At 59.7% G+C, this 52,579-nt stretch carries 42 protein-coding genes, 2 tRNA genes, 1 other RNA gene, 2 pseudogenes and 1 CRISPR repeat array; of the genes and pseudogenes, 13 read left to right on the top strand and 34 right to left on the bottom strand.

Annotation, left to right across the window (positions count from 1 at the left end):
- A pseudogene (locus BISU_RS12065) lies at positions 1–188 on the bottom strand (helix-turn-helix domain-containing protein); the annotation flags it as partial.
- A 166-nt stretch (positions 189–354) separates the two neighbouring features.
- Positions 355–4,086: a CRISPR direct-repeat array (repeat unit 31 nt; unit sequence ATTTCAATCCACGCTCCCGTGAGGGAGCGAC).
- Between the two features lie 148 nt (positions 4,087–4,234).
- Here BISU_RS12065 and istA point away from each other — a divergent pair.
- Both istA and istB read left to right on the top strand, forming a co-directional pair.
- The gene (gene istA, locus BISU_RS06995; protein ID WP_081893761.1) at positions 4,235–5,692 is read left to right on the top strand and encodes an IS21 family transposase; all 1,458 of its coding nucleotides are present in this window, start codon (positions 4,235–4,237) and stop codon (positions 5,690–5,692) included.
- Positions 5,689–6,453, top strand: a complete 765-nt coding sequence (gene istB, locus BISU_RS06990) for an IS21-like element helper ATPase IstB (RefSeq protein WP_034532975.1) — start codon at positions 5,689–5,691, stop codon at positions 6,451–6,453. Before istA ends, istB begins: the two co-directional genes overlap by 4 nt.
- Here the strand turns inward: istB and BISU_RS06985 are convergent.
- On the bottom strand, positions 6,422–7,057 hold the full coding sequence (locus BISU_RS06985) for a hypothetical protein (RefSeq protein WP_156100194.1): 636 nt from the start codon (positions 7,055–7,057) through the stop codon (positions 6,422–6,424). The genes istB and BISU_RS06985 overlap by 32 nt on opposite strands.
- 12 nt (positions 7,058–7,069) lie before the next feature.
- A pseudogene (locus BISU_RS13660) lies at positions 7,070–7,174 on the bottom strand (transposase-like zinc-binding domain-containing protein); the annotation flags it as partial.
- Between the two features lie 533 nt (positions 7,175–7,707).
- On the opposite strand from BISU_RS13660, the gene BISU_RS06980 reads away from it, so the two are divergent.
- Both BISU_RS06980 and BISU_RS06975 read left to right on the top strand, forming a co-directional pair.
- On the top strand, positions 7,708–8,547 hold the full coding sequence (locus tag BISU_RS06980; RefSeq protein WP_024463308.1) for a DNA adenine methylase: 840 nt from the start codon (positions 7,708–7,710) through the stop codon (positions 8,545–8,547).
- Complete coding sequence (locus BISU_RS06975; RefSeq protein ID WP_024463307.1) at positions 8,540–9,838, top strand: type II restriction enzyme; 1,299 nt, start codon at positions 8,540–8,542, stop codon at positions 9,836–9,838. The genes BISU_RS06980 and BISU_RS06975 overlap by 8 nt, the downstream gene beginning before the upstream one ends.
- 112 nt (positions 9,839–9,950) lie before the next feature.
- Here BISU_RS06975 and BISU_RS06970 read toward each other — a convergent pair whose 3' ends face one another.
- Positions 9,951–10,784, bottom strand: coding sequence for an SAM-dependent methyltransferase (locus tag BISU_RS06970; RefSeq protein WP_033502602.1), 834 nt, complete (start codon positions 10,782–10,784; stop codon positions 9,951–9,953).
- Positions 10,785–11,551: 767 nt separating this feature from the next.
- Between BISU_RS06970 and BISU_RS11640 the strand changes: the two genes are divergently transcribed.
- The gene (locus BISU_RS11640) at positions 11,552–12,751 is read left to right on the top strand and encodes a hypothetical protein (RefSeq protein ID WP_024463305.1); all 1,200 of its coding nucleotides are present in this window, start codon (positions 11,552–11,554) and stop codon (positions 12,749–12,751) included.
- 49 nt (positions 12,752–12,800) lie between these two features.
- On the opposite strand, the gene BISU_RS06955 is transcribed toward BISU_RS11640, so the two are convergent.
- The 10 genes from BISU_RS06955 to gltX all read right to left on the bottom strand — a co-directional run bounded on the left by BISU_RS06955 (position 12,801) and on the right by gltX (position 19,991).
- Positions 12,801–13,382 (bottom strand): hypothetical protein, encoded by a 582-nt coding sequence (locus BISU_RS06955; RefSeq protein ID WP_024463304.1) that lies wholly within the window; start codon positions 13,380–13,382, stop codon positions 12,801–12,803.
- A gap of 153 nt (positions 13,383–13,535) precedes the next feature.
- Positions 13,536–14,639 carry a hypothetical protein gene (locus BISU_RS06950; RefSeq protein ID WP_024463303.1) on the bottom strand — a complete coding sequence of 368 codons (1,104 nt, stop codon included), beginning with the start codon at positions 14,637–14,639 and terminating at the stop codon, positions 13,536–13,538.
- 448 nt (positions 14,640–15,087) lie between these two features.
- Positions 15,088–15,210: a hypothetical protein gene (locus BISU_RS13340; protein WP_264298191.1), complete on the bottom strand. Its 123-nt coding sequence runs from the start codon at positions 15,208–15,210 to the stop codon at positions 15,088–15,090.
- 117 nt (positions 15,211–15,327) lie between these two features.
- Entirely contained in the window at positions 15,328–15,612 is a 285-nt protein-coding gene (locus BISU_RS06940) for a hypothetical protein (RefSeq protein WP_024463301.1), read from the bottom strand.
- Complete coding sequence (locus tag BISU_RS06935; RefSeq protein WP_033502607.1) at positions 15,587–15,847, bottom strand: hypothetical protein; 261 nt, start codon at positions 15,845–15,847, stop codon at positions 15,587–15,589. Before BISU_RS06935 ends, BISU_RS06940 begins: the two co-directional genes overlap by 26 nt.
- 1 nt (position 15,848) lies before the next feature.
- Positions 15,849–16,214: a hypothetical protein gene (locus tag BISU_RS06930; RefSeq protein ID WP_024463300.1), complete on the bottom strand. Its 366-nt coding sequence runs from the start codon at positions 16,212–16,214 to the stop codon at positions 15,849–15,851.
- Between the two features lie 162 nt (positions 16,215–16,376).
- Positions 16,377–17,582, bottom strand: a complete 1,206-nt coding sequence (locus BISU_RS06925; protein ID WP_024463299.1) for a tyrosine-type recombinase/integrase — start codon at positions 17,580–17,582, stop codon at positions 16,377–16,379.
- 94 nt (positions 17,583–17,676) lie between these two features.
- Positions 17,677–17,748 (bottom strand) — tRNA-Gln (locus tag BISU_RS06920).
- A 41-nt stretch (positions 17,749–17,789) separates the two neighbouring features.
- Positions 17,790–17,862: transfer RNA gene (locus tag BISU_RS06915), tRNA-Glu, on the bottom strand.
- 581 nt (positions 17,863–18,443) lie between these two features.
- Positions 18,444–19,991 carry a glutamate--tRNA ligase gene (gltX, locus tag BISU_RS06910; RefSeq protein ID WP_024463298.1) on the bottom strand — a complete coding sequence of 516 codons (1,548 nt, stop codon included), beginning with the start codon at positions 19,989–19,991 and terminating at the stop codon, positions 18,444–18,446.
- A gap of 601 nt (positions 19,992–20,592) precedes the next feature.
- Here gltX and BISU_RS06905 point away from each other — a divergent pair.
- The 3 genes from BISU_RS06905 (at position 20,593) to BISU_RS11635 (ending at position 24,085) form a co-directional block, all read left to right on the top strand.
- A complete protein-coding gene (locus BISU_RS06905; protein ID WP_226839096.1) occupies positions 20,593–21,822 on the top strand; it encodes an ABC transporter substrate-binding protein in 1,230 nt (409 codons plus the stop codon).
- Positions 21,823–21,848: 26 nt separating this feature from the next.
- Positions 21,849–22,667 (top strand): ABC transporter permease, encoded by an 819-nt coding sequence (locus BISU_RS06900; protein ID WP_081672669.1) that lies wholly within the window; start codon positions 21,849–21,851, stop codon positions 22,665–22,667.
- Between the two features lie 152 nt (positions 22,668–22,819).
- Complete coding sequence (locus BISU_RS11635) at positions 22,820–24,085, top strand: DUF805 domain-containing protein (RefSeq protein WP_024463295.1); 1,266 nt, start codon at positions 22,820–22,822, stop codon at positions 24,083–24,085.
- Between the two features lie 185 nt (positions 24,086–24,270).
- On the opposite strand, the gene BISU_RS06890 is transcribed toward BISU_RS11635, so the two are convergent.
- Together BISU_RS06890 and BISU_RS06885 are read right to left on the bottom strand one after the other, a co-directional pair.
- Positions 24,271–25,257 carry a hypothetical protein gene (locus BISU_RS06890; RefSeq protein WP_024463294.1) on the bottom strand — a complete coding sequence of 329 codons (987 nt, stop codon included), beginning with the start codon at positions 25,255–25,257 and terminating at the stop codon, positions 24,271–24,273.
- Positions 25,258–25,331: 74 nt separating this feature from the next.
- On the bottom strand, positions 25,332–25,991 hold the full coding sequence (locus BISU_RS06885; protein ID WP_024463293.1) for a histidine phosphatase family protein: 660 nt from the start codon (positions 25,989–25,991) through the stop codon (positions 25,332–25,334).
- 280 nt (positions 25,992–26,271) lie between these two features.
- Between BISU_RS06885 and BISU_RS06880 the strand changes: the two genes are divergently transcribed.
- On the top strand, positions 26,272–27,615 hold the full coding sequence (locus tag BISU_RS06880) for an MFS transporter (protein ID WP_024463292.1): 1,344 nt from the start codon (positions 26,272–26,274) through the stop codon (positions 27,613–27,615).
- Positions 27,616–27,697: 82 nt separating this feature from the next.
- On the opposite strand, the gene BISU_RS06875 is transcribed toward BISU_RS06880, so the two are convergent.
- Positions 27,698–28,231: a GtrA family protein gene (locus BISU_RS06875; protein ID WP_024463291.1), complete on the bottom strand. Its 534-nt coding sequence runs from the start codon at positions 28,229–28,231 to the stop codon at positions 27,698–27,700.
- 333 nt (positions 28,232–28,564) lie between these two features.
- Here BISU_RS06875 and BISU_RS06870 point away from each other — a divergent pair, with 333 nt between their 5' ends.
- Positions 28,565–28,912, top strand: a complete 348-nt coding sequence (locus BISU_RS06870; RefSeq protein ID WP_024463290.1) for a phenylpyruvate tautomerase MIF-related protein — start codon at positions 28,565–28,567, stop codon at positions 28,910–28,912.
- A 479-nt stretch (positions 28,913–29,391) separates the two neighbouring features.
- Here the strand turns inward: BISU_RS06870 and BISU_RS06865 are convergent, their stop codons facing one another.
- From BISU_RS06865 to ptsP, 5 genes are all read right to left on the bottom strand, one after another.
- A complete protein-coding gene (locus BISU_RS06865) occupies positions 29,392–30,909 on the bottom strand; it encodes a formate--tetrahydrofolate ligase (protein ID WP_024463289.1) in 1,518 nt (505 codons plus the stop codon).
- An 83-nt stretch (positions 30,910–30,992) separates the two neighbouring features.
- Positions 30,993–31,550 (bottom strand): hypothetical protein, encoded by a 558-nt coding sequence (locus BISU_RS06860; RefSeq protein ID WP_024463288.1) that lies wholly within the window; start codon positions 31,548–31,550, stop codon positions 30,993–30,995.
- A 216-nt stretch (positions 31,551–31,766) separates the two neighbouring features.
- Positions 31,767–33,449, bottom strand: coding sequence for a C69 family dipeptidase (locus BISU_RS06855; protein WP_024463287.1), 1,683 nt, complete (start codon positions 33,447–33,449; stop codon positions 31,767–31,769).
- Positions 33,450–33,746: 297 nt separating this feature from the next.
- Positions 33,747–34,307, bottom strand: coding sequence for a YbhB/YbcL family Raf kinase inhibitor-like protein (locus BISU_RS06850; protein ID WP_024463286.1), 561 nt, complete (start codon positions 34,305–34,307; stop codon positions 33,747–33,749).
- A gap of 423 nt (positions 34,308–34,730) precedes the next feature.
- Complete coding sequence (gene ptsP, locus BISU_RS06845; RefSeq protein WP_024463285.1) at positions 34,731–36,380, bottom strand: phosphoenolpyruvate--protein phosphotransferase; 1,650 nt, start codon at positions 36,378–36,380, stop codon at positions 34,731–34,733.
- Positions 36,381–36,556: 176 nt separating this feature from the next.
- On the opposite strand from ptsP, the gene BISU_RS06840 reads away from it, so the two are divergent.
- A complete protein-coding gene (locus BISU_RS06840) occupies positions 36,557–36,826 on the top strand; it encodes an HPr family phosphocarrier protein (RefSeq protein WP_024463284.1) in 270 nt (89 codons plus the stop codon).
- A 124-nt stretch (positions 36,827–36,950) separates the two neighbouring features.
- Here the strand turns inward: BISU_RS06840 and BISU_RS06835 are convergent, their stop codons facing one another.
- The 3 genes from BISU_RS06835 to BISU_RS06825 all read right to left on the bottom strand — a co-directional run bounded on the left by BISU_RS06835 (position 36,951) and on the right by BISU_RS06825 (position 39,358).
- A complete protein-coding gene (locus tag BISU_RS06835; protein ID WP_024463283.1) occupies positions 36,951–38,480 on the bottom strand; it encodes a PTS ascorbate transporter subunit IIC in 1,530 nt (509 codons plus the stop codon).
- Positions 38,481–38,529: 49 nt separating this feature from the next.
- A complete protein-coding gene (locus tag BISU_RS06830; protein WP_024463282.1) occupies positions 38,530–38,802 on the bottom strand; it encodes a PTS sugar transporter subunit IIB in 273 nt (90 codons plus the stop codon).
- A gap of 106 nt (positions 38,803–38,908) precedes the next feature.
- Entirely contained in the window at positions 38,909–39,358 is a 450-nt protein-coding gene (locus BISU_RS06825) for a PTS sugar transporter subunit IIA (protein ID WP_024463281.1), read from the bottom strand.
- 537 nt (positions 39,359–39,895) lie between these two features.
- On the opposite strand from BISU_RS06825, the gene BISU_RS06820 reads away from it, so the two are divergent.
- Complete coding sequence (locus tag BISU_RS06820) at positions 39,896–40,972, top strand: LacI family DNA-binding transcriptional regulator (RefSeq protein WP_024463280.1); 1,077 nt, start codon at positions 39,896–39,898, stop codon at positions 40,970–40,972.
- A gap of 47 nt (positions 40,973–41,019) precedes the next feature.
- On the opposite strand, the gene BISU_RS06815 is transcribed toward BISU_RS06820, so the two are convergent.
- The 9 genes from BISU_RS06815 to ffs form a co-directional block, all read right to left on the bottom strand.
- Positions 41,020–41,766 carry a GntR family transcriptional regulator gene (locus BISU_RS06815; RefSeq protein WP_024463279.1) on the bottom strand — a complete coding sequence of 249 codons (747 nt, stop codon included), beginning with the start codon at positions 41,764–41,766 and terminating at the stop codon, positions 41,020–41,022.
- A 190-nt stretch (positions 41,767–41,956) separates the two neighbouring features.
- Positions 41,957–43,345 (bottom strand): PTS ascorbate transporter subunit IIC, encoded by a 1,389-nt coding sequence (locus BISU_RS06810; RefSeq protein ID WP_024463278.1) that lies wholly within the window; start codon positions 43,343–43,345, stop codon positions 41,957–41,959.
- Positions 43,346–43,457: 112 nt separating this feature from the next.
- On the bottom strand, positions 43,458–43,754 hold the full coding sequence (locus BISU_RS06805) for a PTS sugar transporter subunit IIB (RefSeq protein WP_024463277.1): 297 nt from the start codon (positions 43,752–43,754) through the stop codon (positions 43,458–43,460).
- A 4-nt stretch (positions 43,755–43,758) separates the two neighbouring features.
- Positions 43,759–44,208, bottom strand: a complete 450-nt coding sequence (locus tag BISU_RS06800; RefSeq protein ID WP_024463276.1) for a PTS sugar transporter subunit IIA — start codon at positions 44,206–44,208, stop codon at positions 43,759–43,761.
- A gap of 448 nt (positions 44,209–44,656) precedes the next feature.
- Positions 44,657–45,811: a DNA polymerase III subunit delta' gene (locus BISU_RS06795; protein ID WP_024463275.1), complete on the bottom strand. Its 1,155-nt coding sequence runs from the start codon at positions 45,809–45,811 to the stop codon at positions 44,657–44,659.
- Positions 45,808–46,590 (bottom strand): dTMP kinase, encoded by a 783-nt coding sequence (gene tmk, locus BISU_RS06790; RefSeq protein ID WP_024463274.1) that lies wholly within the window; start codon positions 46,588–46,590, stop codon positions 45,808–45,810. The genes BISU_RS06795 and tmk overlap by 4 nt, the downstream gene beginning before the upstream one ends.
- Complete coding sequence (gene topA / locus BISU_RS06785; protein WP_024463273.1) at positions 46,590–49,616, bottom strand: type I DNA topoisomerase; 3,027 nt, start codon at positions 49,614–49,616, stop codon at positions 46,590–46,592. The genes tmk and topA overlap by 1 nt, the downstream gene beginning before the upstream one ends.
- Positions 49,617–49,711: 95 nt before the next feature.
- On the bottom strand, positions 49,712–51,190 hold the full coding sequence (locus BISU_RS06780; RefSeq protein ID WP_024463272.1) for a phosphatase PAP2 family protein: 1,479 nt from the start codon (positions 51,188–51,190) through the stop codon (positions 49,712–49,714).
- A 79-nt stretch (positions 51,191–51,269) separates the two neighbouring features.
- An RNA gene (gene ffs, locus BISU_RS12060) (signal recognition particle sRNA small type) lies at positions 51,270–51,366 on the bottom strand.
- Between the two features lie 136 nt (positions 51,367–51,502).
- Between ffs and trhA the strand changes: the two genes are divergently transcribed.
- Positions 51,503–52,420 carry a PAQR family membrane homeostasis protein TrhA gene (gene trhA / locus BISU_RS06775; RefSeq protein ID WP_024463271.1) on the top strand — a complete coding sequence of 306 codons (918 nt, stop codon included), beginning with the start codon at positions 51,503–51,505 and terminating at the stop codon, positions 52,418–52,420.
- Positions 52,421–52,579 lie beyond the last annotated feature (159 nt).

Genomic DNA, 52,579 nt, shown 5'->3' with positions numbered 1-52,579 from the left:
GCTCGATGACAGGCGTCCACTCATCCAAGCATCGARGCCCGCCCCTTCCTGACCGGCGGCCTGGCCGACAGGTCATCGACCTTCAGATACTTGCGCACCGTCGGCTCGCTGACGCCTTCGGCGCGCGCGATCGAAGCGATGGACTCGCCCTCCCTGCGCCGACGACGGATAGAATTGATTCTGGACATGTTGATCATTGCCTTTCCGGCCCTCCTCGATAGATAACGAAGCACTACCAAGGTACAGCCCGACTATGGTCAGCATGCCCCACGCCCAAACCCGAAAAAACTACCTGACCAAAACCACAAAAAACAATTGAACCAAAACAGCTATGAGACGACGGTGGACCCGGGAATTTCAATCCACGCTCCCGTGAGGGAGCGACGCCAGACGAACGATGCGGCCCAACTGGCGCTGGCATTTCAATCCACGCTCCCGTGAGGGAGCGACGATAACAGTTGTTTTGATCCAGTTCCAAGCGGTCGAATTTCAATCCACGCTCCCGTGAGGGAGCGACCTGGCCCGCTCCAAGTATCCGCTCGCATGGTTCGAATTTCAATCCACGCTCCCGTGAGGGAGCGACCCTTGCCGACCAAGCCTTCTGCGATTTTGAGCGGATTTCAATCCACGCTCCCGTGAGGGAGCGACGTGTGCAGCATGGGTGACGCTGATGGGTATACGATTTCAATCCACGCTCCCGTGAGGGAGCGACCATGGCGTCGCGTGGGCTGCGGAATGGCTCAAGATTTCAATCCACGCTCCCGTGAGGGAGCGACCGCCGGGATCCCCGGTACCTACCCGCTCCATGAATTTCAATCCACGCTCCCGTGAGGGAGCGACCTATGGCGCTCATAGCTCCTCCTGCATTGACTGTTATTTCAATCCACGCTCCCGTGAGGGAGCGACCTGGTGGATTTGGGCATCGACTTGGGCGAGGTTATTTCAATCCACGCTCCCGTGAGGGAGCGACGCGCTCATGCGTGTTTTCCTTTCGAGATCAGGTTATTTCAATCCACGCTCCCGTGAGGGAGCGACTGGGTGCGCGTACGGGGGTATTTCGCGGTGCAGATTTCAATCCACGCTCCCGTGAGGGAGCGACACCAGATATATATCCATTCGTATCATCTCTCTGTCATTTCAATCCACGCTCCCGTGAGGGAGCGACTCGCGCCACCGGCGACTCTGGCGGCGAAGCTCGATTTCAATCCACGCTCCCGTGAGGGAGCGACGCCCTTGCGAAAGCCAAGGAATATCAAGAGCAGATATTTCAATCCACGCTCCCGTGAGGGAGCGACCCCATGGTCGCCGTAGAACGCCCGCACGCCAAGGAATTTCAATCCACGCTCCCGTGAGGGAGCGACGCCTTCTGCGTCCGTGTGACGATCCTGCTGGACTATTTCAATCCACGCTCCCGTGAGGGAGCGACCGGTGATGCCCGCCACCTTCTTCGCCTGCCGTACGATTTCAATCCACGCTCCCGTGAGGGAGCGACTCGCGGATAAGTTCGTCAGCGTGGGGGAGAACAGATTTCAATCCACGCTCCCGTGAGGGAGCGACTGGCGAACCGCTCCCCCTGGCGCATGCCGGTTTCATTTCAATCCACGCTCCCGTGAGGGAGCGACCTCCATGCCGGAGCGGGTTCGACTCCCGCCAGAGATTTCAATCCACGCTCCCGTGAGGGAGCGACGCGGATGGGTCGATCAGTACCGACAAGCTGGTCGCATTTCAATCCACGCTCCCGTGAGGGAGCGACCGGTGATCTTGAAGAATCCCGCAATCTCAGCCAGAATTTCAATCCACGCTCCCGTGAGGGAGCGACCGGGAGGACGGTCGACCTGATCGGCTCGCTCGCATTTCAATCCACGCTCCCGTGAGGGAGCGACCGCGCAGGAAATGGTCATTGACGGCGGGTTCGAATTTCAATCCACGCTCCCGTGAGGGAGCGACACTTCGTGTCATACGTCTGCGACACGGTGGTCTTATTTCAATCCACGCTCCCGTGAGGGAGCGACGGTTCTGGCTTTCGCGTCCGCCTGCTTCTGGGCATTTCAATCCACGCTCCCGTGAGGGAGCGACCGATCCCGCTGAAAAACCCGCCGATAGCGCCCGATTTCAATCCACGCTCCCGTGAGGGAGCGACGCCGCCCTCGGCTCCGATGGTGCCGGCCTGCGCATTTCAATCCACGCTCCCGTGAGGGAGCGACAATAGACAAACCCACGGCTTGCGAGCATTGAGCAATTTCAATCCACGCTCCCGTGAGGGAGCGACCCGCACGAACACATGCAAGCCATCGCCAGAACAGATTTCAATCCACGCTCCCGTGAGGGAGCGACATTCAGCAGGCGATCTGACCGCATTCGACCATGTATTTCAATCCACGCTCCCGTGAGGGAGCGACCGTCGTTCGAAAACATCGACTCGGTCTACGTTCTATTTCAATCCACGCTCCCGTGAGGGAGCGACCAGATCAGTACCCACAAGTGTACGCCCTCAATTTAATTTCAATCCACGCTCCCGTGAGGGAGCGACCTCGTCGTTCTCCATGGCACAGCCAGCCTCAGCCAATTTCAATCCACGCTCCCGTGAGGGAGCGACTGCCCGCATGACCGCGAGCATAAACGGCGCATCATTTCAATCCACGCTCCCGTGAGGGAGCGACCAATATGGTGTATAACTGGGTGGAGGAGTTCTCATTTCAATCCACGCTCCCGTGAGGGAGCGACTGGACCGCTGCCTGCCTCTAGCGTCTTTCGATAGATTTCAATCCACGCTCCCGTGAGGGAGCGACTCAGCTGCCACGTACTTGACCAGCATCGGGGTAGATTTCAATCCACGCTCCCGTGAGGGAGCGACGAGGCGAGATTGCAGAAGAAGTCACCTGAACCATTTCAATCCACGCTCCCGTGAGGGAGCGACTGGCCAGCAGTGAGCTAGTGATGACCAGTGATCGTATTTCAATCCACGCTCCCGTGAGGGAGCGACGACAAGAGCAAGAGGAGGGACCGCCCGGCGGATATTTCAATCCACGCTCCCGTGAGGGAGCGACCGCACAAGGTCGGCAGACAGTGGATGATCGACGAATTTCAATCCACGCTCCCGTGAGGGAGCGACCTCCTCGGTATCCCCCTTCTTGCCTGACGTAGATATTTCAATCCACGCTCCCGTGAGGGAGCGACCGCTGACCTGTTCCTCCGCCTCTCGAGACGATATAATTTCAATCCACGCTCCCGTGAGGGAGCGACCCTACTCGTGGAAGGACGGCAAAACCGGCAAGGATTTCAATCCACGCTCCCGTGAGGGAGCGACGGAGACGAAGGCAGCACTTACTGCCAGCAAGGAATTTCAATCCACGCTCCCGTGAGGGAGCGACAGTCGGTGTCGATGCTGCTGTTGATGACTCCGGCATTTCAATCCACGCTCCCGTGAGGGAGCGACCCGTGACGCCCGAAACGCCCGCAGAGACTCCGGAAATTTCAATCCACGCTCCCGTGAGGGAGCGACACGCGGGCCGCCTGATCCAACTGCGACTGCATCAATTTCAATCCACGCTCCCGTGAGGGAGCGACCCGCCAGACTGTCCACGTTCAGCGTGTAAGCGACATTTCAATCCACGCTCCCGTGAGGGAGCGACAACAACCAAAGGACCGTTCGCCGGATAATCCACGATTTCAATCCACGCTCCCGTGAGGGAGCGACACCGTGACCGAATCCTATGCGGTAGGGCCGGTAGCATTTCAATCCACGCTCCCGTGAGGGAGCGACAGACGCGCAGCTGCTCCATCGAACTGGCCTGAGAATTTCAATCCACGCTCCCGTGAGGGAGCGACATACGATCCGCGCGCAGTTCTGCCAGTTCAGGCCATTTCAATCCACGCTCCCGTGAGGGAGCGACCTCACTGGCGCCGGCGATGGCGAGCTGCGTGGCATTTCAATCCACGCTCCCGTGAGGGAGCGACCGCTCATGCGTGCTTTCCTTTCGAGATCAGGTTATTTCAATCCACGCTCCCGTGAGGGAGCGACCTCAAAAGTACGGCCATTACTACGTCCTATTGTCATTTCAATCCACGCTCCCGTGAGGGAGCGACCGTATGGACTGTTTTGGTTCAATTGTTTTTTGTGGTTTTGGTCAGGTAGTTTTTTCGGGTTTGGGCGTGGGCATGCTGACCATAGTCGGGCTGTACCTTGGTAGTGCTTCGTTATCTATCGAGGAGGGCCGGAAAGGCAATGATCAACATGTCCAGAATCAATTCTATCCGTCGTCGGCGCAGGGAGGGCGAGTCCATCGCTTCGATCGCGCGCGCCGAAGGCGTCAGCGAGCCGACGGTGCGCAAGTATCTGAAGGTCGATGACCTGTCGGCCAGGCCGCCGGTCAGGAAGGGGCGGGCCTCGATGCTTGATGAGTGGACGCCTGTCATCGAGCAGTGGCTCGCCGAGGATCGTGTCACGTGGCGCAAGCAGCGGCATACAGCGACCAGGGTCTGGGAGCGGCTTCGAGACGAGCATGGGGTGAAGGTCTCGTTGTCGACGGTGACCAGAAAGGTCGCGCAGCTCAAGCGCGAGTTCGCGTTCGAGCGCGAGAGCGGGTTTCTGGATCTGGTGTGGCATCCGGGAGAATGCCAGGCCGATTTCGGCGAGGTCGATGTCCGGTATCGCGGCTCGGTGACGCGCATGCGTCATTTCGTGCTTGATTTCCCGTATTCGAATATCGGGCTGAGCCAGCTGATGCCGGCAGAGAACGCGGAGTGCACGTGCCAGGCATTATCGGATATCTTCGAATGGCTCGGCGGGGTTCCCGTCAGGATCGTGTACGACAACGCCGCGGGCGTGGGGCGCAAACGGTTCGACGGGATCCGCCTGACCCGCTTGTTCCAGGCGTTCCAGACCCATTACGGGTTCGAGTATTCGTTCTGCAACCCGTATTCCGGCCATGAGAAGGGAGGGGTCGAGGCTCGCGTCGGGGCCGTGAGACGGAAACTGTTCGTGCCGGTGCCGAGCGTATGGAACATCGAAAGCTTCAACGAGCGCCTGCCCGAACGCTGCCTCGCGTTGGGAGACAGGGAGCACTACAGGAAAGGAGAAGGGCAGGCGGGCCTGTTCGAGGACGATCGCAAGGCGCTGATGCCCCTGCCGTCCAAACGCTTCGACGTGGTCACCTGGAAACGATTGAAAACGGACAAGTACGGGCAGGTCACGCTTCAGGGACGCCACCGGTACTCGACCGGTCCCGAGCATGCCGGCCGCGAGGTCATCGTCGGCCTGCGCGCCCTCGGGATCGAGATACTCGACGCCAAAGGCGCGCATATCGCGACGCACCCGCGCGCTTACGGCGACAAGCCGACCAGCAGCGACGATCCCTCTCGCCAGCTCGAGCTTCTGTGCGCCAAGCCCAACGCGTGGGCCAACAGCCGGGTCCGTGAGGCGCTGCCGGACCCGCTGCGTGAATGGCTCGACGTCCAGGACAAGGACACGCTCAGGGAAAGCCTGCGAACGCTTAAGGCAGCGGATCACGAAAGCGGGTGGGAGCACGCGGTCGCCGGCATGCTCGAGATCCTCGAATCCACCGGCGGCGCCGATCGCCCCGGCGTCTGCCTCGCCGCATGCAGGCGCGCCGGCGGCATCGAGTCCATCGCCTACGACGATCCCGTCGACCTGAACGAATACGACATCGCCTTCGCCAAGGAGCCGTCATGAACCAGAAAAACGACAGGACCGACACCGACCTGCTCCGCACGCGAGCACGTTCCCTGTTCATATCAAGCGCCACCATCGAGTCCACGCTCGATTGGGCCACTCCCCGGCAGACCGAAGCCATCAATCGGATGCTGGAGACCGAGCTCGCCAACCGGCAGGCCGCCAAACACGAGCGGCTCATGCGCCGCGCCAGGTTCCCCGTCGTCAAAAGCATCGAAGGCTACGACTTCACGAACGTGAAGCTGCCCGACGGATACTCCAGAAATCAACTGACCGGCCTGGACTTCGTCGGCAAGGCGCAGGACCTCGTGTTCTACGGCAAAACAGGACGGGGCAAAAGCCACCTGGCCACCGCGCTCGGCATCATCGCCATCAGCCAGGGCATGAACGTGCGCTTCCACCAGACCGCCGAGCTCGTGCTCCAGCTAGGCAAGGCCAAACGCGACGGCGCCCTCGACGCGCTGCTCAGAGACCTCGCGCGCGCCGACCTGATCATCCTCGACGAGTTCGGCTACGTGCCCTTCGACATCGACGGCGCCAGACTCCTCTACCAGATCATCACCGGCAGCTACGAGAGAAGAAGCATCATCTTCACCACCAACATCGAGTTCAGCAAATGGGGCACGATCTTCGCCGACGACAAACTCGCCGCCGCGATCATCGACCGCATCGTCCACCACGGCCGCCTCATCGAATTCACCGGACCAAGCCGGCGCGTGAGCGAAGCCCTCATGTTCGGCAAGGAAATCCACAACCAATAACCAACAGCACGCTCCACGCCGAAACCCGAAAAAAATAAGTGACCAACCACAAAAAACCAACTTGACTAAAAACACATTGGGCCGCCTGCTCGGCCGTCCCGACTCTGGCGGGCTTCAATGAGAGTTTTCTGAGCTCCCGCCCCGCCTGGCTCCCGGGATGCATGGTCAGGTCGCGGCGCGTGTCGCGCTGCACGTGCGCCAGGCAGCGCTGCAGCCGGGTGTCCGGCCATTCGGCCCGGGCGGCCGTCTCCATGCCGCGCATGCCGTCGCCGGCCAATACGTCGGGGGCGGGCACGCCATGGAACAGGGCGCGGCAGGCGGCGATCGTCTCATGCGCGCACCACCGGAAGCGCACCACCTCGCCCGTGACGCCGTCCATCAGCACGAGCAGGCAGTGGCCGTGCGAGATGTAGGTGCCGTCCGCCATGAGCACGTGCCGCCTCGTCGCAGGCAACTCCATGAGCGGCTCCACCTGCCAGCACCACGCGACGCGCTTGCGGAAGCCGCGCCCGCCGCACTCCTCCTGCGTACGCCCGCCCCGCAGCCAGGAGACGAACGACTCCAGCTCGCGCACCCGCCGGGCGCCGCCGTTCCCGGCGACCATGCTCAGCTTGCATGCCCGGCACCTCCAACGCTGGCGGCCAGACGCCGCACGCCCGTATTTCTGCATCGGCCCGCCGCACAGCGGGCACTTCCTCGCTCTCCCGGATCGAGTTCTCACCCGACTCAGCAGTACCCGGCAGGCCCCCTATTCTCCCCGCGAAAAAACAGCACCCCGACACGCCTACAGCCGCAAAGCCAAACCCCAAACACAACCAACACGTTTGTTCCTATAACCCAACACCGATTATGTGCGGTTCGTGCAGCGAGCCTCGAAATGTCGCTGCGCCGGAATACCCGAAAGCCTCCTGCGACGTAAATCGCAGGAGGCTTTCGCGGTGTATTTGCTGGGGTACCTGGACTCAACAAATATACTGTTATTATAACGTTATTTCGCTGCTCATTATAGAGTCTATACATTTGTCTATACATATACGAATTATGGATTTGTAATGATACTGCAACGATTGTGAGAATTATTGCAATGGCGGCTTTATCTGGCGACCTTTATTCTTTGCAGGCGTCCTGCTTAAAACTTTCATAATCTCGTTAGCGTGTATCAGCGGGTTATATAGACTGGTTCAGTTAGACTTTAGTTGTTCGAACATTTGTTCTGTTTGTTGTTGTGTGTTGGTGGCAAGGAGGAGAGGCTTGATGCGTGGGAAAAATATTCTTGTGCGACCAGTCCTGAAATGGGTTGGTGGGAAGCGTCAACTTCTGGATGAGATTACGCCTCTTATACCCAAGGCTTCAACTTATGTTGAGCCATTTGTTGGTGGAGGTGCAGTTGTTTTCTCCAAGCAGCCGAAGAAAGCCATCCTCAATGATTTCAATAGTGAACTTATCAATGTGTATCAATGTATAAAAGACAATCCAGACGATTTGTTGTCTTTGTTGAAGGAACATGCAGAAAAGAACACTGCCGACTATTTCTACTCAATCAGAGCGCTTGATAGAGAATCTGGCTATGCTGGACTTTCGAGTGTAGAGAGAGCAGCACGAATCATATATTTGAATAAGACTTGCTACAACGGACTTTACCGGGTAAACGCAGCAGGACAGTTCAATGCTCCATACGGCAAATACAAGCACCCCTCAATTATCCAAGAGCCGGTCATTAGAGCAGTATCACGTTATTTTCGAGAGAATGAGATTACTCTCATGCAGGGTGATTATGCCAAGGCTTTAAAGGGACTGAGGCGTGGTGCATTCGTCTATTTGGACCCGCCTTACATGCCGCTTTCTGAGACTTCTGCTTTCACCGGGTACACCGAGGGCGGCTTTGATTATGGTGAGCAGGTCAGGCTCAAAAATAAGTGTGATGAACTCGTTTCTAAGGGAATCCACTTTTTGGAGTCAAATAGTGATTGCGAAGCAATAAGAGATCTATACTCAGATCAGCATTTTCGTATAAGGACTGTGAAGGCGAAGAGAGCGATTAACTCCAAAGGCAATCACAGGGGTGAGATTAACGAGGTACTGATAAGTGGCTAAGAAGAATATGCCTCCAACAGAGGCGTGGCAAAAGTTAATACAGCAGTATTCAATACCCGATAAAGTTAGTGATTCCGGTAGCGTCATTCTTACCGCTGACGACATACGTGAGTATAGAGAGCCCAGGTTGATGGCAAAGTGGGATTCTGAGGATTATCTACCTCAACCACTTAAGTCAGAACACCTCAACATACTTCCAGTGAGCCGTTCAGCATACATCGTATCTGATGTTTTGCTCTATGAACCTTTGCCATCCTTAGACCAACCCGTCAAAGAGATGACACAGGTCAGACTTCCTCACTATGAAAGTATTGATATCGAGCATATTTCTTCTGAGTCAAACGCCATCAATGCACTCAAGTTATCGGGAATATTAGATGACTTTCTTGGTGAGAAAACAGTCGAAACCTTCAACGGGAGAATGGGATCGGGTGAGTTTGGATTCAATATTAATAGGTTCGGTGGCGGTGCACTACAAGTCGATGTTCAAAATGCACAGCTCGAGATAGATGGTGGTTTCGAAACTGATAACTCGGTTGTTGTCATGGAAGCGAAAAACGTTCCGCATAATGATTTTCTTGTGAGGCAACTCTACTACCCGTATCGTTTGTGGTCTGGAAAGGTTGATAAACCCATCAGACTGATTTTTTCGCAATATACAAATCAGATTTTTAGGCTATTTGAGTATGGCTTTGATTCTCAGAATGATTATTCTTCTATAAAACTGCTTGGTGTGAAAAACTATTCTCTGCAAGATACCACTATTACTTTGGAAGATATTCACGCCACATTAGTCAATACTTGCATCCGAACTGATGACAAGATGGATGGTAATAGTGTTCCATTTATTCAAGCAAACTCAATGGATCGAGTTATTGCGATTCTTGAACATCTTGCTGTTCAAAATATGAATATGCAAGAGGTTGCGGAGTCTATGGAGTTTGATCCAAGGCAGTCCACTTACTATGCTGATGCGGGTATTTATTTAGGGCTGTTCTACAGACCTATCCGAGGAGTTATATCTCTCACAGGTCGTGGAAGAGAAATATTCAAAATGAGGTATCAGGATAGGCAGTTAGCGCTTGTCGCACAGATATTCGAGCATGAAATATTTCAAAGTTTTTTTATAGACATATATAGAACGGGTGAGTTGCCCGACCAAAAAAAGATAGAGGACTGGATGAGGTGGAGAAAGGTTTGTGGTGAAGGTCAGGTAGTTCGAAGAGCAAGTACAGTGCTGAGTTGGTTAAACTGGATGATTTCATTAACAGGGATTTCAGATGAGGAATAAGTTCTCACATCGATTCTGAGCAGTTTTTTGCTTTCTCTCGTGTCTCTACCCGCAATCAAGGTTTTTTACGATTCTGTGTTTTCATGTAGTGCATTTGATCGGTGATTGCCGTTCATATGCTTGCCGTCGATTCTGAGCGGGCGATGATTTCTCTGATTTCGCGTTGATTGATGATTTTTGCACCGGTACTTATCGCTGCTATATGCTGCATCTCTCCCTGACACTCATAGAATGCTGTTGAATCGCCATTTACATACTGCAAGGTTTCACGACTGTATGTGGCGGATTCCGCGAGTGTGAGCACTGTACCGGCTTTGCCACCCACTCGTATGATGGCAAAAGTCGCCATTGATGGGTCTTTTACGAATGAGAAGTTTTCACACTCTGTGGTATGTGTTTCTTGGCGTGCTGTGGCTTGCCACTCAAAAATGCATATGCATGTAGGCACATACGTTTTGAGCCCGTCTGGGAGCCTGTATCTTGCTGTTTCGGGGACTTCTTCGATGGTCTGCACATGATGGTGAGCGCCTATGATACGTTCTGCGTGGCCGGATTTCATGAACGATTTTGGGAGGATGAAAGCGATGGTGTCCGCGAAAAGACTTTCTCGGATGAACTTTTCTGCGAGAGAGAATGGGGGATTTCCAATCACAAGACTGTGGTGCCACCGTTGCGCTTTCTCTCTCATAGGCATGTACACATTTTTCCGTGGGTTCCCGTATGCATCTCTGGGTTCCAACCAGTTCATAGTCTGTATGCCCTCGGCTGCTGGTGCGAGGTCATATGCATACACTGGTGGTAGTGCTGTGCCGCATGATTTCAGGGCTTTGAGTATTGCGCCATCACCTGCGCTGGGTTCTATGATGCTGGCATATGCCGAGGGTTCTACGAGAGATATCAGCCTTGCCGCGATTTCGGGTGGGGTGTAATAGCGTTCAAGATTCATTGCTTATTTTCAAGCCTTTCAAGCCGTCGCTCTATGGATACAAGCCGCTGCAGTAGCGCGTCTGGTGTCTCTCCTGTGAGCCATGTGTGTGCGAGTGGAGCGTCTGTGGGTATGAGCCATCTGCCCTCACTATCCTTGATACCCTCCACGCGGTGCTCTCGAAGGGCTTTTCGTATGGCGCTGATGCTTATGCTGCTCTCTCGTGAGAGCGCTTCGAGTGTCATGTATACACCGCTCTCGGGGTGGCGTATGGGCTTGGTCATGGTGATAGCCTCGGTGTCATGTACGGGTGATAGTTAACTGCTCGTTTTGATATTACTATCTTGTCGAAATCAGAACCTCACGCGATTCACTCCCGTGGGGTTCATTTTTATGCCGTGATGCCAGGCTGGCATGTGTACATGTGTGGCACTGGACAGGCGCGACGATGGCGCGAAGCGGCATCGTATGGGACGGGAAAATCCCGTCCCATAGTATTACGCCTGTCCAGTGCCACCTCTGCCACCCACCCGTTAGCCCTTACGACAGTAGGGCTAATGGGTGGCACTGACTCTCGATTTCCAGTGCCACCCTGCCACCCCGTAATGCCACCCCAATCGTTTTCCGCATATCCCGGTCAGTGCCCACTGGTGGCAATGGTTTCACTGATTTTTCCAGTGCCACCCACTGACACGGAAATCCCGTATAAAACCACAAAAACAGCCCATAAAGCCGCTCATCCGATATTCACCTTTCACTACCGATTTCGACAAAATAGGAGTGAAACGATGAAATCATATATATCCGCTGCCGCATGGCACGCCAAGGCAGACCCGATTAAGGCATACAACATCAAGAATCCCGAGCATACCAAACGCTTGCCACCCGTGGATAACGTCAGAGCAACCGCATGGATGCTGACAATACCCGCGTCAAAACATCTCATCGACGAGGTAAAAGACACACTCGAATCTGGATGCTACGCCGCCATTTTCAGCGAGGAAGCGGGAAGCCATACAGGATACAGACACTATCAAACGCTGGCGGTCTATAAGAGCCGCGCCACAGGTACGCAGGTACGCGGCATGTTTTCGGACGCTCACGTAGAACCAGCGAAAAAAGTGATTGACGCATGTCGCCAATACGTCTCAAAAGAGCGCACTCACATCTCTGGACCGTATAGCATTGGACATTGCGACGACGTGCCGGGCATGGAGATAACCCCACAGGAGGAGCGCCGGAAGGATATCTACGATTACCTCAACACCAAGATTGAGGACGGCTGGCACTATCTTGATTTCGTCCGCGACCCTGAATACCGGGCGTGGGCACTGACACACAAGCAGCAGATTCTTGACCTCACGGAAGCACATGAAGAAGAGACCTTTGGCAACACCGACCGCGGCTTACTGCTCCCTGATGGAGTTCATCGCGCCTTATCTGTGGATTACATCTGGGGACCCACCGAGGTGCACAAGACGGGGGAAGTACTCGACCTTTATGGACGCAAAAACGTGTTCAAGACAAAACTCTCTAAGCCGTTTCCCTTCGACAACTACAAGGGGCAAGAAGTCCTATTATTGGATGATTTCAGGTCTGATCTGCGGTTTAATGATCTCATCACCATACTCGACTCATACCCATATGATACGAACATCAAGGGTAGCCACGCTTGGGCGTGCTGGACGAAGGTAGTTATTTCCGCCAACATACCGCTATCAGAGCAGTACCCCAATCTGAGTGAGCGCAAAGACCCGCTATTGAGACGTTTCGAGCATGGCATCGTCTTCGAGAAGGCCACACCTGATGTTGCTCTCCCATACGCTTCGCGTGAGGACGCAATGAAGGGTGTACGTAATGATGGCGGCGTGAATGGTGTGCCGGGTTTTGCCCCGTCGTGGAAGCGTGCTGCAAGCAGCGCGAGCAGCACGCGCATGGATGGTTCGGGTTTCACCGATGATGATTTTGATAGGCTGTTGAACCGCTGACCCATGTACACAAGAACACCCCACACATTGCGTGTGGGGTGTTCTGATATCAGACTCCACGATAGTAGTTCCTTAACTGATCAAGGTATTGGTTTGTGGAGTTTTCGAGACTCATTGGGTCGGGTATTCCGTTCCCCTTTTTTGGCATTTTTGTATAGTTGTAGTTGTAATCACGCTTTATGTGGTGGCTTTCATAGAGATGATTTTCAAGGATGCTCCAAAAAACATCATAGGGGATTATGGGAAATAACGTGCTGTCGATATCGTCTTTTTCCCTGAATATATCTACTGGTGGAATGCTGTGATATGAGAGTGTGAGCATGGCTTGCTTCCAGTTGAAGTTGTAGCATCCTGTGATGTGCTTCGCTAATCTTATTGCTTTTGAGACGCTTAGATATCGCTCATCCTCATCGTCTATGTAATCCGCAAACTCATCGTCAAAGTTTGGGTAAAGAGTATCCTCAAAGGCTATTGGTAGTAGCCTCTTTGCAATATACAATCGGTTCCACAACCCAACCTGCATATCATCGAATGGATTGGATTCCGTCATCTTTGAGGCTGCAGACTCTGTGAGAAACTCGATTGGTAAGTCATCCATACCCTTCATGACCTTTAACTTGTTTTTACTCATGATTTTCCTTTCTACGGCGTGTCGTATCTCGATAAGTCGTATAATATATATTTTATCATATGGCGAACGGAGTTGCAATATTCTCATTTATATGTATAATGCCCCTGCAACTTGATTAGTTGCAGGGGCATTACTGGGAGTTGATTAGTTGACTCACTGCACGTTGAACTCTGTGCCTTTGAGGAATGAGCCATGCCGTCCAGTGTCGTAGACGAATGCGTACACCATTTTGCTGGTGCCGGTTTTTTCCGCCGCGTTGATGACCGAGTTGAGTATCTGCCCGGTTGCACATGCCCATATGACCGCGCCGAATCGCTTCCTGCCGAAGACACTGCCATACCTGTTCATGGTGGCAACATAGTCGGCTGATGGCTTCGCGTAGCGCTCTACCTCTATCGCAACCGCCGCGCCATCTTTCATGCTCACGGGTGCCAACACCGCGTCTGCGGGGTGCCTTCTCATGAGCGTGGCGGTGAGTTCCTGCTGTGATAGTGGGGTGCCGTTGTCATCCACCATGTCGATACGCACAGCCTCCTGTCCCTGCATATAGGGTGGAATCATATACCACCATGCCTGCGAGTAGAGAAGGTTCACTGCTCCTGCGCCATCCTCCGGCTTGGAGTACAGCATGTCCAGTTGCTCGTTGTCGGGGAGATTTCTCTTGCCGAACTGTTCCGCATACGAATGGTTGATGAGGGGTTCGCCAAGGAGCGCATAGTGTCCATCATGCAAGGCTTCCTGTATGCGTTGGCTTCCCATTGCGCGCGGTATGGGGGTGGGTGAAAGCATCACGCTCATGAACGCGCTTATCCCAAGTTTGTGCTCCTGCTGCGTGGCGTTCTGCCACTCGAATGTTGTCATCGGGGGTAGCGAAATGGGCGCGGTGGCGAAGTCATCGCCACGCGCTGTGAGCGCATACAGCGATTGCGAGGAATCAATATTTTCGATTCTTTCGACAAGTCGGCGCTTGTAAAGGGTCTCCAGCACGCGGTTGTGGCTGACCCCTGTCGGGTAGCCACATACCCTGTCTATGTCCCTGCGCGTGGCTACCCGCACCTGCTGCAGGAAGTCCAATACTCGTGTGCGCCTCTCTTCGCGTTCGTCGGCTGATATGGCCGCCGACCTTCTACCCAATGCCGCCATCTTGGCATGTGCCGGTGCCTCATGATTCTCGATATGCTGTATCGGTATGGTCGGCGGTTTCAACCCCATTGCCTGTGCTGCTGTCCTTGGTCTTGTTCTCTTGATGTCGTTCATGATTGACGTTCCTCTGCCGTTGATACGGCGTTATATGATGACACCGCTCTGGCGTCGTCATATGTCATCTAACAAAACGCGATCAACGCCATTTCACCGTCATCTGGAGCGTCAAATACGTGAGGCGTTTAACGCGGCGTTGCCCAGGTCGTTGCTGTAGCGCCGTGCCTCATGCCGTGGTGGTTTCGAGAGCCACACACAAAAACAGTAATAAAAAAACAATGACGATGAATCCAGAAGAATCCATGCTTACATTGGGGCGTGTCGGCAAAGCCTCCCAAGATATACTCGCTCGCCCAATAACACACTGTTTGAGTGGATGGTAATGCGCAGCGGGAATGAAGTTGCTGGCGCATGGATTTTATTTCTTATTTTTTCTTTTTGGCGTAAAAGAAAATACCCCACACGATTTCGTGTGGGGTATCACCGGTACATGCTACCGACCCTGCTACCTGTGCATCATCTTGACGTTTTCGATGAACACACCCCAGTTGCGCTCGGGTATGGCGGTGGTGGTGGGTGATGGTGTCTGCGTGCCTGTGCCAATCTTGCGACCGGTAGCATCATGCATCGAGTATGTCTGCCCTCTGAAAGCAATGCACCGTTGGAAGGCGGTGTTGACTGCGGACTGCCCATACACTCCATACAGTTCTGTTGCATAGTGGAATCCTTGCATGGTTGCACCCCCCTAGTTGACCTGCTTCACAAGTTCGCCACCGTTGCGAACAAGCGTGCTATTTTGTCCGAGTAGTGCGGGTGCTGCATACACCACCACTGCCGCGATGACGGCAAGCGCGAGGAACACGAGCATCGGGCGGATTTCTCGTTTTACGAGATACATCACTGCAAAAAATCCGGTGATGATTATAATGGCTGGTCCTATGTAGTGTTGCACGAGGGCGCTCCACACTCCCGTGAGGTCTGCTATGTATGCAGATGTCGTGATGTCATTGATTGTTGTTGCTGTTGTCATTTCCTTTCTCCTGTTGTAGTTGTGATTCATCGTGTAGCCCTATGATGCCGTCGAGTGGCATGAGCAAATCTTCGAGGTATTCGTGCATGGTGGGGTATGTGCTCACGCTGTAGTTGTGTACATACTCTTCGATAGTTTTTGCGCCATAGGTCTGCTCCACTGCGGTAAGTAGTTCAGGGTCTACACCCATCGTTCTTGCTTTCAGTTTTGCCTGGGTTATTTTTTCATGCATCATGTCATGCCCCCGTGCGCATCTGCTCTACGAGGTCTGAATCATCATCACTGATGATATGCTCCACCACACTGTGCGTGGCCTTCAGATGATGCGGTAGAGACTCCACTATCTGCTCTGCGCTCATCCCACCGTGGTGCATCTCTATAACAAGGTCTCTGCGTTCCTCGGCGTGGGTTGTGTATACGTGGGTGCCTGCATAGCGTGCGGAATACTCGGCGGTGTGTCCGCTCTGCTCCCACTGCGTTTCTATCAAATCCTCGACTATACCGCTCATGGTTGCACCGGTCTCGGCACTCATGACCCTCAAGTGCTGTCTTGCCTTGCGTGCGATTTCCAATCTGATATCGATGGTATCTTTTTTAGTCATCCTTCTTTCTCCTTATGTGATATGGGTGAGGAACCTCATCCATATCACCTATCTAACAAAAGGCGATTTTGGGATGATTTTGGGCAAGGCTCACGCCTGTACACGGGTGCGGGAACATCTGCGAGAGTGTGGAACAGCGTTGTTCCACTTGTAAGGAAGAGACTATCCGAGGTATTTTTCCATTGCCCCGAGTCCCGAGTCGAGTTCGGTCTGGGTGGCGTGTGTGTAGTAGGAGGTCATTTCGGTGTCGAGGTGTCCGAGGATTTTCGCTGCTGCTTTGCGGTCTACTCCTGCCTGTGCCATGCGTGAGGCGCAGATGTGGCGGTTGTCGTGCAGTCGCCAGTAGTCGTTTTTGCCGGGTTTGAAGTTGGGTTGCACTTCCTTGTAGAAGGCTTCGAGCAGTTCGCGCCATCTGCGGTCTACGCTGGTGTGCGACCATGCGTGGTCGTGGGGGTTGAGGTTGATGATGTCTCTTTCCCAGAGGTATACGCCCTTCCTGCCTTGCTGTTGCACGTCGAGCAGTGCCCTGCGTAGTCTTTCGGGGGCTTTGAAGGTGCGGTCATCGCCGTTTTTCGTGCCGTCCGTGAGATAGAGTCCCGATAGTCCCGATGCCTTGCTGTGGCGTTGTATCTGGTGCATGACGTGGATGGTGCATTGGTTCGGCGTGTTCTCGCCCCAGATGTCCTCCCATTGCAGTGCCATCGCCTCGCTGCGCCGTAGGCCGTTGAGGGTGAGGAGCACGAGGCAGTACATGTCGTGATAGGGGCACGATGGCGGTTCGAGCCAGTCGAGCACCCATCGTGCCCCCGTTATCCATCGGCTGATGTTCTGGTCGAGTTTGCGTCCCGCCTGCGCCTTCGCTTTGGGCTTGGGCACGCCCTCCATGGGGTTGTCGGATATCACGCCCTTCTCGACCGCGTAGGCGAACATTTGTTTGAGTTCGGTGTGGGTGTGGCGGCGTGCGAAGTCCCCGATGCCGTGGTTCGGCAGTGTCGTGTAGAAGATCACGCGCAACGTCTCCGTGTCGTATGCGTCGAGCGGCTCGTTGGTATATGGGATGATGTGCCGTTCGATGTCCCGCTGATACTTGGTGATGGTCTGCGGCTGCGTGTCCGAGGCGCGGCAGTGCTCGATCCATGTGGGTAGGAAGGCCTTGATGGTGGGTGTGGAGATGTGCGCCCGTTTCGTGCGTGTCGCGGCGAGGCTCATGTTGGACAGCAGCGCCGCCCTCGCCTCGCCCTCGGTGGTGCCGTATCCCTGCACCCATCGGCGCGCCTCGCCGTGCCGGGTGATTTCCAGTCTGGCGCATGTGCGCGTCCTGCCGTGCACGGTGGTGGTGAAGATTCTGATGTCCTTTGCCCTGCCCATGCGACCATCATATCTCGTCTATACATTGGTCTATACAAAAAAGCCCGAATCAGGTCTTGATCTTCGTTGGAATCAAGCCATTTTCGGGCTATCGCTGGGGTACCTGGACTCGAACCAAGAACAATTGAACCAGAATCAACCGTGTTGCCAATTACACCATACCCCAATTGGCAGGCGTTGCAGCTGCGAGCAGTTACAGCGTCTTCGTACCTCCAACCGGATTTGAACCGGTGTTGGCGCCGTGAGAGGGCGTAGTCCTAGACCGCTAGACGATGGAGGCTTAAATTATTCGTCACCCTTTCAGGCAACAGCATGTAAATATACCGGCATCCGCCACCAAGCGCAAGACGGCGTGTCGAGCCGTTAAGCGGGCAACGCTGTGCGTTGCCTGTAGGCGAAGTGAGGCTCCGCCAAGGAGCCGAAGGACGATGCCAACGGCATCGTCAGTTCGTAGGCTCGACCGAGTGCCCACCAAGGGCACGAGGCTGAACCGTTAAGCGGGCAACGCAGTGCGTTGCCCGTAGGTGAGGTGAGCAGCCACTAAGGCTGCGAAGGACAGTGACAAGGGCACCGTCAAGCCTCCGGCTGAGCTACGGCTGGACGGCTACCACACCAGTCCTACGGACACGGAATATGAGACGCCGCCGAATCGTTAAACATACCGGCGCTACCTGGCTCTGTCTTGTTTGCGACAGTTTCCAGCGTCAAATGTCAGATGCAATACAGAGCTGACCATAGTCTGTCTTGTTTCTGCCATTAATGGAGGCTTATTGTCAGAAACAAGACAGAGTCGCCAATCCCTCCCGGCCGCTGCGGCAGCCTTTAGGAAACGCCATACCATAGGCAGGCCCCGTCATCCCCTCACCGCTGCGCGAGCAGCCCCTTGAGCCGCGCCACGGTAATCGCCTTGCCGACGATCTGCATGGACTCGAACAACGGCGGGGATACGCGGCGGCCGGACAGCGCCACGCGCACCGGGCCGAAGGCGAGCCGGGGCTTGTAGCCGCCATCCTCCACCAGCGCCTGGGTCAGCGTCTCGTGCAGATTGTCGGTCGTCCAAGCTGATTCTTCGATCGGCTCCAATGCGGCGATGGCCTTGCCGAGCACATCGGCTGCCGAATCCTTGAGCTGCTTGCGCGCGTCAGCCTCAGGTTCGAGGTATTCCGCGTCGCTCAGCAGGCTGCCGACCATGCCCGACACCTCGCCGAGCAGCCGCACGCGCGGCTGGACCAGTTCGGCCGAAGCGCTCAGAATCTCCCGTTCGCGGTCGGTGAGCTCATCCCACGAGTCAGCCGAAACCACGCCGTCGCGATGCAGGTAGGGCACGGAACGATTCAGGAAGTCCTGCGGCTCCAGCATGCGGATATGCTCAGCATTGATGGCGATGGCCTTGTCGATGTCGAAGTGGGCCGGGTTGGCCTTCACGTCGCGCACGTCGAAATGCTCGATCAGCTCGCTCATGGAGAACACGTCGCGGTCGGGGCCGATCGACCAGCCGAGCAGCGCCAGATAGTTGAGCAAACCTTCGGGGATGAAGCCGTTCTCGCGGTGCAGGAAGAGGTTCGACTCCGGATCGCGCTTCGAAAGCTTCTTCTTGCCTTCGCCCATCACATACGGCATATGGCCGAACAGCGGCATTTCGCTCGCCACGCCGAGCTTGATCAGGTAGCGGTAGAGCACGATCTGGCGCGGGGTGGAGCTGAGCAGATCCTCGCCGCGCAGCACGACGTTGACGCGCATCATCGCGTCATCGACCGGATTGGTGAGCGTGTAGAGCGGATCGCCGTTCGGCCGCACGATCACATAGTCCGGCACCGAACCGGCCTTGAATTCGATGCGCCCACGAATCAGATCGTCGAAGGCGACGTCGTCATCGGGCATGCGGATACGCAGCGCGGGCTTGCGGCCCTCGACGCGGAAGGAGGCCTTCTGCTCCTCGGTCAAATCGCGGTCGTAGCCGTCGTAGCCAAAGGCCTTCGGACGGCCGGCGGCGAGGTTGCGCGCCTCGATCTCGTCGGAGGTCGAATACGATTCGTAGGCATAGCCGGCGTCCAAGAGCTTTTGGGCGACATCACTGTAGATCGCGCTGCGCTCGGACTGACGGTACGGGCCGTCAGGACCGCCCACTTCAACGCCCTCGTCCCAGTCGATGCCGAGCCACTTGAGCGCGTCGAGAATCTGGTTGTAGCTTTCCTCGCTGTCGCGCACGGCGTCGGTGTCTTCGATGCGGAACACGAAGGTGCCGTGGCTGTGGCGTGCCTGAGCCCAATTAAACAGCGCGGTGCGCACCATGCCGACGTGCGGGGTGCCGGTGGGCGACGGGCAGAATCGGACGCGGACGTTTTCAGGGAGTTCGGGCCTGCCTTCGGCGGCGGGTCGTGGTTGGGTTGCGGTTTCAGCTTGAGTCATACGCCCTATTGTGCCGCGCAACTGCGACGTGGTGCGCCGATGCATATGAGGAGAACTTCAATCCTGGCCTACCGGCCTTATCTGTAGTGGTTTTCCGGCGCTCCAGTCATGTGTCCGCCTGCTCTGCAGCGCCAAATCGATGCACTCCCGAGCAGGAAACGTCCCAAAATCACGGCAACACCTCGATCGTAGGCACGGTCTATATGATCCAGCACTGCGGATAAGGGAGACAGGCCTGCTGACGGGCTTTGAGGAAGCTCAGCCGGGATCCAGCACTGCGGATAAGGGAGACAGACTTCAGCGCATGCGGAAATCCACTACAGCTAATGGAGACACTATGAACGATGCCTGTCATACCCACGCCATTGGGTCCCAGAGGCCTTGGCTGCGGTTCAGGCCGGCCGTAAACCGCGATCCCCGTCCGGCTCAGCGCTATACTGGACTGCGTTCGCGCGGTTGGTGGCAGCAGCCGCGCCAAAATCAGCAGAACAGGCATCTCTTGCGACGGCGAGTCGTATGGGATGCAGCCTGATGCATCGCGCGGACTCCTCACCTTTCCGCGCTTTGCCTCGGGCCATAGCAGCAAAGGCAAGGTGACAGCATGGCCGCTTCAGGTCGCAATCACGATTCTTCCGGACGGTTCGCGCAGATGTTGCGCGCCGCTGCCCACGGCAGCGCCATCCGCAGCACAGCAGACGAGTCTTCTTCTCCTATCGATAGGCGGCGCGTGTACAGGCAGCGCGGCCAATCGCGGCTGCGCACAAGCCTTCGTGCGGCATTCGCGGCGCTGCTCTGCGCATCTCTGGTGCTAGGCGCGGCAGCGTGCGGCAGCGCGAATGACGCCTCCTCGTCCGGCGACGCAACGAAGCTGTCGTTCATGCTCGACTGGACGCCCAATACGAATCACATCGGGTTGTATGTCGCGCAGAAGCTCGGCTACTTCAAGGACGCAGGCGTCAATCTCACCATCCTGCCCACCGCTCAGGCCGGCGCGGAGACCAGCGTGGAGAACGGCGTGGCCAACGTAGGATTCACGACGCTGAGCAATGTCGCGGCGTTCAACGCGCAAGGCGCCAAGCTGCGCTTCGTCTTCGACCTGACACAGAAGCCGGTCGCGCAATGGTGCGCACTGGCCAGTCGCAAGGACATCGTCACTCCGAAGGACCTCTCCGGCAAGACCTTCGTCAGTTTCGGCTCGGCCGAGCAGAATGCGGTCGTGCGGCAGATGATCAAGCACGCCGGCGGCACGGGCGAGTTCAAGACCGCAACCGCCGGAACGAACACCTTCGCCACATTAAGCAGCGGTAAAGGCGACTTCGGCGGGTTCTACGCTACCTGGGAGGGCGTGGAAAGCAAGCTCAATGGCCCGGCGCTGAACTGCTTCGAAGCCGCCGACTGGGGCGTGCCCGGCAACCCCGACCAGCTGGGATTCGCCGTCAACGCCTCGTGGCTCAACGACAGCGCGCACCAAGCGACGCTGCGCCACTTCCTCGCCGCAGCAGCCAAGGGCTATGACTACGCGCTGGCGAACCCGCAAAAGGCCAGCGACATCCTCGTAGCACAGACCAAGGAATCGCAGCTCGACCCCAAGCTGGTGCGGGCTTCGATGGATACGATCATCGACCGCAATTACTGGACGACCGCGAAGGATGCCAAGCGTGTGACCGGAGCCACCGATTTCGACGCCGCCCAGCAGTATCTGGATTTCCAGAACAATGCGGGCACCTACGCCTCGGACAAGGACAAAGCCAAGGCCAAGGACGGCACGAGCGGCACGCCAGGCCAGGCGCCGCAGGCCAGCAAGCTCGCCACCAATGATTATCTGTCCTGATGACTATCGGTCCTAGGCCTGACAGCATGCGGCGATCAGCCCCGGCAACCAGACGACGGCATGGCGCCGGGCGTCTGGTGCGACGCTCGCTGCCTCCGATCGCATCCATCGGCGCGCTGCTGGCCGTTTGGGAGGCGGCGGTGCGTCTCGGGGGCATCAGCGAGCGCACGCTTGCCGCTCCCAGCCAGATCGTCGCCTCGATGATCGACACCTGGCCCGATCTCATGTCGGCCGCCGCCATGACCGTGTATGAAACGGCTATCGGCTTCGTAATCGCCGTGGCGGCGGGCGTCGGCATCGGCGTGCTGCTGTACTCCTCGACGGTGCTGCACCGTGCGCTCTACCCGCTGCTGACGGCTGCGCAGACGATACCGCTGATTGCCATCGCCCCGCTGTTCATGCTGTGGTTCGGTTTCGACCCGACCGGGAAAATCGTGCTGGTTGCGGTGCTGGGATTGTTCCCTGTTGCCGTGCAGACCACGCGGGGTTTGCAAGCCGTGCCGCGATTCTATGAGGATGTGGCGCTCACCTGCGGCGCGAACCGCTCGTGGACGCTGTGGCATGTGAAGCTGCGCGTCGCCGCCCGGCAAATATTCGGCGGCATCCGCATCTGCGCGGCATACGTGTTCGGCACCGCGGTGACCGCCGAGTATTTGGGCGCTACTTCAGGCTTGGGCATCTGGCTGCAAGGCGCATTCAACTCCTTTCGCACCCCGCCCATTTTCTCGGCCACGATTGTGATCATCGCCGGCACCGGCGTGCTGTTCGCGCTGATCGCGCTGGCTGAATACCTGCTGCTCGGCCCGGCGAGCGAGGATGCGCTGGACGAGGAGGAAGGCCAATAGAATCGGCAGCCGCGATTCTGTTTCTGCGATGTCTTCGCATCGCTCGTAGCAAGGCTTCCATGCCTTTCAGCTTTCTTTATGGACAGCTGAAGACTTTTTGTCACAACGTCTGCGAGAATGGAAATGTACGCAATCATGCTGAAAGGGACATCATGACCGATTCACAGCAATATCCTGGCAATCCGGACGCCAACGACGACGGCTCCTCGCGCCCCCAGAACACGCCCTACGCTTCCCCGACCGCCTCCGAACCGAATGATGCGCAGACCGCATCACCCGTGACGAATCCAGCCGCAGGCCAAGCGCCGCAAGGCTCCTACGAGGTTTCGCCAACGCAGCAGGAATCTCCGGTTCCGCCTGAGCCGCAAACCACGCAGAACAATGCTCAGCAGCCGCAATACAGGCAGTCGCAGTACGGACAGCAAACTCCGCAGTATCAGGCTCCTTACGACGGCGCATATTCGCAGCCGCCCGCTGCGGGCACTGGCGCTTCCGAGTCCAATGGCTCCTCATACGGCGCACCGCAATATAATGCGCAAAATGCTCCGCAATATGCCAGCGGACCAAGCTACGGCCAGCAGCAATACGCAGGATACGGCCCCGGGCAGCCTTACAGCCCGGGATTTTCACCAGCGGGGGTACCGCCGCTGAACAAGCCGTATTATGGCTGCCCCTTCCCTGAGGCAATCAAGCGCTTCTTCCAGAAGTACGTCGTTTTCAAAGGCAGAGCCTCGAAAAGCGAACTCTGGTGGGCCTTCCTCGGCGTAGCCGGAGTGAACATGATTCTGAGCATTCTCAACAACGCTGCCGACCATCGGCTGTCGTGGCTGTCCACATTGTGGAGTCTGGCAGTGTTCCTCCCCTCCCTCTCCGTCTTGGTCAGGCGCGTGCATGACTCCAACAAATCCGGCTGGTGGGCCGCGCTGCCGTACGGCTTGGGCGTGCTCGCAGGATTGTTCGCCATTCTGGTAGCCGTGCAGACCATCGCCACGGTCGGCCACGCCGTTTTCACAGGCTCTGCGAGAGGCGGCGCTGGAATAGTCGTCTTGGGCCTGCTCACTGCATTGTGCGGCATCGGCGCTCTCGCGTCCTTCATCGTGCTTGGCGTTGCGAATTCCGATCCCGCCGGCATTCAATACGACGACGACTTCCAATCTCAGCAAGCCGGCTACCCGGGCGGATACACCCAGAGCCAGCCCTACAGCGGTCAGCCTTATGCGGCCGGCCAGGCGCCCTATGACCAGAATCAGCAGTCGTACGGCAACCCCGGTCAGGATTCCTACCAGCCGCAGGGCGGATACGTCGGCGGCACAGGAAACGGCGAATACCCGGCAGGCGGCGAATCCCAGCCGACACCGGGCTACTCGCAGCCAGCAAATGACCCAGCCAACGGGCAGAACGGCAACTCCGCGAATTGACATAGGCGCTGATCGGCTTCACTGAACAGCGGCAGGCAGCACACGATAAGGCTCTCCACTCATTATGGGTGGAGAGCCTTATCGCTTTTTAGTGCGCAGCAATGCAGCGATGCAGCAATAATTTGTACGGCCTGCCCTGCTGGTCGTTGCGGCCGCTTCCGCGGTGACGTCGCAGTGACGTCGATTCAGTGACTGGCTTCGGGCACATTGGCGAATTTTGCGGCGAGCGCCTCCTTGTTCTTGCGCTCGTCCTCCTCCTTCGCCTTCTTCTTGGCCTCTTGCGGATCCCAGAGCACGTCTTCGCGGTGTTTCGCCCATTCGGCGGCGGCCAACGGCGCAATCGCCCGGGCCACGGCGAGATTGGCGTCCGCATTCGACCCCGCCGCACCAGTGCCGTCGCGGGCATCGATCACATCAAGAAACTCCTGCGCGGGGACGAAGATGCTCGGAATCGAAACCCGCTCGCATAATTCGTTGGCATACAGCATCACCGGCAGCGCACGCCTGGCCCGCAGCCGCGCCGATTCGGCGTCGTCGCCCTGAAGACTTGGGTCATCGCCCTGCCCGATCACGCCAAGCAGCCCGTCGATCGCCGTCAGCACGGTGGCCAGCCGCTGCGCCGCTGCTTCGAGGTCGCCATCGCCCGAAGAGCCCGTTGCCGAATCCGAATGCGCATCCGCCGTCGAACCCTGCGATTCCCCGTCGCTCTCGGCTTGCTGCGCCATGCCGCCGAAAACCACATTCTCTATCTCTTCAAGCGCCTGCGCGACCGCATTGACGGTGTCCCCATCCCAGTCGACCTTCAATGCGCCGCAGCCGCCCATGACCAGCGACGTGTCACCGGTTTGCGAGTAGTCGGCCATGGTGTCGCAGGCGTCGTTCGCGGCCATCAGCGCATTGACGATGCCCTGCGGACGCCCTGGTATCTCGTCGGCGCCCTCGTAGACGAATTCGGCGTCTGGGATCGTCACCTCCTCGCCGGTCATAATCGCGGCAATCGCACGCGTGATGCGCACCTGAAGGTTCTCGGCGTATTTCGAATCGTTGTCCATCAGCTTGGCATCGCCCAGCGGCCACAACGACATCAGCTCGACCCCTTCGACCGCAGCCTCGCGCACCTCGGGAAGGATCGCGGCACGCACGATCAGCTCATCCTGCATATGAAACGTCATTTCAAGCTCCTTTGCGTCTGCACTGCTTCCATTATGCCTCTGCTGCGTCTTCTCATCGTGCGTTCGCCACGCGATCACAGCACGTCGGCGGCCGGGTCGGCGTAGTCGATGGACAGCACCCTGCCCGTCTCGCAATCGTAGGTGATCGAGGTCACCGAGGCGAGCGCGGTATGGCGCATAAGCATGTTGTGCTCAGGATGCCCGGTCTCCAGCAGATGCCGGTAGGACCAGATCGGGGATTCGTGGCTGACCACGATGATCTGCTGGCCTTGGTACTGCTGGATTTTCTCATCGGCGAAATCGCTTACCCGCTGCGCGATCTGCGCATAGGTCTCTCCCCAGCTCGGCTTCCATAGATTGGAGACCAGTCTGAGATTGCGCTGCCGCCACAGCGCACCGTCGCCGTGGCCGATGCGGGTCCCACGAAACTCGTTGCGCGCCTCGATAAGGCGATCGTCGGCAATCAACGACAACGGGGCCTGCCCGCGTTGCGCACGTTGCGCATTGAGCTGTGCGAGAATCTCGCCGGCCGTCTCGCGCGTGCGCTCCAACGGCGAGGAGTACAGGGCCGTCACGGTGTTCAGTTGCGGGTTCTGGGCGATGTACTGCGCCGTCGCCCGGGCCATGCGCACTCCGGACCCCGAGAGGTGAAAGCCCGGAAGCCGTTCATACAGCAGATGGTCAGGATTCTCGACCTTTCCATGACGTACGAAGTGGATGGTGGTTGACGGCATGGCCAGTCCCTTTCCCGTGCGCCGAGGATGAACTCGTGCGCCCCGACTTTCTGGTTCGCGATTGCATATGCATCCGGCCCCTATGGACCGCTCAGTCCCTATTGGACCGGTGAACTCCTCAGTCCTATCAAACCAATCGGTTCATCGGCCAAAGCACCGCGTGTCGCAATCCGAGCCTTATTACACTTGCACAATCGTACCCGATGTACGAATCTGCCTTCACTTCCCCCGCATCATTTTCTCCTGCCCCATGCACCATGTACTCGCGTAAAGGAACGCCATGAGCAACCCCGTGTTCTCCGGCCTCACAGAAGTCACCCATCGCCTGTTCGGCGGATATGCCGAACTGCTGCGCATGCCCCATACCGCTCGTTTCTCCGTCGGGTCGGTCCTCGCCTGCATGCCATTCCCGATGATCGGCATGACGATCACCATCGCGGTGCAGCACTACTACCGCAACTATGCGCTGGCCGGAGCCCTGGCCGCGATTCAGGCGATTGCGATGGCTGTCGTGGGCCCACTGCTGGGCAAGCTGGTCGACAAATTCGGGCAGCGCGAGGTCGCCATCCCTACCATCGTCATCTGGATCATTGCGGCAGGCGCCATGGTCGCGTGCATCACCACGCGCGCGCCGCAGTGGATTCTGTTCGTCATCGCGCCGTTCATGGCGGCGATACCGCCGTGGGGCGCGATGAGCCGCAGCCGGTGGACGCACCTGCTCAAAGGCGACCGCGTGCGCACGGACCGGGCGATGTCGCTTTCGGGCGTCTTCGACGAATGCATGTGGGTCATCGGCAATCCGCTGGCCTCGGCGCTGGCCGTCATTTCCGGCGTGCTCGCGTTCGGCGTCACCGGCGCATGCGTCGTCATCGGAGCACTGATGTTCCTCACCGAACTGACGACCGAGCCTCCCTCGCAGACCATACTGGCCAAGCAGGCCGGCCTCACGCGCAGACAGTATCGCCAGCGCGAGGCGGCCAAGACCGAGCAGCTGCGCAGCGGCGACTCAGCCAAACCGAAGCGCGTCAAGCAGTCGATCTGGGGGCCGGGCCTCATCGCGCTGTGCGTGACCTGGTTCGGGCTGGGCGCGTTCCAAGCGGCGGCAAGCATCTCAATCATCGCCTTCGCCACGGAGCAGGACATGAAGCAGTACACCGGCCTCGTCTTCGCCTGCTTCTCGCTCAGCTCGCTGTGCGGCGCCATCGTCTACGGCGCGAAGAACTGGACCATTCCGTTGTGGAAGCGCTTCTACTTCTGCCTGGCCGTGGTCAATATCGGCATCGGAACGTTCCTGTTCGCCAGGCACTTGTGGGTCATTATGATCATCTACCTGATCATCGGCGTATGCCAGGCACCCACTTGGATCAACGGCAACCAGCTGCTGCTCCATATCGTGCCGCCTACGCGCTTCACCGAAGGCGTGGCATGGATCGGCGCGATGAATTCGATCGGCGGATCGGTGGGTTCGGCGGTTGCGGGCCTGTTCATCGACCGGGCCGGCTCGCAGGGTGGATTCTTCATCGTCACTTTGCTTGCGCTACTCTCGCTGGTGCTTGCCTTCGTCGGTTTCAAGCAAATCAAATCGAGCACGGAGACGCCTACGCTGACCGCGATCACCGTCTAGCGGCGGCTTGCGCACTGCCCTATTGCTGCCACTGTCTGCCGGTGTCTACGGTGCGCTGATTGCGCTACCAGCTCTTTCGGCCTTACTTCCAGCCTTTCGGCGTGTGCGCGAGGGACCACAGCCCCAGCCGGTGCGAGAAGCTGCGCTCCCACTTGGCGTCCAGCTGATCCGTGGTCAGCCGGTTCGATTTGCCTTTGAGCCGGTTCATCGCGTTGGTATGAGTATCATCCAGCAGCCATTTCCTGATCACGAAGTTCCAGATCATGACCACGGCGGTGGCGACCAGTTTGCCGGCATTCGTGCGCAGCACATACTGCGTGCTCTGCGAGACGTAGGCGTCGTGGTTCATGCCGTACGTGCTGATCCACAGGATGGCGTCGTTGATGAACAGCCCTATCGCCGCGGCTGCGAAGAAAATAAGGATCTCCATCCAGCGCGCCATATCCTCGCGATGCTTGAACACGTATTTCATGCTGGCCAAGTAGTTGAATACGAGCGATATCAGGAAGGAAACAGTGCCGGCCAACACATTGTGCATGTGCAGGCCCCACACCAAGGCATTCAGGATGCCCCAATCGATGATGAAGGCGACGACGCCCACGATGCCGAACTTCATCAGCTGTTCAATCAGTTTTCTCACAACGCTCCATTAAACACGTCGCAGCCGATAACGCAGCAGGCTCGCACGCAATCTGAACCGAACCCATGCATTCGCCTTGGCGTCCAGTCGCAGGCTGATGCGGTTCCGCCCTGCTCTGGCCCTATCCGACGCCTGCTCTGCCCGGCCTGCCCCAGCTCTGACTCGCGCTCCTCTAATTGTCAGGAATCGTCGAGCCCGCTCATATGCCCGGCCGCAATCAGCAAGCCGGATTAGACTGAGTGGCACGACTATTCAGCTATCCACTGTCGCCGTACCCATTGTCGTCCATCCATCGGAAAGGGAAACATCATGCCAGTCATCCACACTCATGTCTCAGTATCCACCACGCCCGAGCAGCGCGAGGCGCTCAAAGCCGCCTACGGCAAGGCGATCACGGCGGTTCCCGGCAAGTCCGAAGGCTGGTTGATGTGCCCCTTCGAAGACGATATGCCCATCTACTTCGCCGGCGACGACAGCAAGCCCGCCGCCTACGTCGAGGTGAACGTCTTCGGCCGCAGCGTCCCAAGCTCAGCCTGGGAGCAACTCACCGCGAGCATCATGAAGGCGCTCAACGGCGAGCTCGGCATCCCCGAGGACCGCACCTACATCCGCTACACCGCCACCACCGACTGGGGCTGGAACGGCGGCAATTTCTAACGCAGCCGCAGCCGCGGCCGCAGCGTGACGTTGCGGCCGCCTGAAGTTGGCTTGCTCGTCGCATGCAAAAGATGGGAATCTGCAGAATCCACATTCTTCGCAAAATCCGAGTGCTGAAATCCTGCAGACATGCACGAAAATCAGCTATCTGCGTTATGTGTAGCGTTATTCCGCCCTTGCTCAGGTCTATCTGCGTTGTGTGAGGCGCTAATCTTGCGACACCCCAAGTAGCAAGGCCGGAAAATGGCGGTTTCTGTCATCCGGTACTCGGGTCTGCGCGAAATAGCGCCACACACAACGCAGATAGACCTCCGCCGCACTCCCATAACGCTACACATAACGCAGATGCATGCGTAAAACGGGAAAATCACATACGCTACAACGCGAAAATCACGAAACTCACCATATCGCAGTGTATGAAGGCGACGCGCCCAGACCGGGTGCGCCGCCTTCATAACGATTGAGCAGTTGCCGCGCACTCACACGATCTTGGGCATCGGGGTGGTCAGCGACGTGGTCAGGTTGACCTGCACGAGGCCTGCGCCGGCGTGGACTTCGACCTTTTTCAGGGTCACCGTATGTTCGGCTTCCGGCGCGGAATCGTTGTCGGTCATCACGGCCGGCGACTTGACGGCCACGAAGGCCAGCTCATCGAGGTAGAGACCCGCATCGGCACACAGATCCCGGGCCTGGGCGAGGGATGCGCTGAACCCATCCTTGAGCAGCACGCGCTCGGCCGGCACGCCATAGGCATGTTCGGCAACCCACTTGGCGTTCTCGGTCAGAGACATGCCGCGATGGCTGTGCGGCTGCGCTGGCGTTTCGCCGTTCTGCAGCGCGTCGATGAAACCGCCGAGCTGGTCGCCCAGCGCATCGCCGCCGTCGCGGAACAGGTTGCCGATAATCGGATCGCGGAACTCCAAGGTCTTCGCGGTTTCGCGCAGCGACGCGATCTCGCCATCCTCGCCCTCCCACAGGTTGATGAGCGGGAAAGTGGGAATATCAAGGCCTTCGAGGCGCTGGACATGGAAGGGATAGCGCCACGACAGCGCCGGATCGTCGCGCCAGGTGGTCGCGCGCGTCACGATCACGGCGGCCGAAGGCCACTGCGCGCCATAGTCGCGGCAGGCGATATCGAGCCACTTCTGCGCGCCGGCGTCCGCGCCGTACCCGGCCTCGACGACCACCACATCGTGCAGCGCGCACGCCATTTCAACCGACACCAGCGAGGGGATGCCGATGGACACGTTCGCGAAGGGGCCGCAATGCACGTAGACGGGCGAGCCAGCCTGCGTCTCGGTGAGCGCCGGCTTGACCGCGTCGAGCAAAATGTTGGTGATACGCCACAAATCGATGAATTCGCCGTATTTTACCGGCTTGCCATCCTTGGTTCCGGCGATCATCGCGGCGACCCGCTCGCCGATCTCAGCCATGGAGCGCGACAGCACCACGATCTGCATCAGTTCGCTGGTCGGGGTCAGCACGACGCGTTCGGGCACATTGCCCTTGCCGTAGTCGACGGCGATCTGGCGCAGCGAGCGCGAAGGGACCTCACTCACCCGAGGAGTCAGAATCGTGTCGAGCAGGCCCTCATCCACAGCCTTTTCGGCGAAAGAGACCAGCAGGTTCTGCGCTGCGGCGATGGCGGTCATCTCGCCGCACAGGCCCCAATCCACGAGTTCGGGATGGGTCAGCGATGCCTTGCCGCCGCCCGACGCGCCGCCCTTGGAACCGGCTGCGGTGATGCCCATGCTCGGCTGGCGCAGCACGGCGGCCGCGTCGATGCCTTTGGCGCGCAGCGCATCGATCAGCGCGATGGTCGTGGTGGTCTTGCCTTCGCCGCGCGAGGCTTTCAGCGGCGTGTCGGCCGTGACCAGCACGACTTTGCCATGCTTGCGTTCGAGGCTGGAATCGCTGTTCAGCTGCGCGAGATAGCCGAAGGCGTCGATTTTGCGCACGAGGCCGTATTGGGTGGTGAACTGATCGATCAGTGGCATTGTTCCTTGTCTTTCATGTCGTGGATAGCATGGATTTGGCATTGCGCTCCCTGCCGTTGCCATCGGCGAGGAACACAGCATCATCAGAACCAGAGGCCCGATGAGAGATTGGGGTTGATGAGGCCGACCAGCAGCGTGACGACAACGGTGATAAGAGACAGCACGCCGCCGACGATCGCGAAGATGCGGGCCGTGCGGGAGCGGCCTTCGCCTTCATCATCCATATTCACCATAAACCCAAGGATGGAGAGGATCAGGCCGATCACGCCGAAGGGATTGACGTACTGGTTGAATCGTTCAAGCACGACGAATGTGGCGAGCAATGAGACCACCAGCCCGGCGATGGCGAAGCCGTTGGGCCCTTTCTTCACCGGTCTCGGCGTGTAAGGCGCGGGCTGGGGCGCCGCCGGGCGCATCATCGGCGCGGGGGCGTACGGCCTTGGAGATCCCGGATCCATCGGTCCGGCCGGCCGCGGCCCGCCAGGGAAGGGCATGGCACCGGGCTGCTGCTGGCCGAACTGCGGCCCGTTGCCGACCGGGAAGCCCGGCTGCTGCCCCACGGGCTGCGCGCCCGCAGGATTCAGACCGGCGGGATTCGAACCGGCGGGATTCGCGCCTGGCACTTGCGAAAAGTCATTCATGGGTATCTCCTTCGAGGTTGGCACTGCTGGAAATAAGCACTGTTTAGATAGGCACTGTGTGGATAAGCACTGTGGCAGTCGGGCACTGCCGCAGTCGACTGTCAGACCGGCTGCTGCAGGCAGACTGCCCTATCGCCGCAGTCCGAAGCGCACGGCCGCGTAATGCTTTGGGGACCAAGGGGATTGCAGAGGCAACGACGAGCACAGCGACGGTCTTCAGTTATCGGAGCGGTTGAAGCCGTTGCTCATCGTCATGCTGGTGGTGTACAGCACAGCGTCGAGCAGCTCATCAGTCTGCGCCTTGAGCTGGTCGGCCATCGCCTGGTTGGCGGCGGCCAGCATTTCACGCACTTCGCCGTTGCGCGTGGCAGTGGGAATTTCGCCCGGTTCCATTGGCTGGATATCGTTGTCGATGTCGTCAGTCACTTCGATATCGTCGATATCGTCATCGGCCTCAGAAGCTTCGTCATCTGCGCTGTCGGCCAGCGACACGGCCGTATCGGCCGCGCTGTCTGCCTCGACGCCAGCTGCGATACTGCCCAACTGCGCCACCTGCTCATCAGTGACAGTCACCATACGGTGTCCCATGCCGCCGATTTTCTCCTGGTAACGCTCGACCGCGTTCGCGGTCTCGGCGAAGGCCGAGTTGCACAGCGCCGCGATGATGCGGTTCTCCCAGTAGAAGTTCTCCGAGGTCACGCGCGTGGTGGTGTCAGCCAAGTAATCCGGCGTTGTGTCGACGTTCGCGTAGAACGGCACGAGCGCGTTGAAGGGGTTCGAGCCGTAGGCCATCCATTGGATGGCGCGGCTCGCCTGCGGCTGGTAGGGGCGAATCTGGATGACCGCGAGCTGGCTCTGCCGATTGATGCCGATGGTGCGGAACATATGGCGCGTATGCTCGTCGCCGAGCTTGCCGTACGGGTCGTACGGCGTGCCCTGATAGTGCGAGCTGAGCACATATTTGACGTCTTCGATGGTGATCTTGCGATCCGGCTGGCGCGCCCACGGGATGTCGTCGCTGTCCGGGCTGTGGTCGGCGTCCGGCCCGTCCCAGACCTCGTCGTAGGGATTCAGGAAGCGCTGCATGAACCACGCGCGCGGCGTGTTGTACACATGATCGGAGTCGGAATGCGAGCCGAAGGCGTCGCGCGGGTTGAATGGCGTGGTCGATTCGACGGAGAGGTCCAAGTGGTTCGTCTCGATGAACTCGGCCAGGTCGGCGGAGCACATATGGTCTTCCTGATCTCCGAGGGCGTCGTCAAGGTCGAATTCGTCGATGCCGAGTTGATTCGGCATGGTGACATAGGCCTCGTCCGGCACGCGCTTGGCTATCCAGTGATGGCCGCCGACCGTTTCCAGCCACCAGATCTCGCTCGCATCGCCGAACGCGACCCCGTTCATCTCGTAGGTGCCGTACTGCTCAAGCAATGCGCCCAAGCGGGCCACGCCTTCGCGGGCGGTGGTGACATACGGCAGCACGATGGTGAGGAAATCCTCCTCGCCGATGCCGCCAGGCACTTCCGGCTCGTATTCCGGCTCGCCTGCTGTGCCCTTCGCTGCGGTGAGCTCGACCATCGGGTCGGCGCCGAGCACGCGTTCGTTGGTGGTCAGCGTCTCGGTGGCGCTCATGGCGACATTCGCCTCATTGACGCCGGCCTCGCCCCAGATGCCGTCCTTGGCATCGGCGTTCGGCACCGCGCTGTATTGCAGCGGATCATCCGGCAGGTCAAGCTCCACATGGCTGATGACGCTGCGGTAATGCCGAGGCTGTTCGCTCGGCTTCACGACGATGAAACGCTTGGGGTTGAACTCGCCGTTCGCCGAGTCCTCGTTGCGGGCGATGATGGTCGAGCCGTCATAGCTCACGTCTTTGCCGACCAGAATCGTGGTGCAGGCCATATGCTGTTGCTTCCTTCTGCTGTGGTTGCTATGCGGATATCGCCGCATAATGATTGTGTATTGCGATGCTATTGAACGCTATTGAGCCGGCACGGATCCGTGGCTCAGGAATGCAAATTCACGCATGCGGCCAGCCGATTGCCAGACACGCCAACTCCTGACATGCCACTGATGAATTCATTTGTCAGATTACTCTGCCGTCGGCGAATCACAGTAACGCCGATGGTCTGGCATGCAGTCGCGTGACTGGACGAAGCGCAGAGCCGCCCGACTTTCGGCCGCATAATCGTATGGCGTTCAGTCGTTTTTCGGGCTATACGACAGGACGATGCCGCCATGATCGAGCGGACCTTCGTAGCCGTGCAGCGCGTGCAGCAGCTCGTTGAGCCAGAAGCCTTGGCGCAGCTCCGGCAGCGGCGAAGCAGTGGCCCAGACCTGCAGCTCATAGCCATGCACCGCGTCGGGCGGCGTGGGACCGTTATAGCGCATGGTTACAGCCGGATCGCTTTTCCCGACGAATTTGCTCGCCGCCGAAGTGCGTCCCTGGATCGCCTCAGGAATCATCGAAGGCAGCGTGCGCGAGAAGTCCGGCGGAATCTGCAGGGCGTGCGAATCGTTGAAATCGAACATGAGCGCGTCGATGGGCACATTGGCCACGGACCAATGAATCCATTCAAATCCGCATACGGGAATCGAGTCGGGGTCGACGAATTGCCAGTGCAAGTACTGCGCGGACGGATCAATGCCATCGATGTAGAACGAGAAGGAGACGACGGGCGTCCCGTCGATGAGGTTCTCCGGCGGCGCGGCTGCGGCGAACTCATCGGGGACGACGGTGAAATCAGCTGAGACTCTCATGAATCCAGTATCCCCCACCGCGGTGACTTGCCCCGAGAGAATAACGCGAGAATAGCGAATTGCTGCCATATTGCGCGGCATCCGGTGTGTCGCGTTTTGCACGCTAACGCCAGTGTTCCGTATGAAATGCTACGCAGAACAGCCGGTGTTCATAGTCTTTTGTACGTTACCATGACCTTGACGTACAAAATACGACGGGAAATAGCTGTTCTGTGTAGCGTTTTGTACAGTAAGCCTGACTTAGCGTACAAAAGGCTATGCGGGGGCATTCGTATGCTATGTGCAGATGCGCAGCACCCCACATGCCAGCGGGCCCACATACCAGCGGGGTCCTGCGCATATGTGCATGCGCGGGGCCCTGCTGATTGATGGCGTCGGTTTGGCCGTGCCGGAATCGAACCCGACAGGTCAATGGATGATGAATTACTCCGCCGGGTGATAGAACTCGCCGGCGAGGGCCCGCTTGGCCTTCTCCTGCGCCTCTTCCAGCGTGTGCTTGGCCAGTTCGGCACGCACGTCGTCAAGAGCCACAGGGGTCATCGACAGCGAGGTGACGCCAAGACCGGCGAGCACGACGGCCAGATCGGGGTCGGCCGCGGCCTCGCCGCACACGCCCACCGGCATGTCGTGCGCCTTGCCGGCGTCGGCGATGAGCTTGATGTTGCGCAGCACGGCAGGATGCCAAGCGGTCTGGTAGTTGGCCACGGAGCCGAGCGTGCGGTCGGCGGCCAGCGTGTACTGGGTCAGGTCGTTCGTGCCGATCGACACGAAGTCGGCCACTTCGGCGACCTCGTTCGCCATCAGGGCGATGGAAGGAACCTCGGCCATCGAACCGACGAACTTCAGGCCCTTCGACTTGCCGAGCTTGACGAAGTATTCGCTCTCATACTGATCGGCGATCATCGGGGCCATGACCCACAGGTGCGCGTCGGTGGCGCGATCGGCCTCAACGAGCGCTTCGAGCTGGTCTTCGAGCACCTGCATATGCGCCTTGAGCGTGCGCAGGCCACGCAGACCGAGCGCCGGGTTCGGCTCGTCCTCGGGGGTCAGGAACGGCAGGGGTTTGTCCGCGCCCGCGTCGAGCATGCGGATGACGACCTTCTTGCCCGGGAAGCGGCTGAGCAACTCCGCATAAGCCTTGGCCTGCTCCTCGACGCTGGGCGGCTCGGAATTGCCGATGAACAGGAACTCGCTGCGGAACAGGCCCACGCCCTCAGCACCATATTCGAGCGCCGCATCGGCGTCCTGCGGCTTGCCGACATTCGCCAGCAGCGGGATGGGCGTGCCATCCTTGAGCGCGCCGGGCTTGCCGCGCAGGTCCTTGGCCTGAGCAGCTGAGGACTGGGCAGCCTTGGCCGCCTCGATTTCCTTGTCGCTCGGGTCGACGGTGATTTCGCCCTTCGCGGCGCTGACGATGACGGTCGTGCCATTGGTCAGATCACTGGCTCGGGATGCGGAAACCACGGCGACAATGCCGCGAGCACGGGCCAGAATCGCGGTATGGCTCGTCGGCCCGCCCTGAGTGGTGACGATGGCCAGCGTATTGTGCATATCCAGCGCAGCCGTATCGGCGGGAGACAGATCTTCGGCGACCAGCACGAACGGATGGTCGCTCTGCGGCACACCTGGGGCGGGAACGCCAAGCAGATTGGCGATCACGCGCTGCCCGACATCATGCAGATCGCCCGCGCGCTCGGCCATGTAGCCGCCGAGCGAGGTCAGCGTCTGCTCGAAGCCGGCAAAGCCTTCGAACACCGCGCGGTCAGCGGTTTTGCCCTGCTCGATGAGCTTGCTGATGGAGTCCAGCAGAGTCGGATCCCCCGCCATCTGCGCCAAGGCTTCAAGTATTGCCGCTGCCTGCCGGGTTCCCTCGTCGCCATGCGACGCGGCCTCGGCGCGGGCATTCAAATCCGCATTGACCGCGTCAAGCGAGGCCTTGACGCGCCTGATCTCGCTTTGCGCATCCAAGCCTGCGCCACGCGCGATGTCCTGCGGTTCCTGCAGCGCCGAGGCCATACGGATAACCGGCCCTATTGCCGTGCCACGGCCAATGCCAACACCTGTAATAATCATCAGAGTCCTTTCCCCAAATCTTTGTCAGTATATCCACACACCTAGAAAAACCGGCTGCAAGGAGGCGAGTCAACTCGCAAGCTGGATTTTCCGCACCCATGCTAGAATGAGGCGCGACAACGATTATGTCGAAGCATGCTCACCCGGGCACTGCTCAAAACTCAAAGGAGCGTTGCATGTCAACAGCAACCCGCACCATCACCATCACCGATCCCGTGGGCATCCATGCGCGCCCGGCCTCCCAGTTCGCGCAGGCGGCCGCCGCCAGCGGAGCCAAGGTGACCATCTCGAAGGATCCCAGCAGCGCAGGCGTGAACGCCGGCAGCATCCTGTCGGTCATGGGCCTGGGCATCAAGCAGAACGACGAGGTGACTATCACCGTGGACGGCGACGACGCCGAAGCCGTGGCCGACAAGCTTGCCGCCACTATCGCCGCGAGCGAGTGATCTCCAGCTTTTAGGCGCAGCATTGCATGGATAAAGCATGCAATGACCAAGTGATGCCGGACGCAGCGAACTGCGTCCGGCATCACTTTTCTATGCGTCAGTTAGGGTTTCAGATTTTCTGGACTCAAGCCTGGGCCGCGTCCGCATTCTTCGCAGCCTTGGCAGCCCGAGCAGCAGCCTTGGCGGCCTTTTCCTCAGCCTTGACCTGCTCAGTGAACTCAGCGTGCTTGACGCCGGGCAGCCAGCCTTTGTTCACGACCTTGACCTGCCAGACCCAAGCCGCGGCGAAGAGGATGACCGCGAAGACGAACAGCGAGATCGCGCCGCCCACCGGGCCCAGATGCACCAGGTTGCCGACGGCAATGCCGTACCAGCCGAAGTCCGCGTCGCCGAAGGTCGAGTTGGACAGGCCGAAGCTGCCCATGACGGTCATCAGGGCTGCGGGCAGGAAAGTGATGAGCATACCGTTGATGAATGCGCCCGCGATGGCGCCGACACGCCCGCCTGTCGCGTTGCCGAACACGCCGGCACCGCCGCCGTCGAAGAAGTGAGGCACCATGCCGGGCAGGATCAGGGCGACGCCCCACACCGGTCCGAGCCACACCGCGATGATGCCCAGCGCCACCAGTCCGCCGACGAAGCTGGAGAGGAAGCCGATCAGGGATGCATTCGCGCCATACGGGAACACGATCGGGATGTCGAGCGCAGGCTTTGCGCCGGGCACGACCTTGTTCGCGATGCCTTGGAAGGCCGGGACGAGCTCGCCCAGGATGATGCGCACGCCGTAGAGGATGATGCTCACGCCGATGCCGAACTGCAGGGCCTGCGCGAACGCGGCCATGAAGAACGAGCCGTAGTTATCCGGGTTGGAGGCGAAGATCTTGAACGCGGTCTTGGCCGGCAGCACGATGGCGCCCCAGACGGAGAAGATCAGGTACAGGATGACCATGAGCAGCGTGGTGGAGACCATGGAGTCGCGCAGGAAGCTCAGGCCCTTGGGGAAGTTGATGTCCTCAGTGGACTTCGACTTCTTGCCGGCGGCTGCGCCGACCGCGCCCGAGACGATGTAGCCCAGCGTGTTGAAGTGGCCGATCGAGAGCTTGTCGCTGCCGGTCACGCGGTTCATGAACGGCTGTGCGAAAGACGGCATCACTACCATGATGACACCCATGAGCACCGAGCCGAGCAGCACGACGAGCCACTGGTTCTTGGCGCCGAAGCCGAAGGACAGCACGATGGCGAGCATCATCGACATGAACACCATGTGGTGACCGGTGAGGAACACGTATTTGAGCGGCGTGAACCGTGCGGCCAAGAGCATGATGACGAAGCTGAGCACGATGATATAGGCCGAAGCCGAGCCGAATTGGCTGGAAGCCTGGCCGACGATGACCTCATTGGTCGGCACGACGCCGTGAGCGCCGGTCGATTTGAGCACGAGCTCGCCGAACGGGGCGAGCGCTGCGGTGACGACCGTGGCGCCGGCGCCGAGGATCAGGTAGCCCATGGCGGCTTTCAGCGCGCCCGACACGACCTGACCGACGTTGCGTTTGAGCGCGATCAGGCCGACTGCGGCGACGATGCCGATGAGGTAGGCGGGAACGTTCAGAATCTCCTTGCTGATGAAATTCAGCACGAGCATGAAGACATTCATGATGGTATCTTTCTATATTGATGGGTTCCGCTTCATCGCGGCAACCGCATCAGTCGGCGTATTTCTCCAGAATTGCTGTGATCTCGTCGGCGTCCATGAAGTTGTTCACGACTTCGACGGGGGTTGTGGTGCCTTCGAGCTCCGGCGCCAATTCCGCGGAGGTGAGCACGAGATCGTTCATGTTCGCAGTGCCCTTGGCGCTGCCGGCGTCGGACGTCGTGACGGTGACGTCCATGTCAAGATCGGCTGCGGCGGATTCGACGTTGATCTTCAGCAGCACCGAAGTGCCGATGCCATTGCCGCATACGCATAGGATGTTCATAATTCCTCAATTCTTAATCTTGGTTCTTTGTTGACTTGGGTTTGCTCGGGCGGATGAGCCGCGCCGAGACAGTAGGCGTTCCGGCAGGATGCGCTGCCGGGGACGATCAGGATTTCAAGATGGCACGGATGTCGTCAGGCGTGGAAGCCGCGGCCAGCTGCGCTCTTTTGTCTGCATTCGACAAGGCCGAGGCGATCGCCGACATCACGACGATATGCTCGTTCTCATCACGGCCGGCCAGACCGATCACCAGCGACACCGGATCGTTGCGCTTGCTGCCGAATTCCACCGGCACACTCAGCTGCACCCAGCTCAGCCCAGTGTGCAGCACGGCGTCCGACGGCCGGGAGTGCGCGAGCGCCATGCCCGGAGCGATGACGATGTACGGCCCCATCTTCTCGACGGTGTCGATCATCTCCTCGGTATAGGCTTCGGTGGTGAATCCGGCGGCGACCAGGCCTTGCCCCGCCAATCGGATGGCGCCCTTCCAGTCTTCGGCCTCAACATCCAGCAGAAACGAGCTGTCGGGCAGGAATCCATCGATGTCAGCGGACATGGGTTACGTCCTTTCTTGAGTTCGGCGCACTTCGCATGTCGCATCAGCGCGCATCCTGTGTTCGGTCGGACTCATGCCCGGCGCGAATCGGGTACTTGCGTTCGATGGCGACACATCGTGATCGTGAGGTCTGGCCAATCGCTGCCAGCCTTGCCCAGAATGCGTATGACCCGCCTTAGGGTCGTGCTTTTCCGCAGCCGCCGTGCCGAGGAGGGACGAATCATTATCCGACCTCGTCGTAGCGCTGCAGATGATATTCGCACCTGCGTCCGCCATCGGAGTTTTCTCCAATGACTCTTAAGTATACACCTAAAATCGGCTTGTTATAAAAGGTAAACGTTTTCTGAACAATCGTCGAATACGCGTATGATTGAGACTAAGGCCGGCCAAACGCAGCAGGAGCGGACAGCAACCGGAATCGATGTCCGCAACGCCGCGGTTGCTGAAAACGAGTACCCTGCCAAATATGGACTCTTCCGCGAACTTGCCTGCACGAGGACAGGCCGAGGCCGGAGACACCACCAGTTTGGAGCAGGAATGATACCCGATTCGACGATGCCCGTCTCGAACGCTTCAATCACCGATGTCGCAGCCATGGCCGGCGTGTCTACGGCGACGGTGTCGCGCGTGATCAACGGGCAGCGCACTCAGGACGACAGCATCGCCCGGCGCGTGCTCAAAGCTGCGGATGCGCTGCACTACTCCGCCAACAATGCCGCAAGCACGCTGCGCAGCAATGTGACCCACCTGCTCGGCCTTGTACTGCCCGATCCTCATCAGGCGCTTGCGGCAGGACTGCTCGCCGAACTGGAGCCGGCCGTTGAAGCCACAGGCCGCCAGCTGCTGGTGGGCATAGGCCCCGATGCGCAAACCCAGCACGACCGCATTGCCGCCATGGCCGCTCGCAAGGTCGACGGGCTGGTCATCGTCCCCCCCGTCAATGCACAGCCTGACCATGAGCTGGAGGCTCTCGCCAAGCTGCTGCCCATCGTGCAGATATCCGGAACCGTCATCTCCTCGCGCATCAACTGGATCGGCGTAGATCAGAGCGCTGCCGTGCAGATCACCCTCGACCACCTTTCGGCGCACAACGCGAGCGCCGTGGCCTTCTTCGGCGACAATGTCGATTCCGACGATGCCGCGGAACGGTACACGACCTTCCAGACGTCGATGAGCATGCGCAATATGGACAGCGAACCGGCGTGGAGCACCTTCGGCCCGAATACGGTCAAGCGCGGATACGATGACGCCATGGCGCTTTTCGCGGCGCCAGGCAGACGCCCCGACTCCATTATCTGCTCCAGCGACGTCGTTGCCGCAGGGGCGCTGCTCGCTCTGCACGAGCTGACGGTGCAGGTTCCCGAGGAAGTCTGCGTGATCGGCGCAGGCGACACGTCGACGACGCAAGCCGTGCACCCCACCTTAAGCTCGCTGCGCCCGCCAATCGCATCAATGGCCAAAGAAGCCTTGCGCCTGATATGCAAAGGACCCGCAGGCAAACGCTGGCTGCCTTCCCATACCGCATTCCCTCCGCAACTCATCGAGCGCGAGTCAACGGCGACGCCGCGCTTCGGCAGCAGCGACATGGAGGTTCCCGACGCCGACCTGAGCTGAGTTGAGCGGCCCACGTTATCCTGATTCGTTACGACAAGTGCGAGCCGCTACTCCTGAACCGGCCCGACATCCTTCTGAGCCCTGATGACGAAGCGCACCTCGGCGTCGCGCGGAGGATGCAGGGCGACGCCGAAGGCGATGATGGAGCCGAACTCATCGAAGACCGTGGAATCCATCGCCAGCACCGGCGTGCCGTCATCGACGCCGAAGTACCCGGCGATATCGTCATGGATCGGCTGGAGCCGCACCACGATTTCGTTCTCGACCAATCTGACGGCGTACTGGCTTTCAAGGAACGCGTACAGCGAGCCGTTCGAGAAATCCTCGCGCAGCACCTTGGAAAAGCGCGTCGCGGGCAGGAACGTCACCACATGCTGCTTGAGATTCGACCCCACATAGCGCAGCCGCTCAATCCTGATCAGCGAAGCGTCGTCCGCCAATCCGAGCCGATTGGCCACTTCGGGGTCGCTGACCAATTCATTGCCTACGACCTTGGTGCGCACGACGTTGCCCAGATCATGCTGCTGGCGGTAGAAGCCGAGAATATGGTCGCTGATAACCTCATGCTCGGTGTTGGGACCGCCTTCGGTGCGGAAGGTCCCCCGGCCTTGGCGGCGCACGAGCAGCCCCTCCTGGATGAGATCCTCGACCGCGTGCCGCAGCGTAATGCGGCTGACACGATACTGCTCGCACAGATCGGATTCGGAGGGAAGCCGCTCCCCCGGGTCCATGCTCCGCATGCGTTCGCGCAGATTGTCTCGAACCGTCACATATTTTGGAATTCCGTCGATCATTGTCACCCTACCCCGTCTCGCCGTTCATAAAGACACGCCGTCACCTCACCATACGCGTATATGCCACCGCTATCGTCACGCGGCGCAGTCGCGCAGTGCGCCGCCAAGGCGAAGAAACCGGATGGGGACCGGCCGGAACAAGTCCGATCAGCCCCCATCCATCCGATTTTCGCACGCCGCCGTCGTCGCGTTATTCGGTCTTGGCGACTGCAGCGGCCTTGCTCCGCTCATGACGGGTCATGAGCAGCGAGGCGAGATAGAAGACCACCACGGCGATGATCACGCCGGCAATCAGCGCAATCTGCCCGCCGGATTTGCCGATGTAGCCGAAGATCACGCCAGCCACGCCGAAATCGGCGTCCGAGTAAGTCGCATTGGCCAAACCGACATCGCCCAATACCGGCAACAGCAGCAACGGCAGGAAGGTGATGGCCAAGCCGTTGGCGAAGGCGCCAAGCACCGCGCCGCGCCGTCCGCCGACGCCGTTGGCGATCACGCCAGTGGCCGCGCCGGTCATGAAATGCGCTACGATGCCGGGGATGATAATCGTGGCGTGGGCAACAGCCATGATGGCCATGCCTACGATGCCGCCGACGAAGCTCGACAGGAAGCCGATCAACACGGCGTTGGGCGCGAAGGTGAAGGTCATCGGCACATCAAGCGCCGGCTTCGCATTCTTGACCAGCTTCTCGCTGATGCCCTTGAAGGCCGGGACGATCTCGCCCAGGACCACGCGCACACCGGCCAGGATGATGAACACGCCAGCCGAGAAAGTGGCGGCCTGCAGCACCGCGAAGACGAGGAAGTTCTGCCCGCCGCTCAGCTTCGCCTCGATATAGGCCGGGCCGGCGAACAGCGCCACAATGACATAGATGACCGCCATCGACAGCGCCACGATTACCGTGGTATCGCGCAGGAAGCCTAGTCCTTTGGGGAATTTGATGTCCTCGGTGGACTTCGAGGGATGCTTCTTCGAGCGTGTCAGCATGGCGACCAGGCCGCCCAAGGCGATGCCCGCGCCGCCGGTGTGGCCCAGCGCCACCTCATCGGTGCCGGTCGCCTGCTTCATGAAAGGCTGCACGAGGGCCGGCGAGACCGTGACTATCAGTCCCTGTGCGATCGAGCCCCAGAGCAGCACGCCCCAGGTCGGCAGTCCGGCTACCTCGAAGATGACCGCGATCATCGTGGCCATGTAGAAGGCGACGTGCCCTGACAGATAGATGTATTTGAAGCGCGAGGTCATCGACAGCAGGATATTGACGATCATGCCGAAGAAGAAGATCAGCGCGGCCTCGGAGCCATACTTCACCAGCACGGTGCCGACGATGGCCTCATTGTTCGGCACGACGCCCTGCACATGGAAGGCGTGCTGGAACATGTCGCCGAAAGGCGTCAGCGAATTGCTCACCACGCCCGCGCCGGCAGCCAGCACGAGGAATCCGACCAAGGTGCGTATGGTGCCCTGCATGACGTCGGTGGCCTTCTTGCGCTGCAGCGCCAGACCGATCAGGGATATCAGCGCCACGATGACCGCGGGCTGGCGGAAGATGTCCAATAGGACGGAAAGGAACCCGTTCATATCACTCTCCTTTGAGGATGTTATTCGTTATGGGTGAATGCCGGGCCATCGACGGCCCGGCATCTGTTTGACCTGTTTGCCTTGTTTGCCTTGTTCGACTTGTTTGCCCGGCCTACTCGTTCGGCACTGCGACGCCATGGCGTTCGAGGGCGGCGGCGACTTTCTCCTTGATCTCGCTCATGTCGATAAGGCTGTTGAGCACGACGACATCGCCGTTCTTGCCTTCGGCGGCCTCAGCGATATCACGCCCGACGAACACGACGTCGGCGCTGGCCGGTGTAACCGACGACAGATCGGTATGGTCGGTTTCGATGCCGTCGACGCCGAGCTCCTTCAAGGCCTTGTCGATGTTGAGCTGGGTCATGAAGCTGGAGCCGAGTCCAGTGCTGCATGCTGTGAGAATCTTCATAGGATCACCTTTCTTCTTCAAAAATGGATCTGATCTCATCTGCTGTCGTCGCTGCGTTCAGCGCGCCGCGCCGTTCGCCGTCGGTCAGCAGACCAGCCAGATCCTGCATCAATGCGATGTGGGCGTTGGCGTCCTTCGCCGCCAAGCAGAACATCGTGGAAATCGGATGCTCGGCGCTGTCGGCCAAGAGGAACGGCGTCTCGACCTGCAGCACGGATAGCGCCGTGGCATTGACCCCGGATTCAGGCCGCGCATGCGCCAGCGCCACGCCGCCGCCCAAATCGATGTACGTGCCGCCCGGACCAGCAATCGAGGCCTTTATCGCCTCGACGTATTCCGGTGTAATTGCGCCGTTGAGTAGCAATGGCGCGGCCGCAATGTCAACGGCCTGACGCCAGCCGGTGACGCTTGGGCGATGCAGAATCGATCCTGGGTCCACATATTGGCTGAGCACTGCCCCTCTCCTTTCGACTATGAAACGCCATCTGCTTCGGTGCTTGGCGATGGTTAGCGGTGTTTTTACTTGGCTTTTGCTCGGTTGAGTTATGTTGCTTATGTCGCCAATTCCGCAATGGTTCATTCCACCCGCAATGGCATATTCATCATAACGTCATATCATTATAATGTCATATTCGGCGAGTTGTGGAGTGGGAGCTGACGTTCCTCCCAATGGAATCTGGCTCACCGTCATATTCGGAAACCTCATAGCCACGATTTTGGGGCACACAAACGTTGCTTTGTGTACGCTAACGCGACGCTGCCGTGCAAAAGGCAACGTTTTGGAGGCTTGAAACGTGCCATTTTGTACGGCAAGGCCGAGTTAGCGTACAAAAGGCGACGCATTCCTTGCGGTTTTGCCCGCGACTCGCCACCGAGCCGCCTACCGAGTCGTTAGTGAGCCGCTACCGTGCCATGAGGGCGCAGAACAGGGCTTCGAAGACGAGTGTCGGGTTGCCGTTGCCTGCGAGCCTGCGCCGCGCGGTGGCGATGTCTTCCAGGCATTGCACCGCGCCGGCGCGGGTGAGGTGAGCCGACAGCTCGGTGATGGGCGTGCGGTTCTCCAGATTGATGAGTCCGACCGCGTCCTCGGCATTGTTCTGCAGCACGGCGACATCACGGTAGATGCTGGCGACCGAGTTCAGCGCACGGTCCAGCACATCGCGGCTGCGGCGCGTGGTCTGGCGCTTGAGCACATCCTTCTTGCCGATCGCGTTGAATGCCCCGCGCAGCTTGGGCGGGATGCGGTCCTTCGGCCCCAGTCCGTTGATGCGACGGAATTGGGCCTTGTGCGCTTCGGCCTGACGCTGCACGTCCGCCTGCGCCTGGCCTGAAGCGTTGTCGATCAGGCTTGCCGCCAGCAGCACGGCGTCGGAGGCGCGTTCCAGACCTAGCACGCCGACGATCAGCTCATCGCGGTCGGCCATCACCTGATCATCGTTGGCATACAGCCGGGCCACGCCGATATGCCCTTCGGCCAGCCGAGCGGCCCGCATGGCAACGTTGCGATCCACATGGTCCTGCGCGACCAGAAAATCCGCGACGGCCTGCGCGGAAGGCACGGCGAGATTGATGATTCTGGTGCGCGAGCGAATCGTGGGCAGCACGTCTTGGGCGCTGGGCGCGCACAGCAGCCAGATGGTGTGCGGGCTAGGTTCCTCGATCTCCTTGAGCAGCACATTCGTCGTACGCTCGAGCATGCGGTCGACGTCTTCGATGATGATGATGCGCCACGGCGCGGTGCTCGGCGTCTGCTCGGCGGTTTCGATCAGGCCGCGCACCTCGTCGATGCCGATGGTGACCTTGTCGGTCGCCAGCACGGTCACATCCGGATGTGTGCCGGCGAGCACCTGCGCGGCAATCCGCGTCGGTTCCGCGCCCAAGCCGTGATCGGGGCTTTCCAAAGCCGCTGCGAAGGCGCGGGCGATATTCGAGCGGCCCGAGCCGGGAGGCCCGCAGATAAGCCATGACTGGGCGATGGCCTTCGCATCCCCGGCGGCGATGGCGGAGAGCTGGCCGACGACACGCTGCTGGCCGACGATCGAATCCCAGACGCTCATCGCATCTCTCCCTGCGATTCGTCAGCGTCCATACCACCAGAAACCGAGTCGCCGGAAGCCATGCCGCCAGCCAGCAACGCATCGAAATCGGCCCTGATCTCCTGCCAGACGACCTCAACGGGTCGCGCGGCATCGATGACTCTGAACCGCCGCGGCTCCTCGCGGGCAAGCTCAAGAAAAGCCTGCCGCGTGCGATGCTGAAACGCCGCACCCGCCGATTCCATGCGATCCTCGCTGTGGGTGAGCCGACGATGCGAGATATCCGTATCCATATCGAGCAGATAAGTGCGTGCGGGCAGCAGCGAGCCGCTCGCCCAGAGATTGAGCCGGCGCACGGCCTCGACAGTCAGTTCGCGCCCGCCCGCCTGATAGGCAAGCGAAGAGTCCAAGTATCGGTCGGTGATCACGATGCCGCCACGTTCCAGAGCCGGGCGGATCACCTGCGCGACATGCTGCGCCCGGTCGGCGGCGAAAAGCAATGCCTCCGCACGTGCCGCGATGCCAGCATTCCGGGCAGCGTCTTCTGCAGTGCTGTCGGCTTTCTGCGCATTCCTGCCGTCAAGCCGCTCAGCAGCCCCATCAGTCCTGTAGGCCTCAGGAATTTCGGGAACCCCGTGCAGCAGCAGTTGGCGAATGGCCTGTCCCAAGGCGGTGCCGCCCGGCTCGCGCGTAACGGTGACCGAGCGCCCTAAGGATTCGGCGTACTGGCGCAGACGCTCCACCTGCGTGGTCTTGCCTGCGCCGTCAACGCCTTCGAAGGAGATGAACAGCCCTGCCATCACTGGGCCTTGGCCGCAGCGCTCTTGCGGGTGGTCACGCCGCTCCTGGCGGATCCGGCCTTCGCCGTGCTCTTAGCGGTCGTGGACTTCTTTGCGGCGGTTTTCTTTGCAGTGGTCTTTGTCGCGGCGGATTTCGCCTTCGACGTCGTCGTCCGGCGCCCCCGGCGTTTCGCCGGCCCGGCCGCACGCTTCTCGGCTAGCAGCCGCAAAGCCTCCGCCACCTCGATCGATTCGGGCGTGTACTGCTTGGGCAGAGTCCGGTTCGTCTCGCCATCGGTGATGTACGCGCCGTAGAACCCATCTTTGATCGTCACGTTCTTGCCGGTCTCAGGATCGGCCCCAAGCTCGCGCAGCGGCGGCTTGGCAGCGCCCCGGCCCCGTCCGCGGCCATATTTGGGCTGGTCGAACAAGGCCTTGGCCTGTGCGATGTCAACAGTGAAAATCTCATCCTCGCTGCCCAGCGAACGCGTTTCGCTCTTGCCATCGGCGCTCGTCTTGGTCAGGTACGGGCCGTAGCGTCCGTTATTCGCCGCTATGCTCGCCTGCGAGACCTCTCCCGTCTCGGCATTGGTCTCCTCGATCGCGCCGACTTCGCGCGGCAGGCTGAGCAGCTTCAAGGCGTCCTCGAGGGTCAGCGTGTCCGGACTCATCGACTTGAACAGCGAGGCCATCTTGGGTCTCGGCGCGACCGGGGCCTTCTTCGAACGCTTCGACGCGGAACTCGCGGATCTGCCCGTTTTGCCGGTCTTGCCCTCAGCCGATCTGGCCGACCCATCCGAAGCCGAGGCTTCGCCATTCTCCGGGCTTTCGGGTGCCACAAGCGCCACATACGGGCCGAAACGCCCATTGCGCACTTCGACAGCGCCACCGGTCGCCGGGTCCTTGCCGAGTTCCCTAGGACCGGAGGAATTATGCTCGATCAGCTCATGGCCGGCCTCGATGGTCAGTTCGTCGGGAGCCATGGTGTCGGGCAGCGAGGCACGCTTGGGGTTGCCGGCGTCATCGAGGTGATTCATATCTTCGAGGTACGGCCCATAGCGTCCGACGCGAACGTGCAGCCCATCGCCGATGTCAATCGTGTTGATGGCCCGCGCGTCGATCTCGCCCAGCTGCGCGACCTGCTGCTGCAGGCCCTCGTGGGCTTCAGCGGCGCTCCTCGCAGAGTCCTCGCCGGAGCCGAAGTAGAATCGCGTCAGCCATTCCTTGCCGGTCTCTTTGCCGTGGGCGATCTGGTCAAGCCCGTTCTCCATATCGGCGGTGAACTCGTAGTCCACGTACTTGGGGAATTTCGTCTCGAGCAGCTTCGTGACCGCGAAGGCCAGCCAAGAGGGTATCAGCGCACGACCGCGTTCGTAGATGTAGCCGCGATCGATAATCGTCGAGATGATGCTCGCATAAGTCGAAGGCCTGCCGATCTCCTTGGCTTCAAGCGTTTTGACCAGCGAGGCCTCGGTGTAGCGCGCGGGCGGCTGGGTCTCGTGCCCGTCGGCGGATACCTGAGAGGCATGCAACTCATCGCCGACCTTCATCGGCGGCAGGGATTCGTTTTCATCGGCCGATTTGCGCGGATTCGCATCCGATTTGCCCGGCTTCTCGCTCTCGGCAGTCCGCGCCGACTGCGATGCCTGCGATGTACTGCCGGCAGCGCTGGAACGCCCGGAAACAGCCCTGAGGAATCCAGGAAACTCGATAACGGTGCCCGACGCCTGGAAAATCGCCTCGCCCTGCTGCCCGGCAGGCACAGAGAACCTGACCGTGGCCGTCGATCCTGTCGCGTCGGCCATCTGCGAAGCCAGCGTGCGCTGCCAGATCAGCCGATAGAGTCTGAGCTGATCCGGGGGCACTTTACCATTCAGCTCGTCCGGATCGCGGAAGCGCGAGCCGGCAGGCCGGATGCACTCATGGGCCTCCTGCGCTCCTGCGGTCTTCGTGGCATACTGCTTGGGCTTATCAGCGAGGTACGACGCGCCGAAATGGAATTCGACCGCATCGCGAGCAGCGCTGATAGCCTCCTGCGACAGCGTCACCGAATCGGTGCGCATATAGGTGATGTAGCCGTTTTCGTACAGTCCCTGCGCGGCGCGCATGGTCTGGCGCGAGCTCATCGACAGCCGGTTGCCTGCGGTCTGCTGCAGCGTCGACGTGGTGAATGGCGGCATCGGCCGGCGGCGGTAGGGCTTCGATTCGTTCGAGACCACCGTGAACACGGCATTCCGCACCGACTTCGCGAGCGCTGTGGCGCCGGCCTCGTCAAGCAGGCAGACGTTGTCCTTGAACCCCGTCGGAGTGAGTTTGCCGTCATCTCCGAAATCCTTCGAGACGGCCAGCCGCTTGCCGCCCAGCGACACGAGTCTGGAAGCGAAATCGACATCGTCGCCCTGAACGCCCGGCGCCCCTAATATTGCCATGACATCCCAGTATGCGGCCTTCACGAAGGCCATGCGCTCACGCTCACGCTCGACGATCAGTCGCGTCGCCACGGACTGCACGCGGCCCGCCGACAGCCCCGGTCCGACCTTGCGCCAGAGCACCGGGGACAGCTCATAGCCATAGAGCCGGTCGAGCACGCGGCGCGTCTCCTGCGCGTCGACCATGTTGCCGTCCACGTCACGGGTCTCAAGCAGCGACGCCTTGATGGCCTCCGGCGTGATCTCGTGGAATACCATGCGTTTGACCGGGACCTTAGGCTTGAGCGTCTGCACGAGATGCCAGGCGATGGCTTCGCCTTCGCGGTCCTCATCAGTGGCCAGGTAGAGTTCGTCGGCATCCTTGAGGGCCGCGCGCAAGTCGGCCACGGTTTTCTTCTTGTCGGAGCCGACAATGTAGTACGGTGCAAATCCGTCGTCCACGTCGACGCCGAACTTGCCGAATTTCGCCTTCTGCGCCGCGGGAACCTGACTGGGCTGGGCGAGGTCGCGGATATGCCCCACCGATGCCATCACGGTATAGCCGCTGCCGAGATACCCCCCGATCTTCTTGGCCTTGGTCGGGGACTCCACGATGACGAGCTTGGTGCCGTTTGCCATTGCCCCTCCTTGTTCTGCTGTCAGTTCATCTGCCCTTCGGCAGCGCCATCATACGCATGCGGTATGTCGAAGCGCCAAATCCGGTGCGTGCCGCCTTAGCGTTTCGGCGGCCGTTGCGGCGATTGCGCCGGTGGAGTCGGAGGTTCGGGCGGCGCTCCGACAAGGCCGAATCTCGACAGCGGCGACGCGGTCAGCTGGCGCATCGCCAACACCAGGCCGAAGACCAGTGCGCTGGCCGCCGATATGAGTACCACAGCGGAGACGATGGCGCCGCCGTGGGTCCATCGTTCGCTCAAGGCCAGCCCGGGGTCGAGCTGCCAGATGATATAGCCGGCATACAGGCTGCCAAGCACGCCAAGGGTGATCATGACGCTGGCGACGATTTGCACGCTGGGGGAAGAGGCCCGCCTGCCCGGCTCGTCCATGCCGGATTTGCCAGTGAAGACAAGCGCCAGCAGAGTTACCGCACCTATAAGCAGGATGGCCATGACGACGTCGGTCGGGCGATGCCACCCGCCTACGATCACCGACAGCCCCACCAGCACCGCGTAAATGCTGGCCACGAGCGCGACCAGCGCCCGCCAGGCGCGACCGACCGCGATGAGCAGCAGCACGCCGGCAGCCGCGGCCAGCAACGTATGGCCGGAAGGCGCGGAATTCTTCTGGCTGGAAAGGATATTGCCGATGAACGGTCGCGGCAGCACATCCTTGAGATAGTGGACGCCCCAGAACAACAGCCCGACGGCGGCCAGCTGAGCGAGCAGCCACCATCTGCGACGCAATGCCGCCACTAGCGCCGCGACGACGATGATGGCGACGCTGAACCCGATCACCAGGTAGGAGTTGGTAAACGCGTCGGTCACCGGCCTGAACCAGACGGCGATGGAGTCGGACAAGCCGTTGTATACGATCTCGTCGTAATTCTGGCCGTTCATGGTGCGCACGCCCAGCCACCACACGCCTGCGGCGAGGGCCGCGAACACCAGACCGAACACCGCGCACAGGACTCGACTCGAGATTCTCGGGCGCACGGTCAGCGGGTCGAGACGGGCCAGGCCATGGTCAAGATCATAGTCAAGGTCGCCCGGCAACGCATCGCCCGGCAACGCGGCCGACTGCCCCTGCGGACCAGCAAGACCCGACAGATCATCGGCCTGATTCCGCCCATCCTGCGCTCCTAGGGAACCCTGTGTTTCCAAGGGATGCAGGGAATCCGTGCCGGCGTCCGCAGGGCTCTCATAGTTCGAAGGCTCAGCTGCCGCAGACAACCGGGGAGACGTGGCGGGCTTGGGCAGCGGCGTGAATACGGGCATGGGAGCGCCGGGCGAGGAATTCGCTTGCGCCGCCGCATCGCGATCGGGTTCCTGCTCGTCATCGGATCGGGAACCGTCAGCATGCTCGCCGTTCAGCGCATCAACGTTGGCCGTCGTCGTGTCAGCCGCATCGTCTGCGCCGTCAGGGGTGTCCGCGTCCGCATCTTCGGCATTGCGGGCGTTGTCGCGCACGTCACCGCCTGCATGCGCATCGTTCGTCGCAGCGTCAGGTTCAAATTCGGATTCGGTTTCGTCGCTCATGATTCACGACTCTACGGCCAAGCCTGCGACGACGCACGCTTGAAGAACATACTTGCGGCAAAACATGCACATACCAACCATATAAAAACCTCCACGCACCCGTCAGAGGCCGCTTACCCTTGCTGCATTCCTGCCCTGGGGGAGTTGGGTGACATAGCGCCGCGTGGAGGCTTTCACTAGTGTACACCACCCTCGGATATGCCTCCGGCGCGATGAAAAACCAAGTTCGCGATTGTTGAAATTCACGGGGCGCCAGCCATAAGTTACGATATAGTAAGTTACGATTACGTAGCTTCACGAAAGGATGGCAGGATGAGCACAGCGGCTTCGCAAGGCCTGCATTCGGCAAGCCGCACACAGCATGGCGCAGCGCGTCACGACCCGATCGCTCAGAGCGCGATCTCCTCCGATTCGGCGCACGGCGGACGCGATGCGACCCGTTCCCGGGGCGAATCAGCGCAGACGAGGCAGGCGCAAACAGGTCAGACACAACCGACTCGAACGCAGCCGAGTCAAACATCGAGAGCCTCGCGGGCGCTGCGGTCGGCGCGGAATCCCCAATCCAGCCGCGTCGGAGTCGACGCTTTCGGCATTCGCAAACCGCGGCTGCGCGGATGGATGCACTTGGCTGTGCTTCCCTTATGCATCGCTGCCTCCGTGGTGCTGATCTGCGTCGCGCCGGCAGGTTGGGTCAAAGCCGCCTGCGCGGTATACGGCGCCGCCGCCATGCTACTCTTCGCCAACAGCGCCCTGCTGCATGTCGTGCCGTGGACGAGCGTGCGCGTGACGAAAATTCTATGCGCCATCGATTACTCGAATATTTTCCTCATCATCGCCGGCACCAACACGCCGATTCTCTTCGCGCTGCCCGCATCGATCCGCTGGCCGTATCTCGCGGTCATCTGGGCCACGGCGCTTATCGGCACGATGGCGCATATCGTCTGGCTGCGCGCGCCGGGCTGGGTGTTCACCATTGTCTATGTCGTCCTCGGGCTCGCGCCCGTCACCCTCATCCCTCAGCTGTGGTCCGCGCCGGCGGCAGGCCCGGCCCCCACGGTTCTGATCGGGGCGGGCGGAGCCGCATACATTGCGGGCGCGGTCTGCTTCGCGATTCACAAGCCCAATCCGATTCCGGACTGGTTCGAATACCATGAGGTCTTCCACCTTGGCACGATCGTCGGGTATATATGCCACGTCGTCGCCGTCTATCTGGTGGTGTGCTCGCTGTAGAGCGCCTGACGCGGTTGCCGGTATATGCCATCGCAAGGCTACCGTACGTTTCGCAACATTTCCGGGGTCTTATGCGCCTTTCCCCGTACACCGCCGTGCCTTTGCCGTACGTTTCGCAACGCTTTTTGGCCGATCGCAAGCGGCCGCAGAGGGAGGCCT

The organism is Bifidobacterium subtile, from assembly GCF_000741775.1.
Classification (GTDB): Bacteria; Actinomycetota; Actinomycetes; order Actinomycetales; family Bifidobacteriaceae; genus Bifidobacterium; species Bifidobacterium subtile.
This window is presented reverse-complemented; position numbering and strand designations above follow the sequence as displayed.

Bases quoted from the DNA above. Each gene is read 5' to 3' on its own strand.
- istA (WP_081893761.1), top strand. From the start codon at position 4,235: ATGTCCAGAATCAATTCTATCCGTCGTCGGCGCAGGGAGGGCGAGTCC.
- istB (WP_034532975.1), top strand. From the start codon at position 5,689: ATGAACCAGAAAAACGACAGGACCGACACCGACCTGCTCCGCACGCGA.
- BISU_RS06985 (WP_156100194.1), bottom strand. From the start codon at position 7,057: ATGGTCGCCGGGAACGGCGGCGCCCGGCGGGTGCGCGAGCTGGAGTCG.
- BISU_RS06980 (WP_024463308.1), top strand. From the start codon at position 7,708: ATGCGTGGGAAAAATATTCTTGTGCGACCAGTCCTGAAATGGGTTGGT.
- BISU_RS06970 (WP_033502602.1), bottom strand. From the start codon at position 10,784: ATGAATCTTGAACGCTATTACACCCCACCCGAAATCGCGGCAAGGCTG.
- BISU_RS11640 (WP_024463305.1), top strand. From the start codon at position 11,552: ATGAAATCATATATATCCGCTGCCGCATGGCACGCCAAGGCAGACCCG.
- BISU_RS06955 (WP_024463304.1), bottom strand. From the start codon at position 13,382: ATGAGTAAAAACAAGTTAAAGGTCATGAAGGGTATGGATGACTTACCA.
- BISU_RS06950 (WP_024463303.1), bottom strand. From the start codon at position 14,639: ATGAACGACATCAAGAGAACAAGACCAAGGACAGCAGCACAGGCAATG.
- BISU_RS13340 (WP_264298191.1), bottom strand. From the start codon at position 15,210: ATGCATGATGCTACCGGTCGCAAGATTGGCACAGGCACGCAGACACCA.
- BISU_RS06940 (WP_024463301.1), bottom strand. From the start codon at position 15,612: ATGACAACAGCAACAACAATCAATGACATCACGACATCTGCATACATA.
- BISU_RS06935 (WP_033502607.1), bottom strand. From the start codon at position 15,847: ATGATGCATGAAAAAATAACCCAGGCAAAACTGAAAGCAAGAACGATG.
- BISU_RS06930 (WP_024463300.1), bottom strand. From the start codon at position 16,214: ATGACTAAAAAAGATACCATCGATATCAGATTGGAAATCGCACGCAAG.
- BISU_RS06925 (WP_024463299.1), bottom strand. From the start codon at position 17,582: ATGGGCAGGGCAAAGGACATCAGAATCTTCACCACCACCGTGCACGGC.
- gltX (WP_024463298.1), bottom strand. From the start codon at position 19,991: ATGACTCAAGCTGAAACCGCAACCCAACCACGACCCGCCGCCGAAGGC.
- BISU_RS06905 (WP_226839096.1), top strand. From the start codon at position 20,593: ATGGCCGCTTCAGGTCGCAATCACGATTCTTCCGGACGGTTCGCGCAG.
- BISU_RS06900 (WP_081672669.1), top strand. From the start codon at position 21,849: ATGCGGCGATCAGCCCCGGCAACCAGACGACGGCATGGCGCCGGGCGT.
- BISU_RS11635 (WP_024463295.1), top strand. From the start codon at position 22,820: ATGACCGATTCACAGCAATATCCTGGCAATCCGGACGCCAACGACGAC.
- BISU_RS06890 (WP_024463294.1), bottom strand. From the start codon at position 25,257: ATGACGTTTCATATGCAGGATGAGCTGATCGTGCGTGCCGCGATCCTT.
- BISU_RS06885 (WP_024463293.1), bottom strand. From the start codon at position 25,991: ATGCCGTCAACCACCATCCACTTCGTACGTCATGGAAAGGTCGAGAAT.
- BISU_RS06880 (WP_024463292.1), top strand. From the start codon at position 26,272: ATGAGCAACCCCGTGTTCTCCGGCCTCACAGAAGTCACCCATCGCCTG.
- BISU_RS06875 (WP_024463291.1), bottom strand. From the start codon at position 28,231: ATGAAGTTCGGCATCGTGGGCGTCGTCGCCTTCATCATCGATTGGGGC.
- BISU_RS06870 (WP_024463290.1), top strand. From the start codon at position 28,565: ATGCCAGTCATCCACACTCATGTCTCAGTATCCACCACGCCCGAGCAG.
- BISU_RS06865 (WP_024463289.1), bottom strand. From the start codon at position 30,909: ATGCCACTGATCGATCAGTTCACCACCCAATACGGCCTCGTGCGCAAA.
- BISU_RS06860 (WP_024463288.1), bottom strand. From the start codon at position 31,550: ATGAATGACTTTTCGCAAGTGCCAGGCGCGAATCCCGCCGGTTCGAAT.
- BISU_RS06855 (WP_024463287.1), bottom strand. From the start codon at position 33,449: ATGGCCTGCACCACGATTCTGGTCGGCAAAGACGTGAGCTATGACGGC.
- BISU_RS06850 (WP_024463286.1), bottom strand. From the start codon at position 34,307: ATGAGAGTCTCAGCTGATTTCACCGTCGTCCCCGATGAGTTCGCCGCA.
- ptsP (WP_024463285.1), bottom strand. From the start codon at position 36,380: ATGATTATTACAGGTGTTGGCATTGGCCGTGGCACGGCAATAGGGCCG.
- BISU_RS06840 (WP_024463284.1), top strand. From the start codon at position 36,557: ATGTCAACAGCAACCCGCACCATCACCATCACCGATCCCGTGGGCATC.
- BISU_RS06835 (WP_024463283.1), bottom strand. From the start codon at position 38,480: ATGAATGTCTTCATGCTCGTGCTGAATTTCATCAGCAAGGAGATTCTG.
- BISU_RS06830 (WP_024463282.1), bottom strand. From the start codon at position 38,802: ATGAACATCCTATGCGTATGCGGCAATGGCATCGGCACTTCGGTGCTG.
- BISU_RS06825 (WP_024463281.1), bottom strand. From the start codon at position 39,358: ATGTCCGCTGACATCGATGGATTCCTGCCCGACAGCTCGTTTCTGCTG.
- BISU_RS06820 (WP_024463280.1), top strand. From the start codon at position 39,896: ATGATACCCGATTCGACGATGCCCGTCTCGAACGCTTCAATCACCGAT.
- BISU_RS06815 (WP_024463279.1), bottom strand. From the start codon at position 41,766: ATGATCGACGGAATTCCAAAATATGTGACGGTTCGAGACAATCTGCGC.
- BISU_RS06810 (WP_024463278.1), bottom strand. From the start codon at position 43,345: ATGAACGGGTTCCTTTCCGTCCTATTGGACATCTTCCGCCAGCCCGCG.
- BISU_RS06805 (WP_024463277.1), bottom strand. From the start codon at position 43,754: ATGAAGATTCTCACAGCATGCAGCACTGGACTCGGCTCCAGCTTCATG.
- BISU_RS06795 (WP_024463275.1), bottom strand. From the start codon at position 45,811: ATGAGCGTCTGGGATTCGATCGTCGGCCAGCAGCGTGTCGTCGGCCAG.
- tmk (WP_024463274.1), bottom strand. From the start codon at position 46,590: ATGGCAGGGCTGTTCATCTCCTTCGAAGGCGTTGACGGCGCAGGCAAG.
- topA (WP_024463273.1), bottom strand. From the start codon at position 49,616: ATGGCAAACGGCACCAAGCTCGTCATCGTGGAGTCCCCGACCAAGGCC.
- BISU_RS06780 (WP_024463272.1), bottom strand. From the start codon at position 51,190: ATGAGCGACGAAACCGAATCCGAATTTGAACCTGACGCTGCGACGAAC.
- trhA (WP_024463271.1), top strand. From the start codon at position 51,503: ATGAGCACAGCGGCTTCGCAAGGCCTGCATTCGGCAAGCCGCACACAG.